This is a genomic window from Bacteroides sp. An19, from assembly GCF_002160215.1.
Taxonomy (GTDB): domain Bacteria; phylum Bacteroidota; class Bacteroidia; order Bacteroidales; family Bacteroidaceae; genus Phocaeicola; species Phocaeicola intestinalis.
In genome coordinates this window covers 1-57,671 of sequence record NZ_NFKD01000008.1, presented here as the reverse complement: position 1 = coordinate 57,671, position 57,671 = coordinate 1, and the positions used below count along the sequence as shown (strand labels likewise).

Annotated in this window: 49 protein-coding genes, 1 tRNA gene and 2 pseudogenes (1 of these 52 running past the window's edge); 35 read left to right on the top strand and 17 right to left on the bottom strand. The window is 41.2% G+C overall.

The genetic code is table 11. The features are described from left to right. The 6 genes from B5F25_RS05395 to B5F25_RS05370 all read right to left on the bottom strand — a co-directional run. Nucleotides 1–810, bottom strand: partial view of a glycosyltransferase family 2 protein gene (locus B5F25_RS05395; RefSeq protein WP_087248144.1) — the 5' portion only. The gene continues 108 nt to the left of window position 1, outside the view; the window shows 810 of its 918 coding nt (coding positions 1–810); its start codon is at nucleotides 808–810; its stop codon lies off the left edge, out of view. A 235-nt stretch (nucleotides 811–1,045) separates the two neighbouring features. Then, nucleotides 1,046–2,353 carry an O-antigen polymerase gene (locus tag B5F25_RS05390; protein ID WP_087248142.1) on the bottom strand — a complete coding sequence of 436 codons (1,308 nt, stop codon included), beginning with the start codon at nucleotides 2,351–2,353 and terminating at the stop codon, nucleotides 1,046–1,048. Nucleotides 2,354–2,367: 14 nt separating this feature from the next. After that, nucleotides 2,368–3,549 carry a polysaccharide pyruvyl transferase family protein gene (locus B5F25_RS05385; RefSeq protein WP_087248140.1) on the bottom strand — a complete coding sequence of 394 codons (1,182 nt, stop codon included), beginning with the start codon at nucleotides 3,547–3,549 and terminating at the stop codon, nucleotides 2,368–2,370. Further along, nucleotides 3,546–5,054, bottom strand: coding sequence for an MATE family efflux transporter (locus B5F25_RS05380; RefSeq protein WP_087248138.1), 1,509 nt, complete (start codon nucleotides 5,052–5,054; stop codon nucleotides 3,546–3,548). The genes B5F25_RS05385 and B5F25_RS05380 overlap by 4 nt, the downstream gene beginning before the upstream one ends. A 341-nt stretch (nucleotides 5,055–5,395) precedes the next feature. After that, nucleotides 5,396–6,901 (bottom strand): transcription termination/antitermination NusG family protein, encoded by a 1,506-nt coding sequence (locus tag B5F25_RS05375; protein WP_087248136.1) that lies wholly within the window; start codon nucleotides 6,899–6,901, stop codon nucleotides 5,396–5,398. A 494-nt stretch (nucleotides 6,902–7,395) separates the two neighbouring features. Then, the gene (locus B5F25_RS05370) at nucleotides 7,396–7,617 is read right to left on the bottom strand and encodes a hypothetical protein (RefSeq protein ID WP_206423528.1); all 222 of its coding nucleotides are present in this window, start codon (nucleotides 7,615–7,617) and stop codon (nucleotides 7,396–7,398) included. An 8-nt stretch (nucleotides 7,618–7,625) separates the two neighbouring features. On the opposite strand from B5F25_RS05370, the pseudogene B5F25_RS22405 reads away from it, so the two are divergent. The 28 genes and pseudogenes from B5F25_RS22405 to B5F25_RS05230 form a co-directional block, all read left to right on the top strand. Next, nucleotides 7,626–7,751, top strand: a pseudogene (locus tag B5F25_RS22405) (glycoside hydrolase); the annotation flags it as partial. A 130-nt stretch (nucleotides 7,752–7,881) separates the two neighbouring features. Continuing rightward, nucleotides 7,882–9,099: a site-specific integrase gene (locus tag B5F25_RS05360; RefSeq protein ID WP_087248134.1), complete on the top strand. Its 1,218-nt coding sequence runs from the start codon at nucleotides 7,882–7,884 to the stop codon at nucleotides 9,097–9,099. Between the two features lie 618 nt (nucleotides 9,100–9,717). Continuing rightward, nucleotides 9,718–11,223: a transcription termination/antitermination NusG family protein gene (locus B5F25_RS05355; protein ID WP_087248132.1), complete on the top strand. Its 1,506-nt coding sequence runs from the start codon at nucleotides 9,718–9,720 to the stop codon at nucleotides 11,221–11,223. Between the two features lie 108 nt (nucleotides 11,224–11,331). Further along, complete coding sequence (locus B5F25_RS05350) at nucleotides 11,332–12,453, top strand: hypothetical protein (protein ID WP_087248130.1); 1,122 nt, start codon at nucleotides 11,332–11,334, stop codon at nucleotides 12,451–12,453. A 25-nt stretch (nucleotides 12,454–12,478) separates the two neighbouring features. Further along, nucleotides 12,479–13,360, top strand: a complete 882-nt coding sequence (locus B5F25_RS05345; RefSeq protein WP_241148360.1) for a site-specific integrase — start codon at nucleotides 12,479–12,481, stop codon at nucleotides 13,358–13,360. Between the two features lie 170 nt (nucleotides 13,361–13,530). After that, a complete protein-coding gene (locus tag B5F25_RS22400; RefSeq protein WP_239466190.1) occupies nucleotides 13,531–13,704 on the top strand; it encodes a hypothetical protein in 174 nt (57 codons plus the stop codon). Between the two features lie 201 nt (nucleotides 13,705–13,905). Next, a complete protein-coding gene (locus B5F25_RS05335) occupies nucleotides 13,906–14,172 on the top strand; it encodes a hypothetical protein (protein ID WP_140406864.1) in 267 nt (88 codons plus the stop codon). After that, the gene (locus tag B5F25_RS05330; protein ID WP_087248126.1) at nucleotides 14,169–14,633 is read left to right on the top strand and encodes a PIN domain-containing protein; all 465 of its coding nucleotides are present in this window, start codon (nucleotides 14,169–14,171) and stop codon (nucleotides 14,631–14,633) included. Before B5F25_RS05335 ends, B5F25_RS05330 begins: the two co-directional genes overlap by 4 nt. 214 nt (nucleotides 14,634–14,847) lie before the next feature. Beyond that, complete coding sequence (locus B5F25_RS05325) at nucleotides 14,848–15,288, top strand: YfdX family protein (protein ID WP_241148359.1); 441 nt, start codon at nucleotides 14,848–14,850, stop codon at nucleotides 15,286–15,288. 86 nt (nucleotides 15,289–15,374) lie between these two features. Beyond that, nucleotides 15,375–16,175, top strand: coding sequence for a hypothetical protein (locus B5F25_RS05320; protein WP_140406863.1), 801 nt, complete (start codon nucleotides 15,375–15,377; stop codon nucleotides 16,173–16,175). Between the two features lie 99 nt (nucleotides 16,176–16,274). Next, nucleotides 16,275–17,792 carry an oligosaccharide flippase family protein gene (locus tag B5F25_RS05315; protein WP_087248120.1) on the top strand — a complete coding sequence of 506 codons (1,518 nt, stop codon included), beginning with the start codon at nucleotides 16,275–16,277 and terminating at the stop codon, nucleotides 17,790–17,792. Beyond that, nucleotides 17,789–18,952, top strand: coding sequence for a polysaccharide pyruvyl transferase family protein (locus B5F25_RS05310; protein WP_087248118.1), 1,164 nt, complete (start codon nucleotides 17,789–17,791; stop codon nucleotides 18,950–18,952). The genes B5F25_RS05315 and B5F25_RS05310 overlap by 4 nt, the downstream gene beginning before the upstream one ends. Next, on the top strand, nucleotides 18,949–19,821 hold the full coding sequence (locus B5F25_RS05305; protein WP_087248116.1) for an N-acetylneuraminate synthase family protein: 873 nt from the start codon (nucleotides 18,949–18,951) through the stop codon (nucleotides 19,819–19,821). The genes B5F25_RS05310 and B5F25_RS05305 overlap by 4 nt, the downstream gene beginning before the upstream one ends. Further along, on the top strand, nucleotides 19,815–20,807 hold the full coding sequence (locus B5F25_RS05300) for an acyltransferase family protein (protein ID WP_087208926.1): 993 nt from the start codon (nucleotides 19,815–19,817) through the stop codon (nucleotides 20,805–20,807). The genes B5F25_RS05305 and B5F25_RS05300 overlap by 7 nt, the downstream gene beginning before the upstream one ends. Before the next feature lie 11 nt (nucleotides 20,808–20,818). Then, nucleotides 20,819–21,736: an acyltransferase gene (locus tag B5F25_RS05295; RefSeq protein ID WP_140406862.1), complete on the top strand. Its 918-nt coding sequence runs from the start codon at nucleotides 20,819–20,821 to the stop codon at nucleotides 21,734–21,736. A gap of 17 nt (nucleotides 21,737–21,753) precedes the next feature. Further along, nucleotides 21,754–22,944 (top strand): O-antigen ligase family protein, encoded by a 1,191-nt coding sequence (locus tag B5F25_RS05290; protein ID WP_087208930.1) that lies wholly within the window; start codon nucleotides 21,754–21,756, stop codon nucleotides 22,942–22,944. After that, complete coding sequence (locus tag B5F25_RS05285) at nucleotides 22,941–24,089, top strand: acylneuraminate cytidylyltransferase (RefSeq protein ID WP_087248112.1); 1,149 nt, start codon at nucleotides 22,941–22,943, stop codon at nucleotides 24,087–24,089. Before B5F25_RS05290 ends, B5F25_RS05285 begins: the two co-directional genes overlap by 4 nt. Nucleotides 24,090–24,096: 7 nt before the next feature. Beyond that, nucleotides 24,097–25,359, top strand: a complete 1,263-nt coding sequence (locus B5F25_RS05280; RefSeq protein WP_140406861.1) for a hypothetical protein — start codon at nucleotides 24,097–24,099, stop codon at nucleotides 25,357–25,359. A gap of 61 nt (nucleotides 25,360–25,420) precedes the next feature. After that, nucleotides 25,421–25,597: pseudogene (locus B5F25_RS05275) on the top strand (DapH/DapD/GlmU-related protein); the annotation flags it as partial. A 29-nt stretch (nucleotides 25,598–25,626) separates the two neighbouring features. Next, a complete protein-coding gene (locus B5F25_RS05270; RefSeq protein ID WP_087208936.1) occupies nucleotides 25,627–26,331 on the top strand; it encodes a glycosyltransferase family 2 protein in 705 nt (234 codons plus the stop codon). Then, nucleotides 26,328–27,023 carry a glycosyltransferase gene (locus B5F25_RS05265; protein ID WP_087208938.1) on the top strand — a complete coding sequence of 232 codons (696 nt, stop codon included), beginning with the start codon at nucleotides 26,328–26,330 and terminating at the stop codon, nucleotides 27,021–27,023. The genes B5F25_RS05270 and B5F25_RS05265 overlap by 4 nt, the downstream gene beginning before the upstream one ends. 11 nt (nucleotides 27,024–27,034) lie before the next feature. Continuing rightward, nucleotides 27,035–27,631 carry a phosphoribosyltransferase gene (locus tag B5F25_RS05260; RefSeq protein WP_087208940.1) on the top strand — a complete coding sequence of 199 codons (597 nt, stop codon included), beginning with the start codon at nucleotides 27,035–27,037 and terminating at the stop codon, nucleotides 27,629–27,631. Beyond that, nucleotides 27,631–28,257, top strand: coding sequence for an HAD family hydrolase (locus B5F25_RS05255; protein ID WP_158100102.1), 627 nt, complete (start codon nucleotides 27,631–27,633; stop codon nucleotides 28,255–28,257). Before B5F25_RS05260 ends, B5F25_RS05255 begins: the two co-directional genes overlap by 1 nt. Nucleotides 28,258–28,275: 18 nt before the next feature. Further along, a complete protein-coding gene (locus B5F25_RS05250) occupies nucleotides 28,276–29,208 on the top strand; it encodes a ribose-phosphate pyrophosphokinase (RefSeq protein WP_087208944.1) in 933 nt (310 codons plus the stop codon). 16 nt (nucleotides 29,209–29,224) lie between these two features. Beyond that, entirely contained in the window at nucleotides 29,225–30,241 is a 1,017-nt protein-coding gene (locus B5F25_RS05245) for an NAD(P)-dependent oxidoreductase (protein ID WP_087208946.1), read from the top strand. A 34-nt stretch (nucleotides 30,242–30,275) separates the two neighbouring features. Further along, nucleotides 30,276–31,367 carry a GDP-mannose 4,6-dehydratase gene (gmd, locus tag B5F25_RS05240; protein ID WP_087208948.1) on the top strand — a complete coding sequence of 364 codons (1,092 nt, stop codon included), beginning with the start codon at nucleotides 30,276–30,278 and terminating at the stop codon, nucleotides 31,365–31,367. A gap of 97 nt (nucleotides 31,368–31,464) precedes the next feature. Continuing rightward, complete coding sequence (locus B5F25_RS05235) at nucleotides 31,465–32,559, top strand: GDP-L-fucose synthase (protein ID WP_087248106.1); 1,095 nt, start codon at nucleotides 31,465–31,467, stop codon at nucleotides 32,557–32,559. A 401-nt stretch (nucleotides 32,560–32,960) separates the two neighbouring features. Beyond that, a complete protein-coding gene (locus B5F25_RS05230) occupies nucleotides 32,961–33,827 on the top strand; it encodes an Rpn family recombination-promoting nuclease/putative transposase (RefSeq protein ID WP_087248104.1) in 867 nt (288 codons plus the stop codon). 248 nt (nucleotides 33,828–34,075) lie between these two features. On the opposite strand, the gene clpB is transcribed toward B5F25_RS05230, so the two are convergent. After that, nucleotides 34,076–36,664, bottom strand: coding sequence for an ATP-dependent chaperone ClpB (gene clpB, locus B5F25_RS05225; RefSeq protein ID WP_022038597.1), 2,589 nt, complete (start codon nucleotides 36,662–36,664; stop codon nucleotides 34,076–34,078). A 201-nt stretch (nucleotides 36,665–36,865) separates the two neighbouring features. Here clpB and B5F25_RS05220 point away from each other — a divergent pair, with 201 nt between their 5' ends. Then, the gene (locus B5F25_RS05220; RefSeq protein WP_022038598.1) at nucleotides 36,866–37,447 is read left to right on the top strand and encodes a DUF6621 family protein; all 582 of its coding nucleotides are present in this window, start codon (nucleotides 36,866–36,868) and stop codon (nucleotides 37,445–37,447) included. A gap of 12 nt (nucleotides 37,448–37,459) precedes the next feature. Then, nucleotides 37,460–38,389 carry a LysR substrate-binding domain-containing protein gene (locus B5F25_RS05215; protein WP_022038599.1) on the top strand — a complete coding sequence of 310 codons (930 nt, stop codon included), beginning with the start codon at nucleotides 37,460–37,462 and terminating at the stop codon, nucleotides 38,387–38,389. 89 nt (nucleotides 38,390–38,478) lie between these two features. Here the strand turns inward: B5F25_RS05215 and B5F25_RS05210 are convergent, their stop codons facing one another. Together B5F25_RS05210 and B5F25_RS05205 are read right to left on the bottom strand one after the other, a co-directional pair. Continuing rightward, complete coding sequence (locus B5F25_RS05210; RefSeq protein WP_087248102.1) at nucleotides 38,479–39,921, bottom strand: carbon starvation protein A; 1,443 nt, start codon at nucleotides 39,919–39,921, stop codon at nucleotides 38,479–38,481. A 183-nt stretch (nucleotides 39,922–40,104) separates the two neighbouring features. Further along, complete coding sequence (locus tag B5F25_RS05205) at nucleotides 40,105–41,181, bottom strand: YeiH family protein (protein WP_087208956.1); 1,077 nt, start codon at nucleotides 41,179–41,181, stop codon at nucleotides 40,105–40,107. Between the two features lie 473 nt (nucleotides 41,182–41,654). On the opposite strand from B5F25_RS05205, the gene B5F25_RS05200 reads away from it, so the two are divergent. Both B5F25_RS05200 and B5F25_RS05195 read left to right on the top strand, forming a co-directional pair. Continuing rightward, complete coding sequence (locus tag B5F25_RS05200; protein WP_087248100.1) at nucleotides 41,655–43,325, top strand: M23 family metallopeptidase; 1,671 nt, start codon at nucleotides 41,655–41,657, stop codon at nucleotides 43,323–43,325. Nucleotides 43,326–43,469: 144 nt separating this feature from the next. Then, nucleotides 43,470–45,116, top strand: a complete 1,647-nt coding sequence (locus tag B5F25_RS05195) for a C69 family dipeptidase (protein ID WP_087248098.1) — start codon at nucleotides 43,470–43,472, stop codon at nucleotides 45,114–45,116. A gap of 226 nt (nucleotides 45,117–45,342) precedes the next feature. Here B5F25_RS05195 and B5F25_RS05185 read toward each other — a convergent pair whose 3' ends face one another. Genes B5F25_RS05185 through B5F25_RS05165 form a run of 6 tightly spaced genes read right to left on the bottom strand, consistent with a single transcriptional unit; the run spans nucleotide 45,343 to nucleotide 51,893 of the window. Next, nucleotides 45,343–46,635 (bottom strand): hypothetical protein, encoded by a 1,293-nt coding sequence (locus B5F25_RS05185; RefSeq protein ID WP_087248094.1) that lies wholly within the window; start codon nucleotides 46,633–46,635, stop codon nucleotides 45,343–45,345. A gap of 1 nt (nucleotide 46,636) precedes the next feature. After that, nucleotides 46,637–46,801, bottom strand: a complete 165-nt coding sequence (locus B5F25_RS21555) for a hypothetical protein (protein ID WP_162614355.1) — start codon at nucleotides 46,799–46,801, stop codon at nucleotides 46,637–46,639. Nucleotides 46,802–46,848: 47 nt separating this feature from the next. Then, a complete protein-coding gene (locus B5F25_RS05180) occupies nucleotides 46,849–47,898 on the bottom strand; it encodes a DUF1848 domain-containing protein (RefSeq protein WP_087248092.1) in 1,050 nt (349 codons plus the stop codon). Next, nucleotides 47,891–50,026, bottom strand: coding sequence for a hypothetical protein (locus B5F25_RS05175; RefSeq protein ID WP_087248090.1), 2,136 nt, complete (start codon nucleotides 50,024–50,026; stop codon nucleotides 47,891–47,893). Before B5F25_RS05175 ends, B5F25_RS05180 begins: the two co-directional genes overlap by 8 nt. A gap of 2 nt (nucleotides 50,027–50,028) precedes the next feature. Next, the gene (locus B5F25_RS05170; RefSeq protein ID WP_087248088.1) at nucleotides 50,029–51,063 is read right to left on the bottom strand and encodes an AAA family ATPase; all 1,035 of its coding nucleotides are present in this window, start codon (nucleotides 51,061–51,063) and stop codon (nucleotides 50,029–50,031) included. A gap of 29 nt (nucleotides 51,064–51,092) precedes the next feature. Further along, nucleotides 51,093–51,893 carry a class I SAM-dependent methyltransferase gene (locus tag B5F25_RS05165; protein WP_087248086.1) on the bottom strand — a complete coding sequence of 267 codons (801 nt, stop codon included), beginning with the start codon at nucleotides 51,891–51,893 and terminating at the stop codon, nucleotides 51,093–51,095. Nucleotides 51,894–52,491: 598 nt separating this feature from the next. Here B5F25_RS05165 and B5F25_RS22630 point away from each other — a divergent pair. Beyond that, entirely contained in the window at nucleotides 52,492–52,620 is a 129-nt protein-coding gene (locus tag B5F25_RS22630; protein ID WP_262483266.1) for a hypothetical protein, read from the top strand. A gap of 221 nt (nucleotides 52,621–52,841) precedes the next feature. Then, nucleotides 52,842–53,468: a DsbA family protein gene (locus B5F25_RS05160; protein WP_087248084.1), complete on the top strand. Its 627-nt coding sequence runs from the start codon at nucleotides 52,842–52,844 to the stop codon at nucleotides 53,466–53,468. A gap of 174 nt (nucleotides 53,469–53,642) precedes the next feature. Here the strand turns inward: B5F25_RS05160 and pflA are convergent, their stop codons facing one another. Next, nucleotides 53,643–54,374 (bottom strand): pyruvate formate-lyase-activating protein, encoded by a 732-nt coding sequence (pflA, locus tag B5F25_RS05155; RefSeq protein ID WP_087248082.1) that lies wholly within the window; start codon nucleotides 54,372–54,374, stop codon nucleotides 53,643–53,645. A gap of 97 nt (nucleotides 54,375–54,471) precedes the next feature. Further along, on the bottom strand, nucleotides 54,472–56,694 hold the full coding sequence (gene pflB / locus B5F25_RS05150; RefSeq protein WP_087248080.1) for a formate C-acetyltransferase: 2,223 nt from the start codon (nucleotides 56,692–56,694) through the stop codon (nucleotides 54,472–54,474). A 527-nt stretch (nucleotides 56,695–57,221) separates the two neighbouring features. On the opposite strand from pflB, the gene B5F25_RS05145 reads away from it, so the two are divergent. Next, nucleotides 57,222–57,308: transfer RNA gene (locus B5F25_RS05145), tRNA-Ser, on the top strand. The last annotated feature ends 363 nt before the right edge of the window (nucleotides 57,309–57,671 follow it).

Genomic DNA, 57,671 nt, shown 5'->3' with positions numbered 1-57,671 from the left:
TCTTTCTTTTAATATCTCACCTAAAGGACGTTTCATATAAAAAGTTCTATTGCCATATCCTTTGTCTTTTGCGAAGTCTGAAATCCATTTGGTGTTTAAAATTAGAGACTTAATTTTTCTATATAAAATAGAATTTTCTTTATTGGGAGATATGTTTTCATCGCTTTTGCGCCATTGGACTTTTGCATTATTACAAGTTATGATTCCGTTTGTAACATTTGAGAATTTTATCCAACTGATAAAATCACTTCCCCATGCTAAATCAAAATTTTGAAACCTTCCTTGTGCATAAAAAATGTCTTTTCTAATTACAAACTCAATGACAAAGCTAATCAAATGCCCTTTTAATTTTTCATCAATATAATATCGTGTAGAACATTTTTTTGGGAATAGTGGTAATTCATCTATGGTATTAGTGGAATTGTTTAAACGATTTACATTAAAATGTATTAATCCATTATTGGGATTATTCTTTATAGTCTTATAGAATTCTTCAACGCAGTTTAAATCCATTACGTCATCATCTGAGAAAAGCCAAATCCATTCCTCATCTTGCACCATATCAATACAGCGTTCCCATTGTGCTACGAGATCCTTACTTCCAAGATTTGAGTTAAATCGCTGATATACAATATTTATTTTATCATTATATTGTTCTACAATTTCTTTAATATTATTGGGGCTACAATCATCACCTATATAAAGCGTGAAGTTTTTGCAAGTCTGTGCAGCTATCGAGTCTAATGCTTCTGATAGAAATTTTGATTTATAGGCTGGAATTATGATTGCTAAAGTATTTCTATTATTCATATAATTTGCTTTATAGATTCAATATTTTATAACTATTCAGTGGATAATTTTGTTAACAGTAATTATTCTCAATGGAAATATTGCAGAAAGCAAGAGTATAGATATATAAGTGAAAGTCAATATTCTATTGTGTTCATTTCTTTTAATTGTTAGGACTTGTTGATTTAAACATCTGATTATCATTATATTTATCTAATAAACAACTGTAGTTTTATTATACTCTACAATTGCTTTGTTAATATTTTAATCTTCCGTGCGAAATAGATGTGATTACACGCATTAAGAAAATAATTGAGATGCATAGCCAAAAAATAAATTCATCTTGTTGAACAGACATAACTGCATATACATTAGAAGTAAAACCTGTAACAAATAAGCAAAAAAACTTTACAATTATAATTAGTTCAATAAATCCTATTTTTTGTTTAATCTTTATTTTATTGCAGATTGAGTTTAAAAAGAAAAATATTAAAACACATACTATTATTGTTCCTAACACGTTGAAATCCAAGTAAAATGATCCAATAAAGGTGTAAAATACACTTGTTTTGATACCTATTCTGCTTTCATAGACATCATTGGCTATATCATTGTTTTTATATCCATTACCGTTTAATAATGACTTTATATAAGAAAAGTTTTTATCTCCATTTAAATCTTTCTCTAATGGCCATAAAACATCTGAAAACCGTATCATCCCTTCACCCAAATATTGAGAAATCCATTGTGACATATATATGTTGGATGTACTTAATTCTCCTGTGGTAAAACGTGATATTGATATAGCTGAAAGACCTAATACAATACTACTAAATACAACGATTGCTGTTATTCTTATTTTTTTTACAATGTTTTTCCAAATACCACTATTATATATACTACTAAATATTAGGAAATATCCAATAGCTACAGTGCAATCTTTCACAATTCCTCCTCTGCTACCTGCTTGGAATGCATATAGAAAAAAAGATAATACTCCTAGCAGAAGACAGGTATTTACAATTTTGTTATATTTAGTATGCTTTTTTAAAAAAACATTATAACAGAGAAGGAAGACGATTAGATCGTAGAATCGCCTAATTACTGAAAAAAAAAGTTTTACTGGTGGAAAAAATATTGAGGTTGCATTGTCTATATTGCTTTCATACATGGAGTTCAGAACATTTCCTGTGAATGATCTTGTAGCTAAGTTTATTAGTAAATTTATAAATACTGGTACAGAACACAATCCAAAAATAGTAGACAGTGCATTGAAAATATCTTCATAACCTGTGGAATCGAATTTCTTTATTTTGTCTAATCTTAATCTTATAAATGGCGTGATACATAACAACACGAGAGCGTATATATATATTAATGGAACTATTCTGATGTTAGGGTAATACAATGGGACTAAATCAAATGAATAATACCAACATGCCCCAAGGCTTGATAATGTGAAAGCTGAAATACATAAAAATCCTAAATCAATTTTTCTTTTGTGTTTAGCATATATAATCAAAGTGAGTAGATATGCGAAAAAATTCAATATTAATATATACATAAAGAAAGGGTAGTTTATTGGTATAATTCAGCTAATTCATGAAATTTTTCTATAACATTAGATTTTTGCCGTTCAGCATTCCGGTCGATGAATGAACTTTTATATACATTGATCGATGTTTCAGATAAAGAGTTTTTTTGAGAGAATAATTTTATGTTGGAATCTGTCCATTGTTCAATATATGCTTTTAATTTTCTTGCACCATAACCCACATAAGGTACCCCAAAACTCATAGCCGTTATAGTTCCGTGTAAACTTGATCCTATATACATCTGAGAGTGTTTGATTAGCCACATGATATCAAATATGTTTGGCTGATTAATTAAGAAATAGTTTTCCCCCATTTTTTTTGCTATATTTTTAAGTGCAATTTGATCAGAATGTCCAAGAGCCGTTCCAATAGGGCATAAGCATATTGTACAACCTAATACTTTAGATATGTTAATGAGTTGATTTGCAGCAAGATCATATTTCCCTTTCCATAAGTTTAAATTACCTTGGAAAAATATATAATTGCTATTTATTATATCTTTTGATACAGTTATTTTAGCTCGTAGTATATCTTCGTTAAAAACTTCAGACATTAGTATTGCTGAGTCTGGACATATCGAATGTTTAATATGTCGTAGTGTAAGTGCTTTACTTGTTTCATTGTCTCTTACAGCGAAATAATCAACGCTTTTAAGAATTTCTTGTACTTTAGGATTGTCCAGTTCATCTGAGTGTAATAGCCATGATCCTCCCAATGCATTATATGCAATAGTCTTAAATTGAGGCAATTCATTTTTACCTACGGAAAAGACAAAGCATGTTTTTGTTTTAAAAACATATTTCACAAATGAAGCGCATATATCTTTAAAATAGCATCCAAGCGGAATTTTTGAAACCTTTGAAGAAAAGCGATATAAATAATCAACCCATGGAAAAATGTATGATAAGATAGTGAACCAACGTACGCATAGTGATTCACCTCCAGCAACAATCAAATGATTTTCCCATTCTTTGTCAGTTTTGAATAATTCAGAATATTCTTTAGTTTTTATACCGCCTTTTTCAGACAAATCTGATGCTGTTGTTGATACATATACAACATCATCAAAGATTTTGGAAAAATAGTATGTTATAATGTGCGGGAATAATAAATCCCCATAATTAAACCTATCATTTGGTGCTAAAATATACAACCGCTTTTTCATTTCTTTTTAAAGATTTTAGTTATGACATATTTAAATTCGGATTTCTTTACGCCGATTAAAATCGTTAATATGGATGAAATGGCAAGGGATATCAAGACTCCCCAAAATGTAGGACTGATGTTTTTTTTAAGAAATAAATAGGCAATGGTCATTAATAAAAAGACTAATGTATTTCTAAACATCACTTCTTTGTTAAATAAATTTATCGATATATCAACTATGCGCTTTAGCATAAATAGACGGGCATATAAGGTCAACAATGCCAATGATATTGCAACGATATAAACCGTTTCTGGTCTAAATCCATAATGAAGCAAAATAAGTGAAATTGGGAAATTCATCATGTGCATTGTTCCAACAACGATTTGGTAATTTTTAATTTTTCCTGTTGCTTGTTGAAGTGTAACTAATGGCAAACTAATAACTTCTACAATTGTTAGAATCAAAGTCAATCTTACAAAATTCACGGAATAATCGGGTACTATTTTTAGCCATAATTCTAGTATGTAGGTTGTCTCGCATATTATAGGAAAAGAAATTATGGTCAATAATAAAAATGAAAAACGTGCACTATATATAGCTAATTTAAAAGAGCGTTTTAGATCATTTTGTGAATATGATTTTATTATTTGAGGATTTACTGCCATTAAGAAGTTATTTGAAAAACTTGAAATAGCATTATTTACTTGGACAGCTATGCCTCGTGCTGCATTTACCATTGGATCAAAATAAATATTTAACAAAATGTTAGTTCCTTGAGTCCTCAATACACCGGCTGAAGCACCGATAAAATTCCATCCTGCAAAGCCGAACATTTTTTTTAAAATTTCCATATCCCAATAGAAATGATAGTTGCATTCTTCAAAATGCTTCTTACAATAATAACCATATACTAAACGGATTATAATTGCAACTGAACACATTAATATCGCATAAAAGACTAACTTGTCTATTGGTGAGATTGTAATCAAAAAAGCTATAGCAAGTTTGCTTAATGCCTCCAATATACTAATATAAGCAAATGCTGACATACTTTCATGTGCAATAATTGTAGCATTATAAGGCACACTTATTAGATTTATTACAAAAGTAATTATTGAAAACTGTAGGGTCCAATTAGCAGCAATAAGTCGATTTGTTGGAATTGTCATTTTTGTATTTAAAAACCATACGCCAAATGATTCTATCAGGATGACAATTATAAGAGACAATAATAATTGGATGGTAAGAGACGCTGAAAATATTTTTCGAAGCTTACTTGTATCACCTTTTCCTAATTCATATGTTATAAATCTACTGATTGAAGAAGACAATGAAGCTGATATGATTGTAAACATCATAACCACTCCGCCAACCACATTATAAATCCCGAAATCTTCTACTCCAAGAGCATTCAGCACGACACGTGAAGTGTAGAGACTGACTGCCATCATGAAAAGCATGCGGAAGTACAGCAGCAGCGTATTCTTGGCTATGCGCTTGTTGTTTGCAGAAGTGTTTTCCATGAATAAAATAAATAGTTATACTTTGAACCGTGTGTGAATGTGCATTTTATGGAATACACACAGTTGGTGTTACATTGGGTTGCAAATCCGCTTCTTCAATTATGCTGGCTTACATATCCGGCATGTCAAGCAAGCTTTGTTCTCTCCGCAATATAGCTGCATCGTTTGTAAGATTATTAATCTTACAGCTTGAAGATTAATAATCTTTCGGCGTGAAGATTAATAATCTTACAAGCAACGCAGTTATGAGGTTCCGAATCAGCACGCGATAAATTCAAGACACAGTCTCTTAAAACAGGCTCTCAGATTATTCTCTATTTTTTCTTGATTTCTCCGACGGTTTATTGATGCAGCCATACCGTCCGCAAGTACCTGCGCCATATAGCAAGGTGTGTGGTGGTGTTTATCTCCTGGCAGATATCGGTGCATGTCTTTATCAATTCGTTTTTACCTTTTTCGGGGTCGGTGGTCGTTATTGCCATCACATTCAAGGTATCTGTACCGATTGTAAGCCTTTGTATGGCTTTTACTGCCGAAGACGTATCCGTCAATACCTTATAGAGGGAAGGGGCGTAGTTGCGGAAAGACTCGATGAGCTTTTCTTGCTTTCCGTTGTCCGTATTGTTCCCGTGAGCAGTTCGGATGGTTCCGCTAACCAGTTTTTCGTTGGCTTTTTCTGCCGTCAGGAAGTATTCGCCGAGGAATTCGTCCCAGTTGGCGAAGAATGTATATTCGTCTTTTTCCTTATCCTTCAGGATGCCGATGTGCGCATAATAAGTCGTAGTAATGCTTTCGTTTTTTTTCTTGCTGGGGTAGTAAGCTTCTTCTGTTATTTCTATTTTACGGATGATTTCCGTAAAGTGTGTATGCTGAAGCTTTGTCTCGTCTTGGCTGTCTTCCAATGTTATACCTGCTGTCGGAGTGAGGTACGGACGGAGAACGAGCTTCTGCCAGTTTTGCCTTACATAGCCGGGATTGTCATGCTCGTAGCGCACGAGATTCAGGATGAGTTCTGCCTCATTGCCGTTTATTTGTGCCAGTCGCATGCTTAAGGCTGTGTCGCCTTTTTTATGAAGGTCTTGGCAAAGGGAAACCAATGAGGGTCTGACCGTCAGGTTGTCTATGATTTCGTAGAGTAAGGGGAGTGTCTGTTCGCCATAGCCGCAGGCTTGCAGGATACCGATTAGCAGGTCGATGGCACGTCCTTTTTCGGTACCGATGGACAAACGGTCGCCTTCGGCATTGTGCAGGCGGACTACGTGGAAGTTCCAGATGTTGGGAAGGGAAACGGTGAGGTAACTGTCTTTCTTTAGTCCCCGCATTTGGAACACCAGCCGTTTATCTCTGCGGAAGCGGGCGATATATCCTTCCCGTCCTTTTAGCGGACCGTCTATGACGCGCACAATTTCGTTGGGGTTACCTGTCTTGGGGTTGAATGCATAGTCGGTGTATGGTCGTTCAAGGATAATCATCTGCTCTGCGTAGTTTTCGTTGAAATCCCGGAAAGCGCGCATTTGTTCTTCAGGGATAACACGCATGCGTGTCTTTTCTCCTTTCTCTGTTTTGCGCTCGTACTGCACAACGCCCTCCATAGCGTGTTCTTCCATAAAGTCTATCAACGATTTTTGGGTAGCAAGTACAAATACAATTCCCACAAACAAGGGTGCCTGCTTGTCGCCATTGTCACCACGGACTGTGACTGTGGTATGGGTAGGTGCATAGACTTCGAGAATGTTTTTAGACTTCGCCTTGTATTGTTCTAAAAGTTTTACAAACTTTTTTTCCTGACGAGGCCGGGTGCGCACAACGTACCAGCAGTAATCCAAATGATTGAGTTTGTCGATCATTTGTATGCTTCATTTAAATGTATTTCCCATGTTCCCTTCATGACAATTGCATGAAAGTTCTGAAGTACCTTTTTCCAGGTGTAGCGGTAGGATTCTGGACGAAACTCAGCAGCAATGGTCTACCGTTTTTATGTGACAAGAAGAATAAAGCATCATGTGCTTCAAGTATATTGCTTCCATATCACAAGGTTTTAATATTCAGTTTGTTAACTTGATCCAATCTTGCCGCTTCACTATGGTTTGTATGTATGAAGCGGTGATTTCGTTGCAAAGATAAGAAAAAAATTTAGAAACTGTTTTGAATTTCTACAAAAGTTTTTCTTGGCTTGATGGTTCACATGATAAATTCGGAACAGGCTTTTATTTTCCCCAAATCTTGTCAATCATTTTCCGGTTGGCTTTCATTACGCCGTAGGTGTTTTGTTTTTTATGTTACTTTTTTGTTAGCCGTTTCTTGGAACTTTCAGATGGTTTTGTTATCTCTGCATTATCAGTTAAACTAACCAAGAATCACGCATACGGGCTTCACTATGCAATGCGGACAAGACAAATTTCTTTTCATGCTTCTGCAATTGCCTCGGAATCTCTTCAAAAATGGCGGCGACTTTCGTTTCTTGATTGTCAGCATATTTGCGGATGTCATTGCGGTAAAGAGCCAATACGTCGCGCTTCACCTCATCCACTTTTTCAAAATCCCGCGTTTCCACATATTTCATACAGATGCAAATTAGAACGTGGAGACCGGGATATTTTCAAAGAATACGTGTCTTTCCGAAAATGGAAAGGAAAGGTCATTCCCGGCATTGAGCGGCGCAGGAGGGTCGAGTTAGCCTTGCTGTTCGAGCCTTGAAACTGGAAAGAAGGAAATAGGCAACCGAATAATGCCCGGCATTACACAGACAAACTATTCAGGACAAAATGCTAAATAACGACCGCTTCTGTATATTTTCATTTGGACTACAAATTTAAAATCAGACATCATGGCAACATTCAAACTAAAATTCCGCCCTTCTACCGCTGAAGGCAAGCCTGGCACTATGTATTTCCAAGTGACACACCGCAGAAGCACGAGAGCTATTTATACCGATTATCATATCACACCAGAGGAATGGGACGGGCGGACTTCGTTCATCCGCATCACCGGCACGCCGGAACGGCAGGCGGAACTGCAACTGATTGCCTCCAAGGTACGGTGGGACTGCAAACAAATCACTTCATTGATTACGGAAAAGGAGCAGGCAATGGTGGAATATACGGCGGACGACATTGCATCGGCCTTTCGGCTGCTCCCGCCTTGCCCAACGTGGTTCGGCTTTATCCACGGCATGGTGGCGAAAAAGCTCCGCATCGGCAGGCTGGGTACAGCCAAGACCTATCGTGATGCCTTGGCGAGCTTCTCTCGTTACCGTAACGGCGAGGACATCGCCATAGACGCATTGGACGCGGAACTGATGAACCAATATGAGGCATGGCTGAAAGAACAGGGCGTGAAGCGAAATTCATCATCGTGCTACCTGCGCACCTTGCGCACCCTTTACCGCAAGGCGGTGGAAAAGGGGCTGGCAACCGACAAGGACATCTTCCGCCATGTCTTCACGGGCTTTGCCTCTACCGTGAAACGCGCCCTCCCGTTAGATACCATACGGACCATCAGAAGGCTCAACTTGCCGGACGGTTCCGACCTTTCCTTTGCCCGTGACCTATTCATGCTCTGCATCTACCTGCAAGGCATCTCGTTCGTAGACATGGCGTATCTGAAGAAGAATGACATCAAGAACGGGCTGCTGCAATACAGCCGCAAGAAGACAGGGCAGAGCATTTCCATCGGATGGGAACCGGTCATGCAGGAGATTGTGGACACCTACGCCCACCTGACTGTCGGTAGTCCTTATCTGCTGCCCATCATCACCAAGCAGGACGGCACGGAACGCCGGCAATATGAGCGGATGGAACATAAGGTGAACCGTCTGCTGAAGAGAATCGGCGACATGGTGGGGCTGCAGGTTCCGCTCACAACGTATGTAGGAAGGCATTGCTGGGCAAGCACGATGCGGGACATGGGAGTCAGCCTGTCCATCGTTAGTAAGGGTTTGGGGCATGAAAGTTTAAAAACCACGCAAATCTACCTTTCGTCCATTGACACGGAGGGTGTTGTGAAAGCCAACCGTCAACTGATTGGCAAGATTTTTCGCAAATAAAACGACTGGAATCTGTTCGACAAAACCTGCCACTGTATATTATGAAGCGGCAAAACACGTTGCAAATGTAATAAAAAGATTTAATACTAAGGAATTTACGGCCTAATTTTTTTCAAGATTAGTGATTAAAATTTTCCAAAAGCTGCATTTGTTCGACTAATTAAGAAAACCAAGGCTTGATATCCGCTGAATATCAGTGTATTATAAAAACCTGCCGTTTCATAATATAAAACTATGGTAAAGCGGCGAACTATAAGATACTTAATTGATTGAAAACTAAAGATTTGTGATATGGGAACAAAAATGTTAAAGCGCATTGCGCTTTGTTCTTCTCGTCACATAACAACGGCAGGCCATTGTTGCTGAGTTTTTACTCCGGAATGCTGCCGCTAAACCTAAAGAATACTGTAAACAACGCCTAAGAACGTCCTAAAAATGTTTGCAAAGCGTGGTGATTCAAATTCGGAGAGGTATCAGTCAGCCATCATGCGATTGTCATGGGGGTAGCGTAAGGAACGCCTTGTTCATTTACAATTCGTCTATTTATAATTTACGATTTGGTGTGTTGTAAATGGGATAAACCACCGTAAATAGTACTTTGCAAATCGTAAATCCATCATGTTGTCCGACAAACTCAACACAGTCGATTACCATTGGTTTCTTGTTTGCACCAAACCCGGACATGAAACGGAACTGTGTGCACTCATCGAGCGCGAAAAGGGCAAGATACGGAATATATTGGAAGTCTATTGTCCTACGCATACCAAGGTCTATGTGCGCCGTGGTGACAACGAGCAGCGGCAGCCCTTTTTCGACGGCTATGTGTTTGTGCTTGCCACCCAAGGCGCGTTGGCTGAGTTTCTCCGTGACAACGATTCCGGTGCTTATATTTGGTACAACCGAAAGCGCACGCCGGACGAGAAAGCTGTCGCTTGCATCATACCCGAATCCCAAATTCGTGCTTTCCGCGACTACAACGAGAACTATGCCGACAAGGTGATAGTGTTGGAGCGTTCTTATACGGATTATGCGTTCAATGCGAAAATGGACGAGCCGAACGAGATAGTCCGTGTGGTTGATGGCCCGCTTGCCGGGTGTGAAGGATACATCTGCCGCTTCCACAAGAAAAAAGGACTGGTGTTCCGTGTTCAGGGCATAATGCCGGGCAGTTGGCTGACCGTCACCTACCCAAATGCTTCTGACCTCCATGTCATCCGCCTTCACAATGCCGAGGGTGACCGATTGTCCATCGGTACGGAGAAAGGGCGGGCTGTTGACCTGCTTGTCGGCATTCTGCAAGGCTGTGGCTACAGAGAACGCACACAGCCCATGCTGTATGAGCTGATGGAGCATCTTGCCGCCGACCTGTCGTTGGAGGCTCTTTGCAAGTATCTTCAGAAACAAGAAGAAAAGGCTTTGGCTGACCGTCTTGCCAAACTGACCACCAAAGAAGCCGAACTCCTGATAAACCTTGCCCGCTACGAGCATGACACGCCCGGATATGTGAAGGAAAACTGGCCGCGGATTACCTTCCGCCCGTTCCTTACGCCCACATCCGGAATAGAGATGGAAGAAGACAAGAATGAGGTAGAGTTGCAACATAAGGATTTTGCGGAAATCATCCGCAAGGTGGACATCACCGAAGAGGTTTATTACCCCAGCCGACAGGAGGACGGAAAAACCAACACTGCGTATTATGCCCATATCGGCATGAGGGAAGAGATGGGAAACCTCGTTTTCTTCGCCAACTGGGACGATTTTCTCCGCGAGTATTTCCTCACGGCAGGAAAAGCCAACGAGAAGTTGGTTTCCGGTAAGGTGCAGAAAGTCCGTAACGAGGTTACCCTTACAGAAACGGAAAAGCTCATCGAGTCTTTCCGTAATTACGCGCCTACTTTATATAAGGTATTGACGGAACCTGATTCAGCCGTAAAAGCAGTACCGAATTTCAAGGTCGGCGAAGAGTTGCTGAACGTATTTGCCATCCGGTCGTCAGCGCAAGAAAAAGAGGCGGCAAAGGACCAATTGATAAAAACCTGTGTCCGCATCTGCAAGGAAATCAATACCACCAACCATCTTGCCGTATGGCGCAGGTATCTGCGGACGGTGTGGTTGCACAATTGAAGTTGACAAGGTATCAGTTGACAAGGCAACAAGGTTCTGAATAGTTTCATTAATGGCATCTAAAACCTCGTTAACTCGTCAACTGGTCAACTTGTTACCTAAAATAAAATGTTTACATTTGTCCAATTCTCCTCCGAATGGAAACGCCTTCACCATCCGTCCATGAACGTTGACGGCGATGTGGCTTTCTTTTATGAAATCTACGTCAGGCTGCACCGTTTGGTAGAACAAGAAGCGGCGGCATTCGACGAGCAGCTTATTCTTTTCTTGCTGCTCTATACGGAGAACACCGTTTCTATCGGGCTTGACGGCGTTTACGAGTACAGGTACCGCAGCGTGGGCAATGTGGTGTCCAGCTGGTGCGAGAGTTTGGACATGAGCGCGGAAGCCACCTCCCAAGTGGACAGGTTCGTATCTGAAGCCGTGACAAAAGCTCCTTGCAGTGCCCTTCGTGGGTGGATGACGGCATGTGTACTGTCAGGCGATTTCTCCCGTTTGGGCGAAATGCTGACATGGTTTCCACAGGAAGACCAAGTGATGTGGCGCATCTTCCCAGACTTGCGTTTCAGGGAAATGATGTTCCGCAGGCTTACGGGAGACTGGCAGACCGCCCGGCAAATGCTGTGGGCAGACCTTGCCTTCAACTGGTGTGACAAGCGCGGTGATTCTTTGGCGGTTACCATTGCCAAACAGTTCCGTTATGAAACTTCTTTTGTGGAAGCGGAGGAAAAGGCTTTGCTGATGGAAGCGGCAGAAACACTTGATGCCATCCATGCCGAACAGTTGGACACTTATACGGTCATAGGACGAAACAATGAAAATGTGCTTACCTTGCGCCATAGGGACGGTCGTGTGTTCCAGAATGTAATTTTCCCGACACCCGTTCCCAAAGACGTGCCCAGCCATTATCTTGCCGTCCAGCTTGTTACCTATAATAACAAAACATACATAAGCGGTTCTGCCGTATGGCTCAACGAGGAAGCCCTGCCGATATGGAACGGTGAAGCCAATTGGAACGATATCGTGAAGAAAGAACAGGATGCAGCCAAGTTCACTTATTTCACCACCACCTTTGGCAAGCGGATCAGTCTTTATGAAGACCTCTACACCGTGCCTGAAGACCCAGAGGAAGCCTATTACGCCGACATGGGCATCTATTTTGACGAGCCGAACATCTTTGATTTCTTGGGAGGCAGGCCGAATGGCAGGGTAATCTATTTTGGCGGCTGACAGACAAGGTAAAATTGAAATAAAAGTGGATAACAACAGAAAAAAGAACATGCAGACGGCAATCATAACCCTCTCTCCTCCTGGGGATAGTTGGAGAGGGGCTGGAGAGGAACTGGAAGGTTTCGGTTTCATCGCCTACGCCAACTCCCGCGTTGAGAAACTGAGGGATGAGGGACGGTATGACGCCGCCAATAAGTTGAAAATGTATCTCAGGAGGTTCATCGCCTATCTGGGAAAAAACGAAGTGCCTTTCAAGGACTTTGACGCCCTGTTGATACGCAACTACCACACGTGGCTGAAGAATCAGGAGCTGGGGCGCAATACCATTTCCCTCTATATCCGGAATTTGAAGCGGGTGTACCGTCTTGCCGTTGATGACGGCCTTGCTGCCGACAGCAACCCCTTTGAAGGCATGGACGTGAGCTACCGCGTCAAGAAAGACAGGAACGGGTTGACGCTTGATGAGGTGAAACGCCTGCGTGATTTGGACTTGAGCGGCGAGTCACAGCAGGTAGTATTCGCCCGTGACATTTTCCTGTTCACAGTTTATACCAAGGGCATGAGGAGCGATGACATTTTCCGGTTGACGAGAAAGAATATCAAGAACGGACAGCTTACTTACTGCCAACACATCACCGGCAAGGAGATTTCCATTCCGTGGGAGCAGGCTCTGCAGGAGATTGCGGACCGCTACAAACAGGAAGGGACGACACGGCTTTTCCCTGTCATCACGGCAAAATCTCCGCGCGAGCAATGGAGACAGTATGATGGCATCCTGCACCGCATCAATTACAGCCTGAAGAAATTGGGCGAGACGATGGAGCTTGGTTATCCGCTGAACCTCACTGTCGCAAGGCATTCGTGGCAGAACATGGTGAAAAGGATAAGGATAAGCGACATCCTATAGAAAATAGCCTTGCTTCTGAAAGCGGTGCAAAAGGTATTGGCATCTAACTCCCAGCCCGCACTGGCGGGCGATAACTGCCTGTAACTCCCTTTTTTGAGATACCTTACCTCAGGCAGATAGCCGCCGCTCAGGAATACCTGAATGAAAACCGCAACGCCGACCTCTCGCACGTGAAGTGCCTTCTCCGCTGGATAATGCCCAAGGAGTACCACGATGAGATAGACAAGCTCCACGAACGGGAAGACCCCCAGTTTGTCTGCATCATCAACGGCGGCCAGAACCTCATCGCCCCGAACGCGCAGCAGGCAGAACAGAACATACAGGATAGTACACCCGAAAAATGAATATATACTGCATCGGCAGTTGAATATATACTGCAACTGCTGATGAATATATACTGCAACCGCCGATGCAGTATATATCCTTAAAAAAGTAATACGAATGTAATACGAATGTCTTCATTTTGCCAAAATTTTTCATTCAGACATTTGCTTAATAAAATAGAAACGGCTATATTTGCCTTGTAGAGTTATATTTTTTCACTTATGGCAGCAACTGTAACTATTGAACCAAACGACAAAATGGCGGATAAACTGTTTGATATTATTCGTTCACAAAGCCTTGACGTAAAAATCAAGTTGCAACGCCTTTTGTCCAAGGATATAGACAGGCAGAAGAAAGAAGAGATATTGTCCGGTCATGTTGACAAACCGTATTCATTAGACGAGCTCTACGGTATACTGAACCATGACGATGGTTTGTCTTACAAAGAAATGAGGGATGAATACTTAAAAGACAAGTATCAGCTATGAAAGTGTTTTGTGATACTAACATCATTATAGAATATCTCTTCAAACGCAAAGAAGCTGAAACGATAAGGCGAATATTCCATTATTTGAGCAGGATGGATGTAGAGAAAGTCTTGTCATGCGGTTCTTTTTATACGTTGACTTACCTCATAGAAAATTATCTGAAAAAAGATGGACTTGAAAAAGACGAACGTATATCTGAATTAAGGCGTATCTTGAATGGCTTGCTTCTGGAATATCACATTGAAAGCGGAATAAGCTGGAAAGCTGGTATAAACGATATTCATTTTAACGATATTGAGGACAGTTATCAATATCAGGCTGCCTTATCATCCGGTTGCGATGTCCTGTTAACATTGAACATACATGATTTTCAACATGTCTCGCCTACTTTATTAAAAATATACACTCCTGTCGAATTTCTAGCTGAATATGGGGATAATAATGTAAGCGTCCAAAACTGACGTATTGCCCGTTCAGATAGATGTGCCTGCCTTCGCACTGTAAACATTAAAATTATAATGATATGTACAGCAGTGAAGATTTTGAAAGGCTTTTCATCCGTTACAAGAGTGAGGTCTACCTTCTAATGAAGGTATCTTCATAAAAACAAGGGCAGGATGTCAACTCACAAACTCATAAACTCACAAACTTAAAATGAGCTATATCCGTCAGCGTATGAAAGACAAATCACGTACTGACATCGAACTGACTCCGTTGAAAGCTGAAATCGAAACCGTTTTCAACAAGCGGAATATCGATGAGGATTGCGATACCATTGCAAACCTGCTTGCCCCCTATCAGAAAGCAGTTCGTGAATCGTTAAGCCAAGGCAAGTATGCCGAAGCCGTAACTGTTCTAATCGAAGTGCTCGAAAGCCTTACTTACCACTTTGTGGAAGACGAGCATTACAACTATTTCGATGACATGTACAGTCCCGACTATGTTTGCCAAGACATGATGGAGGCAATCATCAGTTCTATTAAGAGTAGGAATTTTCCAGCGAAAGAGTTGCAGCGATTGAAAGACGGATTGGAGAAATCGAAGCATACGGAGGCATACGAAAATTATGGTGTGCCGTATGCATTGGATGTGTGGGAGAAGTTTCAATGTCAATAATATGCAAGGACATTTCCATATAACGTTACAATGTTATAGCCATGCACAACAAATCGATTAGAGGAACATCGTTCACCCTTCCATCCGTGAAGAAACTTAAGAAGCTATTAGGTGAAATGGATGCTTTCACACAATATATTGAAGTTGCTTTAAGGCATCTTGAACAAGGGTATAATGCAACAGAAATGACCTATAATCAATATGTCAAGGCTACCGCAACTGAACTGGGAATGAATTTGCATAATATAGACATAGAAAACTACAAACAGAAAATCATTCTTCGGCACCTGATTATCCCTCGTGCTTTTCTTGAATCATTTGTAGAAGACTTGCAAGAAGACATAAAAGGCATGGGACATCCCATGTTTGATATTGGGAAAAAAGCTCCGGCAGGCATGCCTAATACGGAGTTGAATAGGCTTATCAATCATATAAATGCGGATTTACATATAACTGTTGATCTGACAGTTTTTCAAAAAGACTTGTTTGATTATTACCGGACATTGCGTAATGCAGTGGCACATGCTTCAATCGATTCCACTAAAATAGAAGATGCATACAATGCTCTTGATATAAATGCCATACATGCTTTTTACCCAACTCTGTCAGCCCCTAATAAGATAGAAAATCTGACATTTGATGATTTTACCCTTTGTACAGCCAATATCAAAAATATAGCAGATATGATTGTATGCTCGCTTGAAAGCGCAATACGCTGGAACTCTCCAGAAGTATTGAGCAATGCTTGCTTTGCAAACGTCAAACAAAAGGCAAAGGTAAGGACGAAAGAAAGAATGTTAGGATATATCAAACATTGTGCCAATATGACATGGAACATAGTGCCATCGGTTGCAGATTGTGAAATAATATACAGTTCACTCGTATAATGGTCAGTGCAGCATCCTCTGGATAGGGATAATGTCATATCCTTATCTAAAAGATGCAGGTCAGAATTCGAATCTTTGGTGGACTACAAAATAATTTGTATGACAGATTATTTAGTCAACAACAAGCGCATAGCCAAGAACACACTCTTCCTTTATCTTCGCCAGCTTATCACGATGGCTGTGTCTCTTTACACGGTACGGGTGATACTGGACGTGCTGGGAGCGGAAGACTATGGAATTTATAATGTGATTGGTGGAATCGTGTCCTTGTTCAGTTTCCTGAGCGGCACTATGGCCTCTGCCACACAACGGTTTCTGTCATTTGAGATGGGAAAGCAGGAAAATGGTTCTCTTATGAAAGTGTTTTCCGTTTCCATGTACACTTACCTGTTACTGGTTGGCCTCATCCTATTATTATCCGAGACTGTAGGATTGTGGTTTGTCAATAATCAATTGACTATTCCTGTAGGACGTTTGACGGCAGCAAATTTTGTTTATCAAAGTTCCATATTATCGTTTATTATCACATTGCTATGCATCCCATATAACGCTTCCATTATAGCGATGGAACGCATGAATGTATTTGCCTATTCAAGTATTGTCGATGCTGGACTAAAGTTGGCAATCGCTTGGCTATTACCCTATATCGTAATGGATCATCTGAAAGTGTATGCCATATTGATGTTCATCGTCATAGCTTCTGTCCAACTTTATTATGTATGGTATTGCCGCCGGTATTTTGATTTTTGCCGATACAGCCATTACAAAGATCACAACCTGTTCCGAAATATGCTTTCGTTCGCAGGATGGAACATGATTGGAGCATTGGCCAATATTTTACGAGGGCAAGGGCTGAACATCCTAATAAACCTGTTCTTCAATCCTGTATTGAATGCGGCGTATGGCATCGCACTTCAAGTAAACAATGCCATTACCAATTTCACGAACAATTTTTATACGGCTGTCCGCCCGCAACTGGTAAAGTTATATGCCGGAGGAGATACGAAAGGAATGTTGGACTTGGGCTATCAAAGTTCAAGGTATGCTTTCTATTTGATGTTGGTCATCACGATTCCCATTATGCTGAATACGGAAGAAATCCTGTCCATTTGGCTAAAAGATGTACCTGAACATACAGTTGTTTTTTTAAGAATAATAATGCTGTCATCATTGATTGAAGTGTTATCCGTACCTTTAGCCAATATGTTACAGGCTTCCGGAAAAATAAAAATATACCAATTGACGGTATCCATACTTTTCCTTTTAAATATTCCTATATCTTATATATTCCTTCGTATGGATTATAATCCTGAAACTACATTATGGATAAATTTGGCAATAATCCTCTTGTCAATGTTTCCACGATTATATATCTGTAAAAACATTATAGGTTTATCCATAAATGATTATATGAAGGACGTTATCATAAAGATAAGCATTCCACTTATCTTTCTTATGCTACTGTTTTATATTCTAATGCCTGTTATTTCAACAATGAACATTATTGTAACCATAGCCGTCCAGATGAGTTTATCCAGTATTCTAATTTTTACGACAGGATTCACACGTCTTGAAAAATCATTCATTTTAAAACAATTAAAACTACGTATCAAATGAGAATTATCAAAAGGATTTTAAGAAAAATCTATAAATTGGTTATTGGCAACAGAGTGCCATGTATTTCAGAATATCCCTTCGTTTCTGATTTTGGTTTAATTGTAACCCATATATCAGCGTATGGGAATGGTAATATGGGAGATACCTATCTACCTATTGCATTGAGGAATCTCTTTAATTCACAAATTGGAGTAAAGAAATGGATTAATAGGTCTGTATACAAAGAAGTGACAGATAAGGACATATCAGTTTACAATCAATCTGATTTAGTCGTAATTGGAGGTGGCGGATTGTTTTTGAAAGATACAAACCCAAATGATTTATCCGGCTGGCAATGGAGTTGCAGTTTGGAAATGTTAGATAAAATAGAATCTCCTTTAATCGCTTTTGCTATAGGATATAACAGATTTAGAGGACAAGATGATTTTGAACCTGTTTTTCAAGAACATATAAATAAATTTGTTGAAAAGGCAAAATTTATCGGACTTCGAAACCACGGAAGCATTGAGAATTTAAAAAGATATCTGAAGACAGAAGCATCAAAAAACAAATTGGTTTTCCAGCCTTGCATGACTACACTGACTTCTTTGTTGTATCCTCGATTGCACCAATATGAAAAGAAAGACGATTTTATTGCTTTGAATTGCGCTTTCGACCGCCAGCAACTGAGAATATCCGGTGACGAAACTCTAAAAGGTATAGCAAGAGTAATAAGTAAGCTATCGAAATTTGCAAAAATTAAAATTTATGCTCATGCAAATACGGACGGAAAGATTTGTCCCTACTTAGATGCACTGTCTATCAATTATGAATATATAGAATTTAAAAGAACAGAGCAGATGCTTTCGGCATACTCTAAGCCAAGATTGGTGATAGGTATGCGTGGACACGCACAAATGATTCCTTTTGGATGCAACACCCCCATCCTTTCTATTATTTCCCATGATAAAATGCAATGGTTCTTAGATGACATACATCATCCAGAATGGGGAGTAGATGTATTGAATCCGTCTTTTGAAGCAGAATTGCTTGAAAAAGCGAAAAAACTGTATGAATCTACAGAAATATTGATTCCTATCCTCAAAGACGAACAACGCAAGTTGTGGAATATTACCCAACAGAACATGAATTATATAAAATCTATAATCAAAAACAAATGAAAGCTCCAAAAATCATTGCAGAAATCGGTTGCAACCACAAGGGTGACATGGCAATCGCAAAAGAGATGATTATGACGGCTGCCACCTACTGCAAGGTGGATGTTGTCAAGTTTCAAAAACGTTGTGTCAAGGAACTGTTGACACCGGAAGAATACAATGCCCCGCATCCTCATCCAGAAAATTCATACGGAAAGACATACGGTGAGCACCGGGAATTTCTGGAATTCAACCTTGACCAGCACCGCCAGTTGCAGGAATGGTGTAACGAGTTCGGCGTGGAATATTCCACTTCGGTATGGGACATTACTTCGGCAAAGGAAATCTGCACGCTGCATCCCAATCTGATAAAAGTGCCTTCCGCCTGCAACTTGAACAAAGGCTTGTTAGAATACCTGTGCGATAACTTCGGCGGTGAAATCCATTTATCTTTCGGCATGACGACCCATGACGAGGAAGAACAGATTATCCGATTATTTGAATCCAAAGGCCGTAACAAGGATTTGGTAATATATGATTGCACATCGGGTTACCCCGTGCCTTTCGAGGACATTTGCTTGCTTGAAATCACTCGTTTGCGTGAATTGTATGCAGATAGGGTAAAAGCCATAGGCTTTTCCGGTCATCACTTGGGGATAGCTGTAGACAGTGCTGCCGTAGCTTTAGGTGCTGAATGGATAGAGCGTCACTATACGCTTGACCGTACATGGAAAGGTACAGATCATGCGGCATCTTTGGAACCGGACGGTGTGCGTAAGTTAGCTCGCGACTGCCGTGCCGTGGCAAAAGCGTTGACTTATAAGAAAGAGGATATTCTCGATATAGAGAAAGTGCAGAGAGATAAACTGAAAAAACATCAAGTGAAATGGTAACAACCACCAAAAGAAATATTCAGTACGATTATATAAAAGGGATAGCTATATTTTTAGTCATATATGGACATACAATATCCCACATTGATATTGGACAAACAAGTTGGTGGGAAAATCCTATATATATGTTCATTTATATGTTTCATATGCCTTTATTTATTTTCGTATCTGGATATTTCTTTAATGCCAACAGAAATCCGAGAAATTATGTTGAAAATAAAGTAAAGACTCTGATTATTCCTGCTATTATTGCAACCCCTTTCATCTTTATTGCAGACTGTTGTAATAAAGGAATATTTGATATACATCAGTTTTTTCCCTTATTAAAAGGGGATTTGTGGTTTCTCAAATGTCTGTTTATTTGCTCGATATGTACATACTTCGTTGTATTTATTTGCAATAAACAAAAAATTAACAATTGGGAGGGTAAAATATTAGCATTCGTTGTTTTGTTCCTAATGCTACAAATTATCGGGTATTATAAATCTGGAATATTATTTAATGCACAGTACCTTTATTTGTTTTTCATTTTTGGACATCTCTTTCGCAATTCTTGTGCTGAGAGATGGGTGTTAAAACACAAACGGGTATCTTTCCTTTGTTCGGTTATATTTCTTGGCATTTCATTTCATTATTGGGACTATGAATGCTATATGTATAATTCACAGCCGATGGACGTATTGCGGGCGGCTTTAAGGTTAATGGCAGGCTGTGCTGGAATTTTGTTGATAATATCTTCAGTCTATTTTCTGAAAAAATTCTATTTGTTTGGCAATTTAGGACAACATACATTAGGAATATACATTGTCCAAACCATAGTATTTCAATTTTATGGTAGAAAAGAATTGGGCTTGAATGAATACCTCTATGATTGGATATTTGTGCCAATTATTTCTGTTTGTATTCTTTTGATAAGCTACATCACCGTTTTATTATTGTCCAAATATAAAATAACTCGACATTATTTATTAGGGAATTGGAAATAGATGAAATGAACATGTCAAGATTACAACATCGAATCGCTTCGTTAGATTTATTAAAGCTATTTGCCATTTGCGGTGTCCTTATCATACATATGATTGGAAAAACAACTTATGGAGGTGTGTTTTGGTATGCACAAGCCGTACCGATATTCATGGTGCTTATGGGATATAATTGTAGAGAGACGATAAATTGGCATTCGCTCGGCAAGTCCTATCTGAGTTATTTCATGCTTTACATCGTTTCATTGATCATTGCCATTATTCTACACAAACCATTCTCTATACATTATCTTCCTATAGGCTTGTTGCCTTTCGCCGGTCCGGGAACATATTGGATATTGCTTTATTTCCTATTCGTATTGGTATCTCCACTGATATATCGCATGAAGGAACGTATGTCTATAGGGATTTTTCTCAGTTTGTTGTTCGTTTTAGGGTATATGTTTGATGTGATTTATGAAGCATCAAACTCATGTGGGAAAACTATTTACTCATCATGTCCATTGCGTTATGCTCTTTGCTTTAGATTAGGGATGATTATAAAAGAAAAATCACCTTTTTGGTTTATTAAAAGGATGTGGTGGTTTGCAGTGCTATCTGCCATTTACTTGTATTTACGAAATTATTCGTCTTTGGATATTCCCTACTTGTTCTTCGAGAATGCAGGATGGAGTACGGGAGAGAACGGCTTTGCCGCATTCTATCCAGCCATGCTTGTGGCCTTAAGCATGTATCTTTTAAAAAATATGCAATATAGTAAAATCCTTTTCCTTGGAAGGCTTACTTATCACGTATTCTTATTCCAGATACTTTGGTTTGCCATATTTCCGCATTTTATTACAAATAAAGATGCATTCACAATACTGACTTTCGTGTGCTGCTTTTTGGGAGGGTATGTCTTTTCTCAAGTATCTAATCGATTTATTAAATAAATAGACTTTTCTTGGTCATGCTGAACATTATATCTAAATATATTTTGCCTTGTATTTATTTGTTGGGGTTAATGCAGATTCTACAAGTTGGAGGTGTACGCTTAGGATGTTATTTACTAAGTGCTTTCAATTTTATTTTTATACTTTCTAACTGGAAATTGCTTAAACTAGACAAAACGGGTATAATAAAATGCAGTCTTTTATATGTTATATTAGTATTGGTCTACCAAATTCTGACCCCTCCTTTAAGTGAAATATATAATCCTTACGAACCTTTGTTCTATCATGTATTCATTACTACGGGAATATCATTTTGGATTATGGGATATAAGGATAATAAGATAATGATGGATTTGACTAAAAAGATTATCGCGGGTATTACCATTGTTGCCTTATTGTATTCCTTTTTCATAATGTTGTCTTATGGAGGTGTGGCAAGTTTATCTATAGGTAGTGAAATTGGTACCTTTCTATATCAAACCGTTCCTTACTTATTGTTATGGATGTCTTCTGTTTTATTTATATTGAACAAGCCTTTACGTATATCGATTATACTTTTGTTTGCCATTGTCATGATGCTTTCAACCAAACGTGGTCCCTTGGTAACGATGTTTGTCGGATTAATAATTTCTTTGCTTATTAATGGAAGAATCAACGTGAAGGCAATCCTGTCATTATCATTGGTTGCATTTATTGGCTACTATATTATTGATATCTATTTTGATACTTTTTTGTCAGACTGGCTAGGACGTTGGAGCGAAAGAGACGACATATCCAATGGACGAGAAGAAATATGGGACTTGATTCTAAATGATGTAAGTAATCAAGATGCATTGACTATAATTTTCGGTAATGGCTACGAAGCTTCCCATAAACTAACATATAGATTCCTTTGGAATGCAATAGGAGCCCATAATGATTTCATAGACATATTGTATAATTTCGGCATTTTGGGTTTATCACTTTTTGTTTTTTTAATAATTAGTTATTTGAAAAACATAGTAATCGCAATCAAAGTCAAATTTTCCCATGCTGATATGCTCGCATATTTGATAGCATGTTTCTTGTTTGGCAGTTTTATTTCATCCAATATGACAAGATATGCGACCGTTTATTTTGGAGTGTTTTTTTATTACATGGCAGGACAAATCGAGAGAAATCGAAACAATATTATTGTAAAACAAGAAAGTAATACAATGCTTTTATGAAAACAATAGCATTCATACCCGTAAGGGGTGGCAGTAAGTCCATCCCTCTTAAAAACATCAAACCTTTTTGCGGCAAGCCGTTAGTTTGCTGGAACATCGAAGCTTTGGAGGATTGTCCCGAGGTGGACGAGGTAATCGTCGCCACAGACTCTGACAAGATAGAGCGCGTAGTGACATCTCAGTCTTACAAAAAAACCAAGGTGTACCGACGCTCTGCGGAGAACGCCTGTGACACGGCAAGTACAGAAAGCGTTATGCTGGAGTATATCCACTACGCTCAACTTCCCAGTGATGACATCTTCATGTTGGTGCAGGCTACATCGCCTTTGACGGAAACGGTACATTTTACGGAAGCTCTTACTGTGTATGGTAAAGGAGAATATGATTCTATTTTGACTTGTGTACGTAATTACCGTTTCTTCTGGAATGAAGATGGTACAAGTATGAATTACGACTACAGAAATCGTCCTCGCAGGCAAAACTTTTCAGGGATGTTGATGGAGAACGGAGCTTTCTATATAAATAAGGTAAGGAATATTCTTGAATCGGGCAACCGTCTCAGTGGACATATCGGCATTTACGAGATGCCGGAATATACCGCAACGGAGATTGACGAGCCGAATGACTGGGTGGTATTGGAGAACCTGATGCGCAAGCATGTCTTGTCCAAACGCAAAGAGGTCAAGATCAGGCTTTTCTTGTGTGACGTGGATGGCACGCTGACTGATGGTGGCATGTATTATTCAGAAAATGGTGATGAGCTGAAGAAGTTTAACACCCGTGACGGCATGGGCTTCCAGCTATTGCGTGAGGTCGGCATAAAGACCGGTATCATTACTTCAGAAAACACCAAGATTGTAGAGAACCGCGCCAAGAAGCTGAAAGTGGATTTCCTCTATCAAGGAAAACGAGACGGCGGAAAATTGGCAGTCACAAAAGAAATATGCGAACAACTTGGCATCACATTGGATGAAGTTGCCTATATCGGTGATGATATTAATTGTATGGAATTGCTTGAAGCTGTAGGTGTAAAGGCATGTCCTGCTGATGCTTACGAGGAAGTGAAAGCGATTCCTGATATCCATATAATGACAAGAAAAGGAGGAGATGGGTGTGTAAGAGAATTTATTAACCACATTCTATAATTAAAATATGATGCATTTTAAAGGATTGTATTTTTGCGATTTTACCAAAGTTTTCGACTGGAAACTCTCTATTGAAGAAATAGAGAATAAAACGCGAAGTAAATGGGAACGTTTTTATAAATTATTGAGGTCTTTAAGTGGGTTAATATTACATCTAATTTACAAATATCATACAATTGAAATCCATTCTAGGCAAGATAACAAAATATTATTCTTATACAATCCTGTGAGGGATAGAAAAGATATAATGAAATTGTTTCTTGATGTTGCTGATACGATTGAAAATAAGCAATATGATTTTATTAAATGGAATATAATCAAAATATTTTCTTTAAAACGATTTTACAAAATGTCTTTGTTATGTTTTACATGGGGAATAGTTTTATTGAAACAAAAATATTTATTTAAGCAAACTATTTTAACTTTACGAATATTACTTGAAATCAAAGATAAACAAGACGAGTTAGAACATCTGGTTAATATAAACAAGTATCAATTACTTGTTGTATTATATGATGCTTATCCTATAGATAATTATTTTTCTCAATTATTTAAATTGAATGGAATTAAAACCGCAACATTACAACATGGAGTTATGTTGGCACCTAGAAAAGAGATAGAGAATAATATTGATTTTGCAGGTTTAGAATTTAAAAATTTTATAAGTGATTATTTTTTAGTATGGAATCAATTCACAAAAAATGAGGCAATTAAAGCCGGACTAGATGAAAATAAAATAAAAGTATTAGGTATCGCAAAATGCCTTAATTCACAATCAATGGAGTTTGGTTCTAAAAAAGTATTTGGGATAATTTTAGACGGAGAATACGAAAAAGAGAATAACTCTATAATGATTGATATAGCAAATATATTTGCAGAAAAAATGAATTATGGCTTTATTGTTCGTTATCATCCCAATTTTAAAGGAAACGAATATGCGAACAGGATTAATAATAATCATGGAAAAACTTGTGAAAAGGCAACATCTCTAATAGAGTTTTTTAATGAAATTTCCTTTTGTATCATTTCAAACTCTACTGTTTTATTCGAAATATTATATTGGGGTGGTGAAGTGTATCATTATTCATCATTAACTCCTAATGACAAATTCAAAGATTTAAATATACCCTCATTCCATACTTCGGATGAATTATTGAATCTTTTTAAAACTAGAAATAAAAAGGCAACGTTTCCCGAAATCTGTGGTCCTAAAAATATAAAAGAGCGTTATAGGAGATTCTTTAAAGAAATAGTTTGCAAAGTTGTGTAATTTATTCAAATGGTAATGTGTACATTGTTTTAAACGCTGTCTTGTATTGTGGATTACTTTTATAGAAGATGACGTTTTGATAGGAACAAGATGTATCATACTAAAAGGCGTCACTATTGGAGCACGAAGTATTATTGGCAGTGGGAGTGTAGTTACTCATGATATTCCACCTGATTCTATTGCAGCAGGAAACCCATGCAAAATTATAAGAGCTAATTACTCTACAATAACATCATGATTTGAAAATATCCTTAAAACATATTTTCTATGAAGAATATAATCTTTTCAGTTGTAACCACAACTTATAACGCAGAGACGACTTTAGAAGAAACAATTTTATCCGTCGTAAATCAAAAAAATGTCCAATTTGAATATATTGTAATTGACGGGAAAAGTACAGATAATACTGTCAATCTATTAAAGCAATACAAAGACAAAATTTCGTTTTGGATTTCAGAACCGGATAAAGGCATCTATGATGCTATGAATAAAGGATTACAACACGCTAATGGAGATTTCGTTATTTTTTTAGGAGCCGATGATCATTTCGCTTCGTTCAACACCTTAAATCAAGTAGCAAACCACATCACTTCCTTAAATAGTGTTTACTATGGAGATGTTTATAGAAATACACGAAATGATTTGTACAAAGGGAAATTCAATAAATACATTATCTCATTAGAAAATATTTGCCATCAATCCATTTTCTACCCAAAATGTGTTTACAAAAATCATTCTTATGATTTAGCATATAAAGTATATGCTGATTATATATACAACCTAACCATTTTCCCCACGCATCAGTTCCAATATATCCCTATAATGATTTCATATTATAATTATGAAGGATTTAGTTCGAAAAATCCTGATAAGGAATTTGAAAAGCATATAGATTCATTTATCAAACAACAAAATGGCATACTTGCTTGGCTTTTAAGAAAATGTTATTTACTATATAAAAAATTACGATGATTTCAGTCTGTCTTGCCACCTATAACGGTGCAAAATATTTAAAAGAACAATTGGACTCTATACTTATTCAATTGTCTGTAAATGATGAAATTATCATTTCAGATGATGGCAGCTCGGATGCTACATTTGAAATAATAGCTTCTTATAAGGATTCACGTATTAAGGTGTATCATAATCAAAATCATCATGGAGTGGTCCCAAATTTTGAAAACGCTTTAAAGCATGCTTTAGGAGATTACTTGTTTCTATGTGATCAAGATGATATCTGGTGTAGCGATAAAGTTGATAAATGTATAAAATCCCTTCAATCAAAGGACTTTGTCGTACATAATGCGTTAATTGTCAATACTAAAGGAGAATCTACAAATACAGATTATTTTACTTTAAGAAAAACGAAGTATGGTTACTTTCCCAATTTATGGAAAATGGGATATTTAGGATGCTGTATGGCTTTTCGACGAAAATGTTTGAAGGATATTTTACCATTTCCTAAGTCTATTTTATGGCATGATATGTGGATTGCCGCTATTCTTCATTTAAAATATAAAGGAATATTATTGTCAGACAACCTTATACATTATAGGCGTCATGATACAAATGCTTCTCCAACAACCCAACAAAGTCATTATAGTTGGGGATTTCGTTTCAACTATCGTTTCTATATATTCTATCATTCTTTGTTGAAATTCTAAAATAATTTACTATGAAAGTAATTACATTATTAGGCTCGGATTTCTCCGAGTCTTGCCTTTTATTGTCTCAAAAAATAGACAAGGAATATAATCCGGATTTAGTGATAGGAGTATTAACAGGAGGCGGATATGTAGGTCGTGAAATATTTAAGACTTTATCGGGAATGCCTGGCAGGAAGTATGCAGAGATTAAAATACAACGTCCTGATACAAAGCAGAAAGAAAATGGATTGCTAAAACTGGTCTTGAAATATTCTCCAACTTTTTTATTGAATTGGTTGAGAATGTTGGAGTCTGTTGTTTTAGAGAAAAAGGCTCGGAAGCATAATCCCAAACGTAGCGGAACAATTGCCATTCCCAATGACATTGACTCTTTCTTGAAAGAAAATCCCAAGAACATATTACTGGTAGATGACGCTATAGATTCGGGAGCAACCTTAAATCTGCTGAAAGAATATTTGGAATCGCATTATGATAATGTAGCAATAAAGATAGCAGTAATTACGGTCACAACTCCCCATCCGATAATTGACGCTGACTTTTTCTTGTACCATAATAGGGTGTTGGTACGTTTCCCATGGTCGAACGATGTAAAAAAGAAGCGGTGATGCAGAAAGCAATTGTAATAGATTTGGACGGTACATTATTGACAATCAATACATTCAAGAGTTATATCTTATTTGTAAGTAAGTTAGCTTGCAGAAAATGCCGGTTGGATATAGCCGTTGCCTTAGCCTTTTGGGTAGGTTTAAGGAAATGCCGTTTGACCAGTCACGAAAAGATGAAACGTCACATATTAAAACATTCGGCACATTTCATGAACCAGGAACGCTTGAATGACTTTGTTGACTCCATTTTACCTTTTCGGAACGGAAAAGTTTACGAATGCGCTTTGGCTTATCGCAAACAAGGCTTCTTTTTATGCCTGTCTACCGCTGCTCCTTGCAGTTATGCTTCTTTGATAGCTGAACGGCTGTCTTTTGATAGTGTCTGCGCTACTCCGATGCCTTCGCAGATACATAATTGGAAAGAAAATGTAAAGGAAATAAAATGTAAAAACACATTGAAACAATTAGAGAAACATCATCTGACATTAGATGTTCTAATGACAGACCATTATGATGACATACCTTTATTAAAAATAAAGAAATTGAAGAATATTGTTGTAAATCCAACGGCACATACCCTAGAAAAATTGGAAACAGAAAGCATCAATTTTGAACTTTTAAAATGAATATCCTATCTGATTATCATGGAAGAACCTTTTAAAATTTTTGCAGGAAGCAATTCAAAGTATCTTGCCGAAAAAATATGCAAAAGTTTGAGTTGTCCCTTAGGCAATATGAACATATTGCATTTTGCGGATGGTGAGTTTGCTGTCTCATTTGAGGAATCTATTCGAGGTAAACACGTATTTTTAGTCCAATCCACTTTCCCAACTTCGGACAACCTAATGGAATTGTTATTAATGATTGATGCTGCCAAGCGAGCATCAGCGAAACATATCATAGCTGTTATCCCCTATTTTGGCTGGGCACGTCAAGATCGGAAAGACAAGCCACGGGTTTCTATAGGTGCAAAGTTAGTGGCGGATATGTTAAGTGTGGCCGGCATTGACCGATTGATAACGATGGATTTGCACGCCGATCAAATACAAGGATTCTTTAATATTCCAGTAGATCATTTGTATGCGTCCAGCATTTTCCTTCCTTATATAAAAAAGCTAAATTTGGAGAAGCTCGTTATAGCCACTCCAGATGTAGGCGGTTCAAAACGTGCCAGTTTATATGCTAAATATTTGAATGTCCCTTTGGTGTTGGGACATAAGACACGCGAAAAAGCCAATGTTGTTTCGTCTATTCAGATTATAGGTGATGTAAAAGATAAAAATGTCATTCTGATTGATGATATGGTGGATACAGCCGGAACAATAGTACAAGCAGCTGATGTTATTAAATCGGCTGGAGCCATATCAGTGCGTGCTATGGCTTCTCATTGCGTTATGTCAGATCCTGCATCAAGACGCATACAGGATTCTGAATTGGACGAAATAGTTTTTACCGACAGTATTCCATTCTATAAAGAATGTAAAAAGGTAAAACAACTGACTGTAGCTGACATGTTTGCAGAGACAATCAGACGTGTTATGAGTCATGAGTCCATCAGCAATCAATATTTAATCTAAAAAAGATTTTAAGCATATGAATTATTTTATCACTGGCGGTACCGGATTTATCGGTACTCACCTCACCAAACTTTTGAAAGAAGTACATCCCGAAGCGAACATTTATAATCTGGACATTGTGGAACCGGGCACTCCGCTTCCTGCCGTAAAAGGTCATTACCGTTCTCCATTGAAGGAAGGAGAAACCTTAGCGTCCAAGTTTATTTATTGTGATGTGCGCAAGCCTATCAAGCTGGACGTGCCAGTATCGAGCGAGGACATCATCTTCAACTTTGCTGCGGTACACCGCACACCCGGACATCCCGATCGTGAGTATTTTGAAACGAATATCCGTGGAGCGGAAAATGTATGTGCTTTTGCAGAAAAGCACGGAATTAAGAAAATAGTTTTCACTAGTTCGATAGCTCCGTATGGTGCTGCTGAAGCATTGAAAGAAGAAACCACTCTGCCTACACCCAATACTCCGTATGGCATCTCGAAGCTGGTAGCGGAAAAGATTCATCAGATATGGCAAGCAAAGGATAGCGATAACAGGCAGCTGACCATTGTGCGTCCGGGTGTGGTGTTCGGAAAAGGCGAGAACGGGAACTTCACCCGGCTGTATTGGGGTATCCGCAAGCATACGTTTGCTTATCCGGGACGTAAGGATACCATCAAGGCATGCATTTATGTGAAAGAACTGGTACGCTTCATGCTGTATCGACTGGAACATCACGAGCAAGGAGTGGAATTGTATAACTGCTGTTACGAACCGGCTTATACAATAGAACACATTGTACAGGCTATGAAGAAAATAACAGGGTTGACGCAGTTCGTACCTTATATTCCGAACGCCTTGATTATGCCTGCCGCTTACATCGCCCAATGTTTGGGAAGCCCGATGGGTATCTGTCCGGCACGGGTGAAGAAGCTCCAGATATCCACCAATATTTGTGGCAAGAAGTTTGCCGCTTCGGGCTATCCTTTCCATTACACGTTTGAAGAAGCCATTGCTGACTGGTTTGCAGACAATGACAAGCAATGTTTAGAATAACTCCTATAAAAATCAAAAATAGATTTCATATACAATGAGAAAAGTGGCATTAATCACCGGTATCACCGGACAGGACGGCTCTTATTTAGCCGAGTTTTTATTAGAAAAAGGATATGACGTACACGGCACCATCCGCCGTTCATCGGTGGACTATCGTGAGCGTATCGCCCATTTGGAAGGGCTTCCGCATTTTCACTTGCATTATGCAGACTTGGGGGATTCGATGAGCATCATACAGGTGATGAACAAGATACGTCCTACCGAAGTGTATAACCTTGCCGCCCAAAGCCATGTGCAGGTCAGTTTCGATTCGCCGGAATTTACTTGCGACGTGGATGCTACGGGAGTGCTTCGTATCCTGGAAGCCATCCGCCAGTGTGGTCTTGCTGATACCTGCCGCATGTATCAGGCTTCCACTTCGGAACTGTATGGCAAGGTGGAGGAAGTGCCGCAGAACGAGAATACGCCTTTCCATCCTTACAGCCCGTATGCCGTGGCAAAACTATACGGTTATTGGATTGTGAAGGAATATCGTGAGGCATATAACATGTTCTGCTGTTCGGGCATTCTGTTCAACCACGAAAGCGAACGGCGTGGCGAGACTTTCGTGACACGCAAGATTACGCTTGCTGCCGCACGCATCAAGCAGGGCAAGCAGGAGAAACTGTATTTGGGTAACCTGTCTTCACTTCGTGACTGGGGATATGCCAAGGACTACGTGGAATGTATGTGGCTTATCCTGCAAAATGACAAGCCTGAAGATTTCGTTATCGCAACGGGTAAGCAGCATAGCGTGCGCGAGTTCTGTTACGAGGCATTCAAGCACGTAGGCATCGAACTGGAGTTCCAAGGTGAAGGCATTGATGAGAAAGGCATAGATAAGGATACCGGCAAGGTGCTGGTAGAGGTGTCGCCCGACTTCTTCCGTCCGACGGATGTGGTGAACTTATGGGGAGACCCGACTAAGGCGAAGGCTGAATTGGGTTGGAACCCAGAAAAGACTACATTTAAAGAATTGGTAAAACTCATGGTAGATGCCGATATGGCAAAGGTAGCCGCTGAGGATGCCGGACAGAAGGTACGCACCAACCTTGCCGAATATTTAGAGAAAGGAATAGTTAAATAAGGCAGCGAGGTTTCTGGTGACAAGTTGACAAGGTTCTGAATAGTTTTGTCAAAGCCTGGTCACCTGAAACCTTGTTTACTAGTCAACTTAAAGAAGCATGTTAGACAAATCAGCAAAAATATATGTGGCGGGACATCACGGACTGGTGGGTTCGGCCATTTGGAATAATCTCTTGCAGAGAGGATATACAAACCTTGTAGGACGCAGTCATAAAGAACTGGATTTATTGGACGGCACTGCCGTAAAGCGTTTCTTCGATGAGGAACAGCCTGACGCCGTGGTATTGGCAGCGGCACATGTCGGCGGCATCATAGCAAACCTGCAATACCGCGCGGATTTCATTTACCAGAACCTGCAAATACAGCAGAACGTTATCGGCGAGAGCTTCCGCCACCATGTGAAGAAGCTGCTGTTCTTGGGAAGCACTTGCATCTATCCGCGTGAGGCTCCCCAGCCGATGAAAGAAGAAGTGCTCCTCACCTCTCCTTTGGAATACACCAACGAGCCGTATGCCATCGCCAAGATAGCCGGACTGAAGATGTGCGAGAGCTTCAACCTGCAATACGGTACGAACTACATTGCCGTAATGCCTACCAACCTGTATGGGCCGAATGACAACTTCCACTTGGAGAACAGCCACGTTCTTCCGGCAATGATACGCAAGGTCTATCTTGCCAAATGCCTGAACGAAGGAAACTGGGATGCCGTGCGCAAGGACATCGACTTGCGTCCGGTGGAAGGCGTGAACGGCAGGAATACTGATGAAGAGATATTGGAGAAGTTGGCGAAGTTCGGCATCACACCCGAAGCTGTCATATTATGGGGAACAGGCAAGCCCCTGCGTGAGTTCCTGTGGAGTGAAGAAATGGCAGATGCCAGTGTACATGTATTGTTGAACGTAGACTTCAAAGACACCTATAAAGAGGGTGATAAGGAAATCCGCAACTGTCACATCAACGTAGGTACAGGAAAAGAACTGAGCATAAAAGAGCTTGCCGAAAAGATTGTGAAAGAAATCGGTTTCAAGGGAGAGCTGCGCTGGGATGCCACAAAACCGGACGGAACGATGCGCAAGCTGACCGACGTAACGAAGCTTCATAACTTGGGCTGGCATCATAAAGTGGAGATAGACGAAGGCATCCACCGCCTGTATGAATGGTACTTGAAAGGGATTTGCATCAATCACCAATAAGCGTTCAAAACTGACGTATTGCCCGTTCAGATAGATGTGCCTACCTTCGCACTGTAAACATTAAAATTATAGTGATATGTACAGCAGTGAAGATTTTGAAAGGCTTTTCATCCGTTACAAGAGTGAGGCCTACCCGAAGGGGGAGAGCATCCAGATGTTCTGTCACAGGAACAATGCTCCTATAGTTTAGTTGAGAAATGGTACAAACCCATAAGTCACTGTGCTGTAAAAGTGAAAACTTTAGAAACTTCATTATATACAAATTTGTGAATCTCCCCAAGTATTCCTATCTTTGTAAACAGACAAGTCTGTGAGATTTGTAAATCTTATGTTTTTTAGTTCTTAAGCTGGAATCGAAGAAACGAGGGCTTGCCTGCATCTTTAACTAAAAAATTGTCCTTATGCAAAAGAATTCTTATATACGGTTTGATTGGGCCATCAAAAGGCTGTTGAGAGACAAGGCTAATTTCAGCGTGCTGGAAGGATTGCTGACTGTGCTTTTGTGTGAAGAAATTCGTATAAAAGAGATTATAAAAGATGAGAAAGCCTATTGCGTATGGGACGATGCTCAAACAGACCGGATAGATATTAAGGCCAAAGACAAGAAAGGGGATGATATCGTGATTCGCATTCAGAACATGCGTAAGCTTTATTATCTGGAACGCATACGGTTTGGTACACCTGCTTTTGCGAAGCATATTTATCAAGAGGTAAATAAAGTATATTTAGTCAGTATCCTTTATTTCGATTTAGGGAAGGGTAATGATTATCTGTATCACGGGCAGAACCGTTTTATCGGCGTACATACGAATGATGAACTGCTAATTACAGCAAAAGAGGAAGGTGCTATAATCCAGAAGCTTCCCCAAGAGGTTTTCCCTGAATATTACCTGATACGGGTGAACGAGTTTAACCAAGTGGCAAAAACGCCTTTGGAAGAGTGGGTGAAATATCTTAAAACAGGTATTATTGATCCGGATACAACAGCGCCCGGCTTACCTGAAGCGCGGGAAAAGCTTCGTTATTATGATATGTCGCCAGAAGAACGGCATGAATATGACGAACATGTCAATGCCATCATGATTCAAAATGACGTGCTGAATACAGCAAAATTGGAAGGTCATGCAGAAGGACGTGCAGAAGGACGTGCAGAAGGACGTGCAGAAGGTAAATTAGAAGATGCCAGAAACCTGAAACAACTGGGAGTGTCGATTGATATTATAGCCCAAGCTACCGGACTTAGCCTGGAAGAAATAGCAGAGCTTTAAAAAGACATTTCCCTAAATTTCGGGAGCATCTCAAAAACTATCTTCTATGTATGAGGCACAATTAGCTCACTCCAATTGTAAAAAAAATAAATGTTCGCATTTTCTTAATTTGCTTGAAAAGACAAACCCACCGTCAAGTTCGAAATAGAAAGAGGCCGTCTCTTGGTGGTGAGACAGCCTCTTTTGCTTTATTGAAAATGGTAATCCTGTTTTTACCAACCTTGTGGATAAAGCATTATTGATATTTTTCAGTTGCGGAACTTCAGACCGTCGGCATTGCGTTCTACCACAATTGGTTTCGTGCGGTCGACTTCCTGAGCCAGCAGTTTCTTCGACAAATCATTGAGCAGGTAACGCTGGATGGCACGCTTGACCGGACGTGCACCGAATTCGGGGTCGAATCCTGCCGTAGCAAGGAACTCGACGGCTTCGTCGGTCATCTGCAGCGTTACGCCATTGTCGGCAAGCATCTTCTGTATGCCGTTGATTTGCAGGCGTACAATCTGCTTGATTTGGTCTTTATCCAACGGCTGGAACATGATGATTTCATCGATACGGTTCAAGAACTCCGGACGGATGGTCTTTTTCAGCATCTCCATCACTTCTTTCTTGGTGTCTTCTACAATCTGGTCATGGTTCTGGTCGTTAATCTTCTCAAACTGACTTTGTATGTATGAGCTTCCCAAGTTGGAGGTCATGATGATGATGGTGTTCTTGAAGTTCACCGTACGTCCCTTATTGTCCGTCAGACGTCCGTCGTCCAATACCTGAAGCAGAATATTGAAGACATCAGGGTGCGCTTTCTCGATTTCATCGAACAGTACGACCGAGTAAGGTTTCCGGCGCACGGCTTCGGTCAGCTGACCGCCCTCGTCATAACCTACGTATCCCGGAGGCGCACCAATCAGACGCGAGACGGTATGTTTCTCCTGATACTCACTCATGTCAATACGGGTCATCAGCGATTCGTCATCGAACAGGTATTCTGCCAGTGCCTTTGCCAGTTCGGTCTTACCTACACCGGTGGTGCCAAGGAAGATGAACGAGCCGATGGGGCGTTTCGGGTCTTGCAGTCCTGCACGGCTCCGGCGTACGGCGTCTGCTACGGCTTCGATGGCTTCGTCTTGTCCGATAACACGTTTGTGCAGTTCGTCTTCCAGATGGAGCAGCTTGTCGCGTTCGCTTTGCAGCATCTTGCTTACCGGTATTCCCGTCCAGCGCGATACTACATCGGCTATATCCTCGGCAGTTACCTCTTCCTTAATCATGGCGTTGTCGCCCTGCTTTTTCTTCAGGTCTTCCTGGATGCTCTTGATTTCGTTTTCCAATGCCTGAAGTTTTCCGTATCGGATTTCTGCCACTTTTCCGTAGTCGCCTTCACGTTCGGCACGGTCGGCTTCGAACTTCAATTGCTCGATTTCCTTCTTGTTCTGCTGTATCTTGTTCACCAGTTCCTTCTCGCTCTGCCATTTGGCTTTGTATGAAGTGTCTTGTTCCTTGAGTTCGGCTATTTCCTTGTTCAGCTGGGCAAGTTTGGCTTCATCCTTTTCCCGCTTGATGGCTTCGCGCTCGATTTCCAGTTGTTTCAACCGGCGTTCGATTTCGTCCAGCTCTTCGGGAAGCGAATCACGCTCCATACGGAGTTTTGCGGCTGCCTCGTCCATCAGGTCGATAGCCTTATCGGGCAAGAAACGGTCGGTGATGTAACGGTTGCTCAGTTCCACGGCGGCAATGATGGCTTCGTCTTTGATACGCACTTGGTGGTGGTTCTCGTAACGCTCCTTCAAGCCACGCAGGATAGAGATAGAGCTTGCCGTGTCGGGTTCGTCCACCATGACGGTCTGGAACCTACGCTCCAAGGCTTTATCCTTTTCGAAATACTTCTGGTATTCGTCAAGGGTAGTGGCACCGATGCTCCGCAGTTCGCCACGTGCCAATGCCGGTTTCAGGATATTGGCTGCATCCATGGCACCTTCACCTTTTCCTGCACCTACCAGTGTGTGGATTTCATCGATGAACAGGATGATGTTTCCCTCTGATTTCTTCACCTCGTTGATAACCGATTTCAGCCGCTCTTCGAATTCGCCTTTATATTTGGCACCGGCAATCAGCGCACCCATATCCAGTGAGTAGAGCTGTTTGTTCTTCAGGTTTTCGGGCACGTCACCACGCAGGATACGTTGGGCAAGCCCTTCTACAATAGCGGTCTTACCGGTACCCGGCTCACCAATCAGAATCGGGTTGTTCTTCGTACGCCGGCTTAATATCTGAAGCACACGGCGGATTTCCTCGTCACGTCCGATTACGGGGTCGAGTTTTCCGGTACGGGCTGCCTCAATCAGGTTGATGGCATACTTGTTCAGTGACTGGTAGGTATCTTCGCTCGATTGCGAAGTTACTTTCTGTCCTTGCCGCAGTTCGCTGATGGCTGCACGCAGTTCCTTGTCGGTCAGTCCGGCATCCTTCAGCATGGTGGAAACGGTGCTCTTCACATTCAGCAGGGCGAGCAGCAGCGCTTCCAGTGATACATACTCGTCACCTAATCCTTTCGAGTATTCGATGGCTTTCTGCAATACCTCGTTTGCATCACGGCTCAGGTAGGGTTCGCCTCCCGATACCTTCGGCAGAGAAGCAATCTGCCTGTCGAGTACCGTTTCGATTTGTTGGCCGTTGATGCCCAGTTTCTGGAAAATGAAGTTTGTCACATTTTCTCCTACTTTCAGCACCCCTGCCATCAAATGTTCTGGCTCGATGGCTTGCTGTCCGCGGCTTTGTACCAGATTGACCGCTTCTTGCACAGCTTCTTGCGATTTGATTGTAAAGTTGTTAAAGTTCATATTGTATTCTCCTTTTTGTTTCTTAGTAAATGAATTACGACTACTATTCATCAAATTCTTTGCCAAACGGCAAGAAGAGTGTATATATGTCTACATGTCAGATGTTTACGTCGGGTTTCTGCAATATTGTCCGTTCTTTGTACAAATTGTCAGTAAAGTTTTCGTATCTTTACTCCCAAAACCGTTAGATAGTTTGGATATATGGAAAAGAAGATACCTTTCGACCCGGTGGTGATGCTGATTGACGCGTCTTATCTTGACCGTGTGGGAAATGATTTGAAAGCGCATTTTGCCCCGATATTGAAGCGTGAGTTGCCAAAAGCTGATTTGGCTGTACTGTTGGAATGTCTTGCCTTAGATGCTGGTGTATCCTTAGGTGAAACGAAAGTACAGGTAATCTTTGTTTATGATGCTGAGGGGAAGCGCTTCTCGTTTTGTGCTCCTGCTGATTTGGAAAAAGAAATTCATTCGATGGCATTTAAGAGTCAGTTGGGAGAATTCTCGCTTTATGCTTTCCAGCCGTCTGGATTGGCTACGCGCGAAGATTTGTTTGCCGAGTCGTTCCAGTTGATGGCAGAGTCGAAAGATGTGCGGCATATCATTGCCGTTCCGGATGAAGACGGATATGGTAGCCGTCTGAGCGACTATATAAATAAGGTGGAAAAGAAAGATCCGGTTACGGTGTTCGGCATGAATCCACCTGTTTATTCGGGAAACTTTACATTCGAAATGTTGGGATTTGCCATACTTCAGGCATTGGGCATCCGTGCCGATGAATTATGATGGGAAGAAGGTATGTCTGATTTTCGTTTGAAAGTTTTTTATGCGGTGGCCAAGAACCTGAGTTTTACCAAGGCATCGCAGGAACTGTTTGTCAGCCAGCCTGCCATAACCAAGCATATTCACGAATTGGAGAGTCTTTATCAGGTGCGCTTGTTCAACCGGTTGGGCAACAAGATCTCCCTTACCGAGGCAGGGCGTGTGCTGTTGGAGTATAGTGAACGGATTCTTGCTGAATACCGCAGGTTGGATTATAGCATGCATTTGTTGCATAACGAGTATAGCGGACAGTTGCGTTTGGGAGCCAGCACCACCATTGCCCAATATGTTCTTCCGCCTATTCTTGCCGAATATACTCGTCAATATCCGAAAATCAAGCTGACATTGATTGAAACCAATTCGCGTAATGTAGAGCAGGCATTGCAAGAACATAGCATTGATTTGGGAATGGTAGAAGGGGTGTTTCGTCTGCCTAATTTGCGTTATGAAGCTTTTTTGTGTGATGAATTGGTTCCGGTTTCGTCTATTCAGGAAGGAGGAGAGCCGGAAGAGGAAATTTCGTTTGAAGAATTCAGGCAGATTCCTTTGATTCTCCGTGAGCGTGGTTCGGGCACGCTGGATGCCATCGAAGCCGTCTTGGCAGAAAAGGGAGTGAAACTTTCTTCGCTCAATGTACGGATGCACTTGGGAAGTACCGAAGGCATCAAGTCTTTCTTGAAGCACAGTCCTTGTCTGGGCATTGTTTCAATATTTGCTATTCGCCGGGAATTGGAAGAGAATGTGTTTCGAATTACCGACATTGCAGGCTTGCGTTTCCAGCGTCAGTTCTGTTTCGTGTCTCAGCAAGGGCAGGAAGATGGAACGGCACTTAATTTCATTCATTTTGTTTTCCGTTATTTGCAGGAACACCGGATTCCCGGACGCATAAAAGGCGGAACAAAATGACTCTGCCTTTCTTTGAAAGATATACAGAAGTACCCTGAAGGTCCAATTATAGGTTTGCTAAAGTCTTCAGTGTACTTCTGTGGTAATGATTAGTTGTGCATGGACTTGCCTGCTGATGTTTTCCATATAGCAAAGAGCAATCCCGATATGATGAAAGCGGCTATAGCCGAGATGTAGCCTACGATAGTTGGCAAGCCGAAACTATCCTTGGAAATGAGCAGGAACGAAAGGCAGACCGCCGTCATGAACATGGCAGGAAGAAGCGTAATCCAATAATTTTTCTTCTTCCGTACCAGGTAAACGGTTATTGTCCAAAGCGTGAATACCGCTAATGTTTGGTTAGCCCATCCGAAATAATTCCATATCACGTTGAATCCGTCTGCATCGGCAATGTTATACCATAATAGCGCTAAGGTGACTCCGAATACGGGGATGCAAATGTAGATGCGTTTGCGTATGGAGTGTTGTTCCAAGTGCAGGAATTCGGCAATGATAAGCCGGGCACTGCGCAGGGCTGTATCGCCGCTGGTGATAGGGGCGGCTACTACTCCCAATATTGCCAGGGCGCCGCCGAATACTCCCAGCCATCCTTGAGATACGGTGGTAACGACTTCGGGCGCTTGCAGGGTAGCCGGCACGCCTAACTCTCCGGCAGCACCTCCATAAAAGAAGTACATCGATACGGTGGCCCATATCAGAGCAACTACTCCTTCGGTTATCATGGCTCCATAGAACAAGGGGCGTCCTTGGCGTTCACTCTTGATGCACCGTGCCATAAGCGGGCTTTGGGTGGCATGGAAACCGCTGATGGCTCCGCAGGCAATAGTGATGAACAGGCAGGGGAATATGGTTCCTGAAGCCGGATTCATGTTCGTAAGCCCATCGGTCAGTTCGGGTAGGGAAGGCCATTTGATAAAGAGCACGCCCATTAAGGCGATTGCCATAAACAGCATGGCTATGGCAAAAATCGGATAGATGCGTCCGATAATCTTATCGATGGGCAGCATGGTGGCAAGGAAGTAATAGGCGAAAATGATGAGGCACCAGATGTACACCCACGTTAGCGAATCGCTGCAAAGTTTTCCTAAAATGATAGCAGGGCTATAAACGAATACGGCACCTACCATTAATAAAAGGAATACGGAGAAAACCAGCATTACTTTCTTGGTGCGGCCGCCCAGATAAGCGCCTACCAGTTCGGGCAATCCGGCTCCGCCATGGCGCATGGAGAGCATGCCGCTTAAATAATCGTGCACGGCTCCGGCAAAGATGCAGCCTAATACAATCCACAGGTAAGCGGAAGGACCGAACTTGGCTCCCATGATGGCACCGAAGATAGGGCCTGTTCCGGCAATGTTCAGGAATTGAATCATAAAAATCTTCCATCCGGGAAGTACCACGTAATCGACCCCGTCCGCCATGCTGACCGCAGGGGTAGGGCGGTCATCGGGAGCAAATATACGCTCTACGATACGCCCATAAATGAGATAGCCCGCTACGAGGGCTATCAGGCTCAACACAAATGTTATCATAGTTTTTCAGTAATTAAATTGTTTCATATTGTAACAAATCGCTGCAAAACTACGAATAATTCTTTAAATATGATTGGTTTTGCTATTGAAAAAACGAAGAAACGCAGATTTGCATGGATCTTTTTATTATTTATCCATGTAAATCTGCGCTAATCTGTGTTTAAATCGTTTCTTTGTGAGACATCACATCAACGCCGGAACCAGCCATTTCGTGAGCAGGTATCCGCCTCCCACCAGCCATACATATAATAATCCGGCAAGAAGGAACGGTTTGGCGCCCGCTTGCTTGAACTTCTCGATGCTGGTATCTGTGCCCAGTGCCGTCATCGCCATGGTCAGCATAAAGGTATCGATGTATTCGATGGCGCCGTTCAGCGGGATTTCCTTTACACTCTCTACACCTAATATATATTGTAGGAAAGAGTTGAGGCAGATGATGCCGATAAATCCGAAGGCAAACCAGGGGATGGTGATTTTGCTTTTACCCGAGGTGCTTCCGGTTTCAGCCGACTTGCGTTTGGCAAGTGCGAAACTCATGATAACCAATACCGGGGCAAGCATCATGACGCGAATCATCTTGGTGATGGTGGCTGTACCGGCTATGCCCAAGGCATCGGTCGGGTCCATGGCATTGCCGGCTCCGGCTACGTGTGCCACTTCGTGAAGTGTGCTTCCGGTATAGATAGCCGTACCGATGTTCCCTAATGCGTCCAGTAATCCGGCGCGGTACATAATCGGGTATAAGAACATGGAAATGGTACCGAAGATAACGACCGTAGATACTGCAATGGCGGTTTTATGCCCTTCACATTTCACCACCGGTTCGGCTCCCAATACTGCTGCCGCACCGCAAATGGCACTTCCCGTAGCGGTCATGAGCGAAGTGTCCTTGTCCATTTTCAAGGCACGTCCCAGCCATACGCCCAGTCCGATGGTGCCAGCCACGATGAGGGTATCAATGAGGATGGCGGGAAGCCCTACCGCTACTACTTGCGTAAGGGTCAGACGAAAACCGTAAAGCACGATGCCGGCACGCAGGATTTGCTTGGTGCAGAACTTGATGCCCGGTACCCATGTCTCTGGCAACCGGTTCCGTAAGCTGTTGGCATACAGCATGCCTAATATGATACCGACGATAAGCGGGCTGAATGAGAGATTTCTGACAAATGGGATTTCTGAGATGTAGAATGCTGCAAATGAGAAGAGGGCAATGAGCAGGATTCCGTGTAGAGTGTTTCCTCTGTTTCCTTTTTCGAACATATCGCAATAATGTTTTAAAGTGGTTATACTTTTTCTAATGCACCGCAAAGGTAAGATATTATTGTCGACAGACCTATTGAAAAATATTTATCTGCTATAACTTGTAGTAATAACGAGAAAAATGTTCGCTTGTTTGTTACAAGTAGAAGAAAGAGATTCTCTACTTGTAACATTCATGCGTTAAAGTCATCATCACAGATATCATCATCCGCTCAGAAGGGGGAGCAATCATAACTGTTTCCCTTCCTATTCTGTTTGCTATAATTATATGTAATCCTATTGAAAACAAGTAAAAATGTAAAGAGAATCTTGGTATTAGGAAAGGTCACAAGTTTCCTTTTCGGAATCATCCGAAGGTTCACAAATATAAGAAAAAAATGAATAGATGACAAATTTCATGTGGCGTTTTTACAGGGAAATTGTATATTTGTTCCCGATTTTAGATAATGAATAAAAATAGCAGATAGATTCAGATGAGAAAACATCTATTATTGACATTATTGATACTGGCTTGGGGGGCGATGTTGTCCTTGCAAGGACAGAATAGGATGCAGCCGGACTTCTGTTCGCCTTTCGATTTCCCGCTTTTGCTGAGCGCGAACTTTGGTGAATTGCGTCCCAATCATTTCCATAACGGTTTGGACATCAAGACCGGAGGCGTGACAGGAAAACCTATTTACAGTGTAGCGGAAGGCTATGTGTCGCGCGTCATGGTGCTGCATGGCGGATATGGGCAAGCTTTGTTCGTGACCCATCCCAACGGATTCACTTCGGTATACGGACATGTGGTTTCGTTCGCTCCGAAGATTCAGGAATATGTCCGTAAGTATCAGTACGAACATGAGACGTTCGTATGCGACATCCGCATCGAGCCGGATGTGCTTCCCATAGAAAAGGGAGAAATGATTGCGTTGAGCGGAAACGAAGGCTCATCGGCAGGGCCGCACCTGCACCTGGAGTTGCGCCGGAACGATAACGGGGATTATGTCGACCCCATGCCTTACTTCCGGAAATACCTGAAGGATGACCGTCCGCCCGTGGCAAGCCTGATAGGGCTTTATCCCGTAAAGGGCAGGGGAGTGGTAGACGGAAGTTCCCGGCGCAAGCTGGTAGGGGATGGAAACCTGAAACAACGCTTTACGGCATGGGGAGAAATCTATACGGGCATTGCCGCTAAGGATTACATGAGCGGGACTTCCAATTTCTATGGCGTGCATTCGGTGACGCTTTATGTCGATTCGGTACAGGTTTTCCGGAGCGTCACCGATGAAGTTTCGGCAAATGAGAACCGGATGATAAACAGCTTTATCGATTATGGAGAGTACGCGAAAACCCGCCGGCTCGTCATGCGTTCGTATAAGGCTCCGGGCAATAGCTTGCGTTTATTGGAGACGGATGACGCAAGAGGCATCGTGACGATAGACGAGGAGCGTGATTATCATTTCCGGTATGTGCTGGAGGATAATTTCGGAAACAAGCGTTCATACCGTTTCACGGTGTTGGGAAAGCGGCAGGACATCCCTGCTTACGAGCCTCAGGCCAAGTGGATGTTGCGTTGGAACCAGACCAATGTCGTACAGGAACCGGGCATGAACCTGATTGTTCCGAAAGCCATGGTGTATGAAGATACCGAACTGGATACCCGTGTGGTGAGTGATAGTGGGAATATCTCGTTCGACTATGTACTTGATGCGGGACCTGCACCTTTGCATGGCTTTTGCCCGTTGGAAATAGGCGTGCGCCGTTTGCCCGTAGCAGACACCACGAAATATTACATCGAGCAACGGGTGGGCAAGTGGAAAGCATCGGTGGGAGGAACATACGCCAACGGTTGGGTAAAGGCAACCGTCCGTACGCTCGGTACATTTTCGGTACAGATAGATACGGTCGCTCCACGCATTACTCCCTTGGGAAGAGGCACTTGGCGTACGAACCGCAACATACGTTTCCGGGTGAGCGATGCGCAGACTGGGATTGCTTCGTATAAGGTTTATGTCGACGGAGAGTTTGTATTGTTCGGGCTGAAGAAAGGCATCTTGGTCATTCAAGACCCTGAGCGGATAAAGAAAGGCGTGGCTCACCGGCTGGAAGTCATCGTGAAAGACGGATGCGGGAACGAGGCACGAGAGGAATATGAATTCTGAATATAGGTGCGCGAGCCGATGCATATACGTCCGTCGGCTGATGCATATAGGTGCATCGGGCGATGCATTTAAATCCGCGTCAATCTGCGGGTATCTGCGTTTCAGAACAATTATAAATTATCAAAATAAAAAACACGAATAACAATGAGAAAAAAACTTGGATGGATTGCCATGCTATTGGCAATGTGTGTGATGAACGGTTGGGCTTGTACCAACCTGATTGTCGGAAAGAAAGCCTCTGCCGACGGGTCTGTAATCGTTTCCTATTCGGCGGATTCGTACGGCATGTTCGGATTCTTGTGCCATTATCCGGCGATGACGCACGAATCGGGAGCCATGCGCCCTATCTACGAATGGGATACCGGTAAGTACCTGGGGCAGATAAAGGAGGCGAAGCAGACCTATAATGTCATTGGAAATATGAACGAATTTCAGGTGACGATAGGGGAGACCACCTTTGGCGGACGCCCTGAACTGGTAGATACTACCGGAATCATGGACTATGGAAGCCTGATTTATGTGGCGCTCCAGCGCTCTCGCACGGCAAAGGAAGCCATTAAGGTGATGACCGATTTGGTTAAGGAATACGGATATTACAGTAGCGGAGAATCGTTTTCTATCGCCGACCCGAATGAGGTATGGATTATGGAGATGATAGGCAAAGGTCCGGGCGTGAAGGGAGCCGTATGGGTAGCGGTACGCGTTCCCGATGATTGCATCGCGGCACATGCCAACCAAAGCCGCATCCATAAGTTCGACCTGAACGACAAGGATAATTGCCTGTATTCGCCCGATGTGATTTCCTTCGCCCGTGAGAAAGGCTATTTCAATGGAATGAACAAGGATTTCAGCTTTGCCGATGCCTATTGTCCGCTGGATTTCAGTGGCTTGCGTGCGTGCGAAGCCCGTGTGTGGAGTTTCTATAATATGTTCAGCAAAACCACCGGCGATGCATACCTTCCTTACATCCAAGGCAAAAGCAAGGAGCCGATGCCGCTTTACGTGAAGCCCGACCGCAAGGTGTCGGTGCGCGACATCCAGCAGGCGATGCGCGACCATTACGAAGGCACTCCCCTCGATATTACGAACGATATGGGTGCCGGAGCCTTTCAGATGCCTTACCGCTTGTCTCCGTTGACATTTAAGGTAGACGGGCAGGAATATTTCAACGAGCGTCCCATCTCGACCCAGCAAAGTGCCTTTACGTTTGTTTCCCAGATGCGTTCCACGATGCCCGATGCTATCGGTGGTGTCCTGTGGTTCGGATTGGACGATGCCAACATGACGGTTTTCACTCCGGTGTATTGCAATACCGATAAGGTGCCGGCTTCGTATGCCGAAGGAGAAGGCGATTGTGTCACGTTCTCATGGAATTCGGCGTTTTGGATTTACAATTGGGTGGCAGATATGATTCGTCCGCGTTATAGCTTGATGGTAGAGGATATGCGTACCGTTCAGAATGCATTGGAAGATATGTATGCCGATGCGCAATCCGGAATCGAAAGCACCGCGATGAAACTTTATGCCGAGAATCCGCAGAAGGCGAAAGAGTTCCTCACCAATTACACAGGCATGAGTGCCCAGGCGGCGGTAGATGCATGGAAGAAGTTAGGCGAGTTCCTCATTGTGCGCTATAACGACGGGGTAGTGAAACGGGTAAAGAATGGCAAGCTGGTACGTCCCGAAACGGGCAATACGGCTCCGCTTGACCGTCCCGGATATCCGCAAGAATTCCTGAACGAACTGGTGAAGTCTACCGGCGAGCGTTATAAGGTGATTGACCTGAAGTAGGCCTTTATACAAATATTAAGTCCGCCTCAAGATAAAAGTAACTTTATTTTGAGGCGGATTCCTTTTTGTAAATGGGCTAGTTAGATTGATATTATGCCTGCCGATTCCCATTGGATGCCGCATGAACAACCCTAACGCATCTCCTATGGGTTGGCCGAAGAAAACGCCTTTCAGTTTGTCTTCATTTTTATTGACATATCCCAATGTTTTCATGGCTTCTTACCCACTAAAACATTATTCCGCAATGAAAACGAACAATCGCTTCTGATTCTTTTATCTGAAAATCAGTAATCGTATGAGAATGTGGATTGTACTTTACCAAGCATTCCACTTGCCTTAGTCCATACCAATAATCGAACCAATAATGGCTGATGTAGGCTTTATCATCATCCAAGAAGACTACGGGAGACATGCTTTCCGACCAATTTGCCTTTGCCTCAGATTTAAAGTGATTTAGCTCATTATAGTTCGCTTCAAACAGTTGTGTCAGATGGTCTATGTCCTCAATCTGATTAATGAAGACCCGATATTTATACAAACCATGCCACCACATCCCTATCTTATGCTTGGTTTGCTTCAACAGATAAGCTTGCCAAATGGCTTCTTCGGTAAAAGGTAATGTAATGTGTTTGAAAGGACTTTCAAACTCTGGGAGAGGTTTTGCTTCCGGATATTTTTTATCCCTGTTATACCACATGGCAAAATCTACATCGCATGGCTTTTCTACAGATTTAAGCCGGGCGTAAAGCCGCAAATGCTGTCCGATATCCCTAAAATAAGGAGAGTCGGGCTGAGGATTGTAATTATCCAATACATACATTTCATCCAAATTCAAGTCGGGCAATTCTGTCAGCAAGGCATTCAGATTGGGGGAATTTTTCAAAGAGATTTTCGAAAGCGAGCCGCAAAATCTGTTGCATGCGTCTATCAAGCGAGGATTGTGTTTCCCCAATCCTTTATACTTGGCAAAGTTGTCATTGTTATCATCTTTGGCAGAACGGTCTGGCTTTTCTTCTTTTGCTCTTTTGAAAAACTTTGCAAACATATTCCAAAAAGATTTCATTCTTTTGAGTGTTGGCATGATTTGCCTATTCTTTTTCTTTTCAGCCTTTATAAATTTCAAAAGGGATGGGCAAGCGGTCTTTACATAATGTTCATTCAATTTCCAACTGGCTACAAGTATGGGCAGTTTGGCGGAAGACAAATCAATATAGGTTTCTTCTGCCACATAATTTGTGCTTATAGGCAACCAATATTCAGAATATACTGGATTACCTGCAATCCAAACTTTCACGTCATGCTTATATTCTTGATATTGCTGTAATAGCTTAGTATAAGGAATCAAGCTTTTAGAAAAACTCGGAAAGCAATAATCCTTGCCTCTTTTAGCATGGACGACCAAAAGGGAATAACTTGAATCATGTAAGCGCAGCCAAACTTCCTGATGTTCATTCAAGAACTTGACACAATCTGCAGCTTGTTGAATCCTTGAGTCTAATGTCTCTTTGTCTATCTCCATTTTATTTCCTTTTCTTCCGCTTGGTACGGGAACTTTGAGGATAAGCTCTGTCCTTTTTCAAACGGATTTTCCATTGTTCATTATCAGCCTTTTCTGTAGCTATTACACTCTCCGCATTCGCTTTCGTTTCTATGATAAAGCGTTGCTGTTCTAATTTGTTATTCATTTCCATTTTGTTTATTTGTTAAAAGTTGATTTTCTGTTACTCCGTTTTTATTCTATCAAACTTTCACTATCATCCGAATGCCTTGCCTTATTTCGCAACACACATTCACGACTTGTGTTGGCATAACAATACACACAAAAATGGCGGCACGTGTCATACATCCCGATGTCTTTGCTCACCATGCATCCGCATATTTTACGCTGCCCCTTGTCTTTCAGATTTTTCCGTTCAATAGGAATAGAAGGTATCTCCCCGAACAAATCCGGTTCGGGCAACTTGCCGGTATGCAGATAGTAAACCAGTTCCTTGTCTTCGCCGAACACACGTTCCATTAACTCCCCGTCTATGCAACGGTTGTGCTCAATGCCATAATCTCCCAAGTCTATCTCTTCGGCGCACGTGGCAAGCGTCAGGTTCCAGCCTTCGGCTTTCCATACATCGCGCAATTTCGCCAGACCTTCCACTATTTCCAACCGTTGCGCCTCGTTCAGTTCTGCGGTTTCCACATTTTCTTTCGTAAAGCAATGCGTTTCCTTTATCAGATTGCTCTGCACTTTCCGATAGGCTTTCACATCCACAAAGCTGAATACCAGCTTGTCCGTGTACCCTTTCAACTGATTGCCTATCTTCCATATCCTGTTCAGCAAGGTACGTGGGGTTATGGCAGGCGTGATAATCAACGGGTCAAACCGCCATATCACTCGCTCATGTCCAATCTGCTCCGACAATTTGCGGAACGTTTCAATCCGTTTTTCTATACTAGGCACATTCGGTTCGAAACCTTCCCGTACATAGTCGTTCAGCGTCACCTGAAAATAGTAATGAATGCCTCGCTCATCCAACTTATGTAAATAGGGTAGGATAGGTTCCGGATTCTTCGTCCAAAACACCACCACTTTGCAATGCTTGAAAGAAACGTATATTGGCTTCCGGTTAAACGGATTATACCAAATACAATACCCTTTAGCCAAACGGTTGAAGAACCATTTGGCATAAAAGGCAGGTATATCCGTAGAGCGACTGGCGGAAATGATTACCGGAGCGGTTGCTTCTATTTGTTTGCCGGAATCGGTAAAAATAAATAGCTTTTCAATCATGATATACAGATAGTAATAATTTCTTTAACTCATCAATTCTACGACTATTCTCTTGTGACCAAGGAATAGAGTCCTTATTTTTTTTCGATAGGCACCATTTACAAAAATGATCAATAAAGTCTTCATTATTTCTTTTGTATTTATGTGGATCCGAATAATAATAACCACCTTTGCGATATTTTTTTTGAAATTCTATAAATAGATTTTCAATTTCTCCTGTATATTCTTTTAATGTGGTACATTTCCGTATTTCGAATTTTGCATTGTCATCGTCAATAATACTTCTTTTTACTGCAGAATTAAACAAATCATTTTGTAATAGTGATGAATATGTTTTTGATTGTCTATTTCCTTGCGATACCTGTTTAAAGTTAGGGTACAATTTTCTTTGTAAATGAGGAAAAATTCCTGATGTCAATTTTTTCATTTTATTTGCTAATATAATAATGAAATCAACAGAATTGGATGCCTCTTGTTTTGCTCTATCTATAATTTGTTGATCTTCATCTGATATTTTTATACGAGGATGTTTATTAATTATTACTTCAACTTCTTTTCCCCAATTCAAAGAGGAATCAACAACTTTATTTATAGGTATAGAAACCATTGATAGATTGTTTAATTCTTTTCTATGCATCAATTTATAAGCATCTTTATAAAGTTTCATAAAATCATCATTATTCATAGATGAAGCAATGATTGAACGAGGTATTTGTATGTATCCTAGTGTTGCTCCCCATAATGCAATAGCATATTGATAAGCTGGCATTGCTGTACTCTCAAGATAATCTATTAAAGCGTTAAAATCTTCTCCTTTCAAGAGAAAAGCAGCAAGAGATTGAAGAACCACATTGTCTATTTCCAAAAGATTAAATGGAGTAAAATCTTTTATGTTTTGACGAAGATGATGAAAATATAATTGCTCAGCACTTCCTTTCCATTCTTTCCCTTCATTTTCAATAATTTGACTAATAATTTGTACAATGTTTGTTACAATTTCAAAACGATGAACTCGAAGACTATCCAAATTGGGAATTATATTGTTCCATACGATGTGTGACAATATTTTGTTAAAAAGTGTATTCTGTGCATCTTCTATTGTCATCATGGCAAGAGAATAATCAGGGTTAACATCCATGCATGAACATAAGTCCAACTTTTCTTTTGCATTTTTATTGTCATGTGCCATCAAAGAGTGAATATGTGATAACATTTTATTGCTATATTCTTCTAACTCCCAAGGTTGGTATTCTGATAGAACTTGACGCAAAGTTATACCTTTCCGATTACAAAAAGAATGTTTGCAGTAGGATTCCATATTGTAATCGCGTAAGAATTTATTTAAATTGTCAACTATTAGCCCATATTTTTCTATCTCTTTATTCCAAAGTTCTTTTGAGCGAATTATATTAGGGTCAAGCGTTGTATATTCTTTATCCAAATTGATAAGCTCTTTTTGCAAATTTGTAGATCCTTGCCCATCATTGTTTTTTATGGAAGCAACGATATCGTAAATTCGCTTTTGGATTGTGAGCATTTTAGCTGTATTAGATGAAATCGATTTTATTTTACCAATAAAATATCCATAAATAAATCCTTTAATTCGATTATATTGATTGTCTTCATGGACTAAATTGGGATTGGAATACAAAGAGCTTTTTATGTTGTTGACTAAATCTTCGAGCTTGAAATAGGATGGGTTAATTGATTGTAATTTAAAATAATCAACTAATTTACACATTTTACTATCAAGACAATTTTGATAAGAGAGAATACGGGCTTTATCTGTGAAAAAAAGGAATGCTGCACTTACGGGGTTTATATGGATAGTTTTCGTATATGCATAAATCTTGCAATTAGAAAATGCTCCTATTTCTTTTATATCTGAAAGTTGTTGGTCATCATCAATTTGTATTATCATTGGATTATTTTCGCGCTGACTATCTTCTATGTAGAAATAAGGAATTTCTGAAAATAGTAATATGCAATCAATGTTTTTTAATATATCCAATTGAACAAAATTTTGATAACCAAATGAACGCATTTTGTAAAAAGAATAAGGGGAAATGCTTTCTGTTGAAAGTATATTTTCAAGATTTAAACTTGAAGTTGCTATATATTTTCTCATAATTATATCATGTTTAAAGTTCCAGAATTATTAAATATAGATGATGATTCCTTTGGAAAGAAAAAATTGAGCTTTCCGCAAAATCCGACATAAAGTCGTTCACTACAACGTGTCATTGCAACATATAAGGCCGCACGCTTGTCTTCAGAGAAAAGATTATCACATCCAGGGATAAATACATCTTTAAACTGTAACCCTTTAGCACACCACCATGTCATAATTTTAGGGTTATTAGAATGAAAATTTAATTCCATTTCTGTATCTTGATTCGCATTATATTTAAATTCACATGTGATGCCTTTTTGAAGAAAATAATCTTTTACATATTCGACAGAAAGATTACCTCCTTTTTCTTTTGTGTTAAATGGCATCAAAATTCCAACGTTTGTTAAAGAACGGTTTTTAATAGTATCTATAATTTTGTCTAATTGCGCATTAAAATTGTCAGCTTCGATTAAATTAGGTTTTTCTCCTTCACGTTTACATTTCAATACTAAATCTTCTACATTACCCACTTTTTCTGCTAAGGCGGCAACGGCTTTAGTCAATCTATAATTAAAGTATAATGGTTCTGGCATACAGTTCATAGCAATAGCTGTTTGTTCTACTGTTTGCGTAATATGATCAGGAAAATTCATGATTGATTGGGCTGAATCTCCGAAAAAGAAACAAATGTCTCCATAACCTTTTAATTCTTCTATTTGCTCGCGGGTAAAGTCTTGACACTCATCTACAATTAAATATTTTACATGAGACTTATTGCGTATCCATTGATGATAATGAAAAACATTAGATAATCCTAATGCTTTCAATCCATCAGAAAAATATTTGCGAAGTGTTTTAGTATACACTACAATTGTATAACTGTTTCCTGTTACTGCAAGTTGTTTAGCTTTATGTAATGCTATTAATGATTTACCACTACCTGCACTACCAGTAACAACCATTGATTTGTTATTTTTACGGTCAATCAATTGGCGTTGAAAATCGTCAAGACTTGAATAGTCAATAAAAAAATCTGATTCTAATTCTGCCATAGTTCTATTTATATTTATTTCTATTGTTACTATTTTTCTATAATTCTCCAAGCAACTTTACTTTTATCACGCTTTCGCTTAGAATGAGATACTGTAAATATCTGATTATAGTCTGCATTTGCTAAAACGATATTACAATCAGCTTCTTTCAAACCCTTATCCATCATTATAGGTAACCACTCTTGAGAAACATTATTATAAGTTGTCACATCCACTAAAAGCATCATTCCGTTTTCTTTTAGTTTGGGCAAGAAACTGCGTGCTATATGTTCGTAAGCATTTTGCTTCTCAAAACGTTCTTTCGTTACAAACTCACAAATCGCTTTGAAAGACATAATAATATCAAAGTCATTTGTCAACAAGGAATCCAATAGACTCAAGTCATATAAATCATCTATCCTTATTGGAGCAACTTGGGCTTTAATCGTAGTTGATATTCTTAAGGCAACCTCTTTCATCACTTGTTCAAATAATCGAAGTGCCTCTTGATTACCGTCTAAAGCTATAATATCAATAGTATTTATATTAGGAAGGAGTTCTGAAACAGCCATTAGCATACCAACAATTTCCCCACCTGTTCCACAGCCAAAATCAAAAACTGAAATTTTTTCTTTGTCGGTCCAATCTTGTAAATGCGAATCAAAATAAGCGTGAAATATGCAATAAGCTTCAGCATAGCTACGAGGAAAATAAGTGCCTAAATAATTCAGCACATCTTTCTTGTCCCAATCAATAACCGTCATATCTGAATTGGAACAACAATAATTAGCTTTCAGTTTTGTAAATATACATTTATCAAGCCATTTAGGAAGGTATACATCAGTAACCATATAGCTGGCTATTTCATTTCCTGCTTGGCTACCACAACAGAGATTAAAACAAAGGTTTATTCATATACACAAAAAACGTGGAGCCAGTCCTGTCACTCGTTCCACGATGTAAAGGCCTTCGCATTGCCCAGTTAGTCGAAACGAGCAACGTTGAAAGCCCCACGCCGATGTCTGTATATAGTTCACCCTTTCCCTTAAATAAGGTACACTACGGGCTATACATATAAAACACCCTTGGGGCGTTCCCGTTGCTTTGTTTTTGACTAACTGTTTTGAAGTTGCGAAGTTCTTACATCGTCAAAACCAAAGCGTCCAGTAACGCCTTTTTATGTATGTGTCCCACCCGACCATTCCACAGAAGGAATTATCGGCATGGGATGCCACAAAAGTAAGCAATCCTTACGAATTAATCAAACGAATCGGGGGAATTTTATGGGGTAAAATATTTCCCATGTTAGTTTTTTATTGTAGCCTGGTTGAAGGAGGTGGGCGATAATTCCTTATAACTTCTTTTTAACTCTTGATTTGTATTTATCGGACAGCGGTATTTCTTTTATTTTTATCTTTGTGGCGGTTTATGTTGAGAGAATAGACAATCATGAAAAAGCGTACAAAGAAAATCCTCAAAGTGACCAGCCTTTCGCTTGTGTCGCTTGTCGTGGTGGTGTTGGGCGTCAATAATGTGCGGATACGGAAGTGCAGCGTATTTATGTCATGCGTGATATAAATACGCTGTATTTTTTCAAATAAACCCTCAAACACTTGACTTTGCTGCTGGGTTATATTATCTTTGCATATAGCTTCTTTTTACGGTTTTGATATCAAGAACGTACGGTTTCCAATTGGAGAACGTATGGTTTCCAATTGAAGAACGTACGGTTTCGATATGGAAACCGTAAAAAGGAGACAACTGAAAACCGATTATTAACCTTTTAAAAACACATTGTCATGAGTGCCCTTTATGATTTCTTGCCTGTGCCGCCAAAAGGAAACGATGAAAGCGGATCGCACCTTTATCCTAAGCTGCGTCCTTACAAGACTGTTTCTTTCGATGAACTTACTGAAAAAATTGCCTCCCATTCCGGATTGACCAAAGGGAATATCCTTGCCGTGATGGAAGAGATAGAATACTGGACCAAGCAGCTCCTTTCGGAGGGGTACCGCGTGCAGATAGGGAACATCGGCACGGTTTCTGCCTCGCTCAAGGCAGATGCGGAGGTGTACGATAAAGGGGATATACACGCCCAATCCATCCGTTTTGATAAGGTGAAGGTGACCGTATCGAAACAGTTCTCGAAGCAATGCAGCGGAAAGGTGCTGCGTGCCCCTTCGGGGAAGAAGTTCCGGCAAAGTTCGTGCACGTATACGGAGGAAGAACGGCTCGCCTTGCTTCAATCGTATCTGGAGAGCCACGACTATATCACCCGTGCGGAATATGGCGCTTTGACGGGGCTGCTGAAATACAAAGCGTGGCAGGACCTGGACAAATGGGTGAAGGCACACCTTATTGATATCAAGGGGCGTGCTCCTCACCGGGTGTATGTGAAGCGTAAGGGGCAGGATGACAGGCTTTAATTTTTCAATATAGCAAGACGCGGTTTCTAGTTATATCATGCGCGGTACAAGTTCGTGTATTTTCTTACCATAGAGGACACTGAGTACTCGGAGGAAAAATTTAAAAGACTTTGTGTGCTGTGTCCTCTGTGGTAAAACAGTTACTTTACACCGGTTTGCTACATAGAGCTTCCTTCAGTTAACATAGACTTTAATAAAGTATGTTTCGAACAGCATCTGGGCTTCCTTCAGTTCTTCGGGTGTATTTTGAGGAACCTTTTTTAATTGGTAATCCAGACCCATTGCTTCGTACTTATGAACGCCTAGTGTGTGGTAAGGCAGGATTTCTACTCGTTCTATCATCCGGTAAGGATGGAAATGGGCTCCTAAAGCCTTGATGTCTTCACGAAATGAACTGTAGCTTGGAACTAGCACGTAACGCAACCAGAAGGGCTTTTCGTTAGCTTCCAGCCAGGCAGCCGTTTCCAGCGTTTGGGCATTGCTATGACCGGTCAGCCGGCGATGGCGTATATCATTAAATTCCTTTACATCGAGCAGTACCAGGTCGGTCAGTGTCAGCAGTTCCTTCACATCTTCGTTCCAGATGCTTCCATTTGTGTCCAGACAGATATGAATGCCCTCTTTCTTCAGCATCCGGAACAGAGGTATCAAGTCTTTTGCCTGGATCGTAGGTTCTCCTCCGCTGAAGGTGATGCCGCCTTTCTTGCCGAAAAAAGGTTTTTGATTTGTTGCCATCCGCAAAATGTCTTGGGGATCCGTGGCCTTGCTTTCACCTTGCGGATTGATGGTGTCGGGATTGGCACAATACAAGCACCGGAAGTTGCACCCTTGCAAAAAGACTACCAGACGGATGCCAGGTCCGTCGTAAGTGCCCAACGATTCGTATGAATGTACTTTTATTGCCATTATTATTTTTTACTTTGGACACGGAGACGCACTGGTGTTGAGCTTCTTTGTGGATGATCAGGTCGCCTTGTGTCCCGTGTCCAATTGTTAAACTATTTTACATCCGTTCGTGGAAACTGCGTGAGATAACCTCCAACTGGTGCTCGCGGCTTAGCTTGATGAAGTTGACCGCATAGCCCGATACGCGGATGGTGAGTTGCGGGTATTTTTCAGGATGCTCCATCGCGTCTTCCAGCATTTCACGATTCAGCACATTCACGTTCAGGTGGTGTGCCCCTTTTACGAAATATCCGTCCATTAATGTCACCAGGTTTTCAATGCGGCTTTCGCGGTCTACACCCAGTGATTTCGGAACGATGGAAAACGTGTTGCTGATACCATCCTGTGAGTCGCGGTAACGTAATTTTGCCACCGAGCTGAGTGATGCTACGGCTCCGTTCTTGTCACGCCCGTGCATCGGGTTCGCTCCAGGGGCGAATGCTACTCCTTTGGCACGTCCGTCAGGGGTGGCGCCCGTTTTCTTGCCGTACATCACATTTGAGGTGATGGTCAGGATGGAGAGTGTCGGCTTGGCGTGTTTGTAGACGGGCAACTTTTTCAGTTCTTCGTCGAAGTAATAAATCAAGTCTACCGCCAAATGGTCCACGCGGTCATCATCGTTCCCGAAGCAGGGGAACTCGCCTTCGATGTCGAAACCTTCGGTCAGTCCGATATCGTTACGGCGTGCTTTTACCTTGGCATATTTGATAGCAGAAAGCGAGTCTACTGCGATTGACATACCGGCCACTCCGTATGCCAGGTTAATTTCCGGGTCGGTGTCAACGAAGGCCATCTGCGCTTTCTCGTAATAATATTTGTCGTGCATGTAATGGATGATGTTCATCGCGTCGTTGTATACGCGCGCCATCTCTTTCAGTACTTTCTTGTAGTTGGCAAGCACTTCCTCGAAATTCAGCTCATCGTTACTTAATACCGGAATATCTTTCACCATCACTGTGCCCGTGTTTTCGCAACGTCCGCCGTTGATGGCAAGCAAGAGTGCCTTGGCCAGGTTGCAGCGTGCACCGAAGAATTGGATATGACGGCCGATGTCTTGATACGACACGCAGCAGGCAATACCGTAATCGTCCGAACCGCGCACCTCGCGCATCAGGTCGTCGTTTTCGTACTGGATGGAAGATGTATCGATGGATACTTGTGCGCAGAAATCCTTGAAGCCTTCGGGTAGCTGCGGGCTCCAGAGCACGGTCAGGTTCGGTTCGGGCGAAGGCCCTAGGTTGTACAGTGTCTGTAAGAAGCGGAAGGAGGTCTTTGTCACTTTCACCCGTCCGTCATTGAAGCGTCCGCCGATGGACTCGGTTACCCATGTGGGGTCGCCTGCGAAAATATCAGTGTACGCCTGCATACGTAAGTGGCGCACCATACGGAGTTTGATGACAAATTGGTCAATCAGTTCCTGTGCGTGTGCTTCATCCAATGTTCCGTGAGCAAGGTCATACTCGATGTAGATGTCGAGAAATGATGACACGTTGCCTAGCGACATTGCTGCTCCGTCTTGCTCTTTCACGGCAGCCAGGTAGGCCATATATACCCATTGTACCGCTTCCTGTGCCGTTTCGGCCGGACGGCTCAGATCGAGTCCGTATTGTTCTCCCAGTATCTTTATTTCTTTCAAAGCCTTGATTTGCTCCATCACTTCCTCACGCAAGCGGATGCGCTCATCAGTCATCGGGCTGGTCAGGTGACGCAGGTCGTCCTGCTTCGCTTCTATCAGTCGGTCCAGTCCGTACAAAGCAAGGCGGCGGTAGTCACCAATGATTCGTCCGCGTGCGTAGTTGTCGGGAAGTCCGGTGAGGAATCCCAGCGAGCGGAATGATCGGATTTCTTCAGTATAAGCATCGAATACACCATCGTTGTGCGTCTTGCGGTAATGCGTGAATATATCCTTTACCTTCGGGTCTACTTCTGTTCCGTTTTCGCGGCAAGCTTTCTCTACGACCTTGATGCCTCCGAAGGGCTTGATGGCACGGCGCAGCACCTCGTCGGTCTGCAGACCGACGATTACTTCATTGTTTTTATCGATGTATCCTGGAGCAAACGACGTGATAGTAGAGACGGTAGACGGATCGAGCGAGCGCACGCCGTTGTTGGCACGTTCTTCGGCAAGTGCTTCCAGGCATTTATTCCATACGGATTTGGTACGTTCGGTGGGACCGGTCAGGAAAGATGCGTTGCCCACATAAGGAGTAATGTTAGTCTTTACGAAATCGGTAACGTCGACGTGATGATTCCAACGTCCCGGTTTGAAATTCATTGTCATAAGGCAAGAAATAATTAAAATGTGATATACTTGTTTTTCCTAAAAACGGATGCAAAGGTACGGAAAATCCCGATACGGCGCAATACCTGAAAATGGGGATAAGTACATGGAGGGTTGCAGTCCTTTCATTTACACACAGATGACCCGCTATCTTTCTCATCACACAAACGGAAATGCCTCAAAAATTCACCCCAAATCATCGCACGATAAGTTCGAAACAGTTTCATAATTCTCTTCCTAATTTATCAGGAAGAAAGATTTGGGGATATTTGATGCCTAATCCCGACAGGTCTATTGATGATACATTGCAATATGAACGTTAATTGATTTTGGGGAAGCAGCAGTTTTCTCTTTATTTTTTGTATCATTGATTGATCTTTCTATCTTGATTCTATCTTTTTCTTACCGAGAGGACTATGCGAAAAGTGCAAAAAAAGTGCGTGAAAAGTTTGCACAAGTCAAAAACTCCATCTATCTTTGCACCGCATTTGAGAGAAAATGTGTTTTCAAAAATGACACAAACAAACGGAAGTTTGGGTGAGTGGCTGAAACCAGCAGTTTGCTAAACTGCCGTACGGGTTACCGTACCGGGGGTTCGAATCCCCCAGCTTCCGCTGTAACTACTGGACAGAAATGGACAGTGATAGGATAGGGATCTGCAAATTATTGATTTGTAGGTCTTTTTTTTATGGTCAGAAGTCCTATAGGAAAATGACACTTAGGGACCTTTAATATTTTGTATAGATAAACAGCCCACAAATGCCTTATCACAAGAATGAAACTCATGAGAAACTTTTGGATCTGCTTCCACACAAATGGAAGTTGAAACATCCGGAAAGTATATTGACAAAACAACATGGGTATCTGACAACTAATGCCATATGCAACATATAGGTTCAACAAAATAATAGCGACTGAAACTATTAGGTTCATAGTGACAGTCGCTATTGTTGTATATAAAGGTTTAAAACTTGTAG

Bases quoted from the DNA above. Each gene is read 5' to 3' on its own strand.
- B5F25_RS05390 (WP_087248142.1), bottom strand. From the start codon at position 2,353: ATGTATATATTAATATTGAATTTTTTCGCATATCTACTCACTTTGATT.
- B5F25_RS05385 (WP_087248140.1), bottom strand. From the start codon at position 3,549: ATGAAAAAGCGGTTGTATATTTTAGCACCAAATGATAGGTTTAATTAT.
- B5F25_RS05380 (WP_087248138.1), bottom strand. From the start codon at position 5,054: ATGGAAAACACTTCTGCAAACAACAAGCGCATAGCCAAGAATACGCTG.
- B5F25_RS05375 (WP_087248136.1), bottom strand. From the start codon at position 6,901: ATGATCGACAAACTCAATCATTTGGATTACTGCTGGTACGTTGTGCGC.
- B5F25_RS05370 (WP_206423528.1), bottom strand. From the start codon at position 7,617: ATGAAATATGTGGAAACGCGGGATTTTGAAAAAGTGGATGAGGTGAAG.
- B5F25_RS05360 (WP_087248134.1), top strand. From the start codon at position 7,882: ATGGCAACATTCAAACTAAAATTCCGCCCTTCTACCGCTGAAGGCAAG.
- B5F25_RS05355 (WP_087248132.1), top strand. From the start codon at position 9,718: ATGTTGTCCGACAAACTCAACACAGTCGATTACCATTGGTTTCTTGTT.
- B5F25_RS05350 (WP_087248130.1), top strand. From the start codon at position 11,332: ATGTTTACATTTGTCCAATTCTCCTCCGAATGGAAACGCCTTCACCAT.
- B5F25_RS05335 (WP_140406864.1), top strand. From the start codon at position 13,906: ATGGCAGCAACTGTAACTATTGAACCAAACGACAAAATGGCGGATAAA.
- B5F25_RS05330 (WP_087248126.1), top strand. From the start codon at position 14,169: ATGAAAGTGTTTTGTGATACTAACATCATTATAGAATATCTCTTCAAA.
- B5F25_RS05325 (WP_241148359.1), top strand. From the start codon at position 14,848: ATGAAAGACAAATCACGTACTGACATCGAACTGACTCCGTTGAAAGCT.
- B5F25_RS05315 (WP_087248120.1), top strand. From the start codon at position 16,275: ATGACAGATTATTTAGTCAACAACAAGCGCATAGCCAAGAACACACTC.
- B5F25_RS05310 (WP_087248118.1), top strand. From the start codon at position 17,789: ATGAGAATTATCAAAAGGATTTTAAGAAAAATCTATAAATTGGTTATT.
- B5F25_RS05305 (WP_087248116.1), top strand. From the start codon at position 18,949: ATGAAAGCTCCAAAAATCATTGCAGAAATCGGTTGCAACCACAAGGGT.
- B5F25_RS05300 (WP_087208926.1), top strand. From the start codon at position 19,815: ATGGTAACAACCACCAAAAGAAATATTCAGTACGATTATATAAAAGGG.
- B5F25_RS05295 (WP_140406862.1), top strand. From the start codon at position 20,819: ATGTCAAGATTACAACATCGAATCGCTTCGTTAGATTTATTAAAGCTA.
- B5F25_RS05290 (WP_087208930.1), top strand. From the start codon at position 21,754: ATGCTGAACATTATATCTAAATATATTTTGCCTTGTATTTATTTGTTG.
- B5F25_RS05285 (WP_087248112.1), top strand. From the start codon at position 22,941: ATGAAAACAATAGCATTCATACCCGTAAGGGGTGGCAGTAAGTCCATC.
- B5F25_RS05280 (WP_140406861.1), top strand. From the start codon at position 24,097: ATGATGCATTTTAAAGGATTGTATTTTTGCGATTTTACCAAAGTTTTC.
- B5F25_RS05270 (WP_087208936.1), top strand. From the start codon at position 25,627: ATGAAGAATATAATCTTTTCAGTTGTAACCACAACTTATAACGCAGAG.
- B5F25_RS05265 (WP_087208938.1), top strand. From the start codon at position 26,328: ATGATTTCAGTCTGTCTTGCCACCTATAACGGTGCAAAATATTTAAAA.
- B5F25_RS05260 (WP_087208940.1), top strand. From the start codon at position 27,035: ATGAAAGTAATTACATTATTAGGCTCGGATTTCTCCGAGTCTTGCCTT.
- B5F25_RS05255 (WP_158100102.1), top strand. From the start codon at position 27,631: ATGCAGAAAGCAATTGTAATAGATTTGGACGGTACATTATTGACAATC.
- B5F25_RS05250 (WP_087208944.1), top strand. From the start codon at position 28,276: ATGGAAGAACCTTTTAAAATTTTTGCAGGAAGCAATTCAAAGTATCTT.
- B5F25_RS05245 (WP_087208946.1), top strand. From the start codon at position 29,225: ATGAATTATTTTATCACTGGCGGTACCGGATTTATCGGTACTCACCTC.
- gmd (WP_087208948.1), top strand. From the start codon at position 30,276: ATGAGAAAAGTGGCATTAATCACCGGTATCACCGGACAGGACGGCTCT.
- B5F25_RS05235 (WP_087248106.1), top strand. From the start codon at position 31,465: ATGTTAGACAAATCAGCAAAAATATATGTGGCGGGACATCACGGACTG.
- B5F25_RS05230 (WP_087248104.1), top strand. From the start codon at position 32,961: ATGCAAAAGAATTCTTATATACGGTTTGATTGGGCCATCAAAAGGCTG.
- clpB (WP_022038597.1), bottom strand. From the start codon at position 36,664: ATGAACTTTAACAACTTTACAATCAAATCGCAAGAAGCTGTGCAAGAA.
- B5F25_RS05220 (WP_022038598.1), top strand. From the start codon at position 36,866: ATGGAAAAGAAGATACCTTTCGACCCGGTGGTGATGCTGATTGACGCG.
- B5F25_RS05215 (WP_022038599.1), top strand. From the start codon at position 37,460: ATGTCTGATTTTCGTTTGAAAGTTTTTTATGCGGTGGCCAAGAACCTG.
- B5F25_RS05210 (WP_087248102.1), bottom strand. From the start codon at position 39,921: ATGATAACATTTGTGTTGAGCCTGATAGCCCTCGTAGCGGGCTATCTC.
- B5F25_RS05205 (WP_087208956.1), bottom strand. From the start codon at position 41,181: ATGTTCGAAAAAGGAAACAGAGGAAACACTCTACACGGAATCCTGCTC.
- B5F25_RS05200 (WP_087248100.1), top strand. From the start codon at position 41,655: ATGAGAAAACATCTATTATTGACATTATTGATACTGGCTTGGGGGGCG.
- B5F25_RS05195 (WP_087248098.1), top strand. From the start codon at position 43,470: ATGAGAAAAAAACTTGGATGGATTGCCATGCTATTGGCAATGTGTGTG.
- B5F25_RS05185 (WP_087248094.1), bottom strand. From the start codon at position 46,635: ATGGAGATAGACAAAGAGACATTAGACTCAAGGATTCAACAAGCTGCA.
- B5F25_RS21555 (WP_162614355.1), bottom strand. From the start codon at position 46,801: ATGAATAACAAATTAGAACAGCAACGCTTTATCATAGAAACGAAAGCG.
- B5F25_RS05180 (WP_087248092.1), bottom strand. From the start codon at position 47,898: ATGATTGAAAAGCTATTTATTTTTACCGATTCCGGCAAACAAATAGAA.
- B5F25_RS05175 (WP_087248090.1), bottom strand. From the start codon at position 50,026: ATGAGAAAATATATAGCAACTTCAAGTTTAAATCTTGAAAATATACTT.
- B5F25_RS05170 (WP_087248088.1), bottom strand. From the start codon at position 51,063: ATGGCAGAATTAGAATCAGATTTTTTTATTGACTATTCAAGTCTTGAC.
- B5F25_RS05165 (WP_087248086.1), bottom strand. From the start codon at position 51,893: ATGGTTACTGATGTATACCTTCCTAAATGGCTTGATAAATGTATATTT.
- B5F25_RS22630 (WP_262483266.1), top strand. From the start codon at position 52,492: ATGAAAAAGCGTACAAAGAAAATCCTCAAAGTGACCAGCCTTTCGCTT.
- B5F25_RS05160 (WP_087248084.1), top strand. From the start codon at position 52,842: ATGAGTGCCCTTTATGATTTCTTGCCTGTGCCGCCAAAAGGAAACGAT.
- pflA (WP_087248082.1), bottom strand. From the start codon at position 54,374: ATGGCAATAAAAGTACATTCATACGAATCGTTGGGCACTTACGACGGA.
- pflB (WP_087248080.1), bottom strand. From the start codon at position 56,694: ATGACAATGAATTTCAAACCGGGACGTTGGAATCATCACGTCGACGTT.